The 51,741-nt window shown below is 41.2% G+C and carries 52 protein-coding genes and 1 tRNA gene; 31 read left to right on the top strand and 22 right to left on the bottom strand.

What is annotated here, in order from left to right:
• Positions 1 to 199: 199 nt before the first annotated feature.
• The 5 genes from ABI367_RS11725 (at position 200) to ABI367_RS11705 (ending at position 3,839) form a co-directional block, all read left to right on the top strand.
• A complete protein-coding gene (locus ABI367_RS11725) occupies positions 200 to 1,486 on the top strand; it encodes a DUF2851 family protein (RefSeq protein WP_462228200.1) in 1,287 nt (428 codons plus the stop codon).
• A gap of 1 nt (position 1,487) precedes the next feature.
• Positions 1,488 to 1,709, top strand: a complete 222-nt coding sequence (locus ABI367_RS11720) for a PspC domain-containing protein (protein ID WP_462228199.1) — start codon at positions 1,488 to 1,490, stop codon at positions 1,707 to 1,709.
• 548 nt (positions 1,710 to 2,257) lie between these two features.
• A complete protein-coding gene (locus ABI367_RS11715; protein WP_462228198.1) occupies positions 2,258 to 3,160 on the top strand; it encodes a DnaJ C-terminal domain-containing protein in 903 nt (300 codons plus the stop codon).
• A gap of 18 nt (positions 3,161 to 3,178) precedes the next feature.
• Positions 3,179 to 3,475, top strand: coding sequence for a chaperone modulator CbpM (locus ABI367_RS11710; RefSeq protein ID WP_462228197.1), 297 nt, complete (start codon positions 3,179 to 3,181; stop codon positions 3,473 to 3,475).
• 115 nt (positions 3,476 to 3,590) lie between these two features.
• On the top strand, positions 3,591 to 3,839 hold the full coding sequence (locus ABI367_RS11705) for a hypothetical protein (protein ID WP_462228196.1): 249 nt from the start codon (positions 3,591 to 3,593) through the stop codon (positions 3,837 to 3,839).
• A 59-nt stretch (positions 3,840 to 3,898) separates the two neighbouring features.
• Here the strand turns inward: ABI367_RS11705 and ABI367_RS11700 are convergent, their stop codons facing one another.
• The 5 genes from ABI367_RS11700 to ABI367_RS11680 all read right to left on the bottom strand — a co-directional run bounded on the left by ABI367_RS11700 (position 3,899) and on the right by ABI367_RS11680 (position 11,235).
• Positions 3,899 to 6,640: a hypothetical protein gene (locus ABI367_RS11700; RefSeq protein WP_462228195.1), complete on the bottom strand. Its 2,742-nt coding sequence runs from the start codon at positions 6,638 to 6,640 to the stop codon at positions 3,899 to 3,901.
• A 100-nt stretch (positions 6,641 to 6,740) separates the two neighbouring features.
• The gene (locus tag ABI367_RS11695) at positions 6,741 to 7,499 is read right to left on the bottom strand and encodes an MBL fold metallo-hydrolase (RefSeq protein ID WP_462228194.1); all 759 of its coding nucleotides are present in this window, start codon (positions 7,497 to 7,499) and stop codon (positions 6,741 to 6,743) included.
• On the bottom strand, positions 7,496 to 7,768 hold the full coding sequence (locus ABI367_RS11690; protein ID WP_462228193.1) for a hypothetical protein: 273 nt from the start codon (positions 7,766 to 7,768) through the stop codon (positions 7,496 to 7,498). The genes ABI367_RS11695 and ABI367_RS11690 overlap by 4 nt, the downstream gene beginning before the upstream one ends.
• Before the next feature lie 93 nt (positions 7,769 to 7,861).
• The gene (locus ABI367_RS11685; protein WP_462228192.1) at positions 7,862 to 8,533 is read right to left on the bottom strand and encodes a LolA family protein; all 672 of its coding nucleotides are present in this window, start codon (positions 8,531 to 8,533) and stop codon (positions 7,862 to 7,864) included.
• A 164-nt stretch (positions 8,534 to 8,697) separates the two neighbouring features.
• Positions 8,698 to 11,235, bottom strand: a complete 2,538-nt coding sequence (locus ABI367_RS11680) for a DNA translocase FtsK (RefSeq protein ID WP_462228191.1) — start codon at positions 11,233 to 11,235, stop codon at positions 8,698 to 8,700.
• 90 nt (positions 11,236 to 11,325) lie between these two features.
• On the opposite strand from ABI367_RS11680, the gene ABI367_RS11675 reads away from it, so the two are divergent.
• On the top strand, positions 11,326 to 11,973 hold the full coding sequence (locus ABI367_RS11675; protein ID WP_462228190.1) for an ankyrin repeat domain-containing protein: 648 nt from the start codon (positions 11,326 to 11,328) through the stop codon (positions 11,971 to 11,973).
• A gap of 110 nt (positions 11,974 to 12,083) precedes the next feature.
• On the opposite strand, the gene ABI367_RS11670 is transcribed toward ABI367_RS11675, so the two are convergent.
• Positions 12,084 to 12,620, bottom strand: a complete 537-nt coding sequence (locus tag ABI367_RS11670) for a hypothetical protein (protein ID WP_462228189.1) — start codon at positions 12,618 to 12,620, stop codon at positions 12,084 to 12,086.
• A 311-nt stretch (positions 12,621 to 12,931) separates the two neighbouring features.
• Here ABI367_RS11670 and ABI367_RS11665 point away from each other — a divergent pair, with 311 nt between their 5' ends.
• The 6 genes from ABI367_RS11665 (at position 12,932) to ABI367_RS11640 (ending at position 20,470) form a co-directional block, all read left to right on the top strand.
• Positions 12,932 to 13,846 carry a hypothetical protein gene (locus ABI367_RS11665; RefSeq protein WP_462228188.1) on the top strand — a complete coding sequence of 305 codons (915 nt, stop codon included), beginning with the start codon at positions 12,932 to 12,934 and terminating at the stop codon, positions 13,844 to 13,846.
• Between the two features lie 105 nt (positions 13,847 to 13,951).
• A complete protein-coding gene (locus ABI367_RS11660; protein WP_462228187.1) occupies positions 13,952 to 15,490 on the top strand; it encodes an MFS transporter in 1,539 nt (512 codons plus the stop codon).
• A gap of 276 nt (positions 15,491 to 15,766) precedes the next feature.
• A complete protein-coding gene (locus tag ABI367_RS11655) occupies positions 15,767 to 18,310 on the top strand; it encodes a TonB-dependent receptor domain-containing protein (RefSeq protein ID WP_462228186.1) in 2,544 nt (847 codons plus the stop codon).
• 20 nt (positions 18,311 to 18,330) lie between these two features.
• Entirely contained in the window at positions 18,331 to 18,873 is a 543-nt protein-coding gene (locus tag ABI367_RS11650) for an RNA polymerase sigma factor (protein WP_462228185.1), read from the top strand.
• 5 nt (positions 18,874 to 18,878) lie between these two features.
• On the top strand, positions 18,879 to 19,691 hold the full coding sequence (locus ABI367_RS11645) for a HEAT repeat domain-containing protein (protein ID WP_462228184.1): 813 nt from the start codon (positions 18,879 to 18,881) through the stop codon (positions 19,689 to 19,691).
• A gap of 11 nt (positions 19,692 to 19,702) precedes the next feature.
• On the top strand, positions 19,703 to 20,470 hold the full coding sequence (locus tag ABI367_RS11640) for a DUF4097 family beta strand repeat-containing protein (RefSeq protein WP_462228183.1): 768 nt from the start codon (positions 19,703 to 19,705) through the stop codon (positions 20,468 to 20,470).
• A 102-nt stretch (positions 20,471 to 20,572) separates the two neighbouring features.
• Here ABI367_RS11640 and ABI367_RS11635 read toward each other — a convergent pair whose 3' ends face one another.
• Together ABI367_RS11635 and ABI367_RS11630 are read right to left on the bottom strand one after the other, a co-directional pair.
• Positions 20,573 to 21,421, bottom strand: coding sequence for a transglutaminase-like domain-containing protein (locus ABI367_RS11635; protein ID WP_462228182.1), 849 nt, complete (start codon positions 21,419 to 21,421; stop codon positions 20,573 to 20,575).
• 3 nt (positions 21,422 to 21,424) lie between these two features.
• A complete protein-coding gene (locus ABI367_RS11630; protein ID WP_462228181.1) occupies positions 21,425 to 22,150 on the bottom strand; it encodes a peptidase in 726 nt (241 codons plus the stop codon).
• A 353-nt stretch (positions 22,151 to 22,503) separates the two neighbouring features.
• Here ABI367_RS11630 and ABI367_RS11625 point away from each other — a divergent pair, with 353 nt between their 5' ends.
• Positions 22,504 to 23,718, top strand: a complete 1,215-nt coding sequence (locus ABI367_RS11625; protein WP_462228180.1) for a sensor histidine kinase — start codon at positions 22,504 to 22,506, stop codon at positions 23,716 to 23,718.
• Between the two features lie 149 nt (positions 23,719 to 23,867).
• Positions 23,868 to 25,223 (top strand): Gfo/Idh/MocA family protein, encoded by a 1,356-nt coding sequence (locus tag ABI367_RS11620; protein ID WP_462228179.1) that lies wholly within the window; start codon positions 23,868 to 23,870, stop codon positions 25,221 to 25,223.
• Between the two features lie 96 nt (positions 25,224 to 25,319).
• Here the strand turns inward: ABI367_RS11620 and ABI367_RS11615 are convergent, their stop codons facing one another.
• On the bottom strand, positions 25,320 to 25,709 hold the full coding sequence (locus tag ABI367_RS11615; protein ID WP_462228178.1) for a response regulator: 390 nt from the start codon (positions 25,707 to 25,709) through the stop codon (positions 25,320 to 25,322).
• A 105-nt stretch (positions 25,710 to 25,814) separates the two neighbouring features.
• Between ABI367_RS11615 and ABI367_RS11610 the strand changes: the two genes are divergently transcribed.
• Positions 25,815 to 26,207: a group III truncated hemoglobin gene (locus tag ABI367_RS11610; protein WP_462228177.1), complete on the top strand. Its 393-nt coding sequence runs from the start codon at positions 25,815 to 25,817 to the stop codon at positions 26,205 to 26,207.
• A gap of 67 nt (positions 26,208 to 26,274) precedes the next feature.
• Here the strand turns inward: ABI367_RS11610 and ABI367_RS11605 are convergent, their stop codons facing one another.
• Positions 26,275 to 27,501, bottom strand: coding sequence for a DUF6515 family protein (locus ABI367_RS11605; protein ID WP_462228176.1), 1,227 nt, complete (start codon positions 27,499 to 27,501; stop codon positions 26,275 to 26,277).
• 233 nt (positions 27,502 to 27,734) lie between these two features.
• Here ABI367_RS11605 and ABI367_RS11600 point away from each other — a divergent pair, with 233 nt between their 5' ends.
• Positions 27,735 to 29,531 (top strand): T9SS type B sorting domain-containing protein, encoded by a 1,797-nt coding sequence (locus ABI367_RS11600; RefSeq protein ID WP_462228175.1) that lies wholly within the window; start codon positions 27,735 to 27,737, stop codon positions 29,529 to 29,531.
• Positions 29,532 to 29,537: 6 nt separating this feature from the next.
• Here ABI367_RS11600 and ABI367_RS11595 read toward each other — a convergent pair whose 3' ends face one another.
• Positions 29,538 to 29,903, bottom strand: a complete 366-nt coding sequence (locus tag ABI367_RS11595) for a DMT family transporter (RefSeq protein WP_462228174.1) — start codon at positions 29,901 to 29,903, stop codon at positions 29,538 to 29,540.
• A 193-nt stretch (positions 29,904 to 30,096) separates the two neighbouring features.
• Between ABI367_RS11595 and ABI367_RS11590 the strand changes: the two genes are divergently transcribed.
• Positions 30,097 to 30,576, top strand: a complete 480-nt coding sequence (locus ABI367_RS11590) for an RNA polymerase sigma factor (RefSeq protein WP_462228173.1) — start codon at positions 30,097 to 30,099, stop codon at positions 30,574 to 30,576.
• A complete protein-coding gene (locus ABI367_RS11585; RefSeq protein ID WP_462228172.1) occupies positions 30,560 to 31,156 on the top strand; it encodes a hypothetical protein in 597 nt (198 codons plus the stop codon). The genes ABI367_RS11590 and ABI367_RS11585 overlap by 17 nt, the downstream gene beginning before the upstream one ends.
• Positions 31,157 to 31,696: 540 nt before the next feature.
• Here ABI367_RS11585 and ABI367_RS11580 read toward each other — a convergent pair.
• The 3 genes from ABI367_RS11580 to ABI367_RS11570 form a co-directional block, all read right to left on the bottom strand.
• Positions 31,697 to 32,542: a DUF2911 domain-containing protein gene (locus ABI367_RS11580; RefSeq protein WP_462228171.1), complete on the bottom strand. Its 846-nt coding sequence runs from the start codon at positions 32,540 to 32,542 to the stop codon at positions 31,697 to 31,699.
• A gap of 170 nt (positions 32,543 to 32,712) precedes the next feature.
• On the bottom strand, positions 32,713 to 32,928 hold the full coding sequence (locus tag ABI367_RS11575; protein ID WP_462228170.1) for a hypothetical protein: 216 nt from the start codon (positions 32,926 to 32,928) through the stop codon (positions 32,713 to 32,715).
• Between the two features lie 54 nt (positions 32,929 to 32,982).
• A tRNA-Arg gene (locus ABI367_RS11570) sits at positions 32,983 to 33,054 on the bottom strand.
• Positions 33,055 to 33,180: 126 nt separating this feature from the next.
• On the opposite strand from ABI367_RS11570, the gene ABI367_RS11565 reads away from it, so the two are divergent.
• Positions 33,181 to 34,356, top strand: coding sequence for a metallophosphoesterase (locus ABI367_RS11565; protein WP_462228169.1), 1,176 nt, complete (start codon positions 33,181 to 33,183; stop codon positions 34,354 to 34,356).
• Between the two features lie 142 nt (positions 34,357 to 34,498).
• Here the strand turns inward: ABI367_RS11565 and ychF are convergent, their stop codons facing one another.
• Entirely contained in the window at positions 34,499 to 35,599 is a 1,101-nt protein-coding gene (gene ychF / locus ABI367_RS11560; protein ID WP_462228168.1) for a redox-regulated ATPase YchF, read from the bottom strand.
• A 185-nt stretch (positions 35,600 to 35,784) separates the two neighbouring features.
• Between ychF and mgtE the strand changes: the two genes are divergently transcribed.
• Positions 35,785 to 37,155: a magnesium transporter gene (mgtE, locus tag ABI367_RS11555; RefSeq protein WP_462228167.1), complete on the top strand. Its 1,371-nt coding sequence runs from the start codon at positions 35,785 to 35,787 to the stop codon at positions 37,153 to 37,155.
• Positions 37,156 to 37,190: 35 nt separating this feature from the next.
• Here the strand turns inward: mgtE and ABI367_RS11550 are convergent, their stop codons facing one another.
• The 5 genes from ABI367_RS11550 to ABI367_RS11530 form a co-directional block, all read right to left on the bottom strand.
• Positions 37,191 to 37,604, bottom strand: coding sequence for a hypothetical protein (locus tag ABI367_RS11550; protein ID WP_462228166.1), 414 nt, complete (start codon positions 37,602 to 37,604; stop codon positions 37,191 to 37,193).
• Positions 37,594 to 38,169, bottom strand: coding sequence for a hypothetical protein (locus tag ABI367_RS11545; protein WP_462228165.1), 576 nt, complete (start codon positions 38,167 to 38,169; stop codon positions 37,594 to 37,596). The genes ABI367_RS11550 and ABI367_RS11545 overlap by 11 nt, the downstream gene beginning before the upstream one ends.
• A 111-nt stretch (positions 38,170 to 38,280) precedes the next feature.
• Positions 38,281 to 38,613, bottom strand: coding sequence for a DUF3276 family protein (locus tag ABI367_RS11540; RefSeq protein ID WP_462228164.1), 333 nt, complete (start codon positions 38,611 to 38,613; stop codon positions 38,281 to 38,283).
• A 131-nt stretch (positions 38,614 to 38,744) separates the two neighbouring features.
• The gene (locus tag ABI367_RS11535) at positions 38,745 to 40,532 is read right to left on the bottom strand and encodes an ABC transporter ATP-binding protein (protein ID WP_462228163.1); all 1,788 of its coding nucleotides are present in this window, start codon (positions 40,530 to 40,532) and stop codon (positions 38,745 to 38,747) included.
• Positions 40,533 to 40,562: 30 nt separating this feature from the next.
• Positions 40,563 to 41,066 carry a GNAT family N-acetyltransferase gene (locus tag ABI367_RS11530; RefSeq protein ID WP_462228162.1) on the bottom strand — a complete coding sequence of 168 codons (504 nt, stop codon included), beginning with the start codon at positions 41,064 to 41,066 and terminating at the stop codon, positions 40,563 to 40,565.
• Positions 41,067 to 41,189: 123 nt separating this feature from the next.
• Between ABI367_RS11530 and ABI367_RS11525 the strand changes: the two genes are divergently transcribed.
• The 9 genes from ABI367_RS11525 to ABI367_RS11485 all read left to right on the top strand — a co-directional run bounded on the left by ABI367_RS11525 (position 41,190) and on the right by ABI367_RS11485 (position 47,360).
• Complete coding sequence (locus ABI367_RS11525) at positions 41,190 to 42,275, top strand: Glu/Leu/Phe/Val family dehydrogenase (RefSeq protein WP_462228161.1); 1,086 nt, start codon at positions 41,190 to 41,192, stop codon at positions 42,273 to 42,275.
• A gap of 42 nt (positions 42,276 to 42,317) precedes the next feature.
• Positions 42,318 to 43,265 (top strand): transcription antitermination factor NusB, encoded by a 948-nt coding sequence (nusB, locus tag ABI367_RS11520; RefSeq protein WP_462228160.1) that lies wholly within the window; start codon positions 42,318 to 42,320, stop codon positions 43,263 to 43,265.
• Positions 43,266 to 43,268: 3 nt separating this feature from the next.
• A complete protein-coding gene (locus ABI367_RS11515; RefSeq protein ID WP_462228159.1) occupies positions 43,269 to 43,700 on the top strand; it encodes a DUF1573 domain-containing protein in 432 nt (143 codons plus the stop codon).
• 11 nt (positions 43,701 to 43,711) lie between these two features.
• On the top strand, positions 43,712 to 44,029 hold the full coding sequence (gene yajC, locus ABI367_RS11510; protein WP_462228158.1) for a preprotein translocase subunit YajC: 318 nt from the start codon (positions 43,712 to 43,714) through the stop codon (positions 44,027 to 44,029).
• Positions 44,030 to 44,131: 102 nt separating this feature from the next.
• Complete coding sequence (locus tag ABI367_RS11505; RefSeq protein WP_462228157.1) at positions 44,132 to 45,079, top strand: CdaR family protein; 948 nt, start codon at positions 44,132 to 44,134, stop codon at positions 45,077 to 45,079.
• Positions 45,079 to 45,675, top strand: a complete 597-nt coding sequence (coaE, locus tag ABI367_RS11500) for a dephospho-CoA kinase (protein ID WP_462228156.1) — start codon at positions 45,079 to 45,081, stop codon at positions 45,673 to 45,675. Before ABI367_RS11505 ends, coaE begins: the two co-directional genes overlap by 1 nt.
• Before the next feature lie 78 nt (positions 45,676 to 45,753).
• Entirely contained in the window at positions 45,754 to 46,704 is a 951-nt protein-coding gene (locus ABI367_RS11495; protein ID WP_462228155.1) for an MBL fold metallo-hydrolase, read from the top strand.
• Between the two features lies 1 nt (position 46,705).
• A complete protein-coding gene (locus ABI367_RS11490) occupies positions 46,706 to 46,873 on the top strand; it encodes a DUF5522 domain-containing protein (protein WP_462228154.1) in 168 nt (55 codons plus the stop codon).
• A 37-nt stretch (positions 46,874 to 46,910) separates the two neighbouring features.
• Entirely contained in the window at positions 46,911 to 47,360 is a 450-nt protein-coding gene (locus ABI367_RS11485; protein WP_462228153.1) for a MarR family winged helix-turn-helix transcriptional regulator, read from the top strand.
• Between the two features lie 8 nt (positions 47,361 to 47,368).
• Here ABI367_RS11485 and ABI367_RS11480 read toward each other — a convergent pair whose 3' ends face one another.
• Both ABI367_RS11480 and ABI367_RS11475 read right to left on the bottom strand, forming a co-directional pair.
• On the bottom strand, positions 47,369 to 48,085 hold the full coding sequence (locus ABI367_RS11480) for a ZIP family metal transporter (protein ID WP_462228152.1): 717 nt from the start codon (positions 48,083 to 48,085) through the stop codon (positions 47,369 to 47,371).
• Positions 48,085 to 48,648: a phosphatase PAP2 family protein gene (locus ABI367_RS11475; protein WP_462228151.1), complete on the bottom strand. Its 564-nt coding sequence runs from the start codon at positions 48,646 to 48,648 to the stop codon at positions 48,085 to 48,087. Before ABI367_RS11475 ends, ABI367_RS11480 begins: the two co-directional genes overlap by 1 nt.
• 236 nt (positions 48,649 to 48,884) lie before the next feature.
• Between ABI367_RS11475 and glmM the strand changes: the two genes are divergently transcribed.
• Together glmM and ABI367_RS11465 are read left to right on the top strand one after the other, a co-directional pair.
• Entirely contained in the window at positions 48,885 to 50,273 is a 1,389-nt protein-coding gene (gene glmM / locus ABI367_RS11470; RefSeq protein ID WP_462228150.1) for a phosphoglucosamine mutase, read from the top strand.
• Positions 50,274 to 50,352: 79 nt separating this feature from the next.
• Positions 50,353 to 51,483, top strand: coding sequence for a cysteine desulfurase family protein (locus ABI367_RS11465; RefSeq protein WP_462228149.1), 1,131 nt, complete (start codon positions 50,353 to 50,355; stop codon positions 51,481 to 51,483).
• Positions 51,484 to 51,741: the final 258 nt, after the last annotated feature.

Raw genomic sequence — 51,741 nt, 5'->3', positions numbered from 1 at the left:
ATACAAGCTATGTTATCAACACCTTGTTAGTTGCGCAACAGCCTCTCTAAGGAAAAAGAACTAGGCCTCCGCGGCCATGAGCGGACGATGTTGTATTTTGAGACTATAATACCTCTGCGAAGCAACCGCAATCAGGCACTACGCTCACATAATGCTCAGTTAGGTTTGTTTTTATTTCAAAGTCTCCCTATCTTGCTATATGCTTTTCCCTGAAGATTTCCTGCATTACGTGTGGAAGTTCCGGCTGTTTGACCGCGCCGGGCTACAAACTACCACAGGCGATGCTATTGAAATTTATTCGGTTGGTTTGCATAACACCGATTCGGGCCCCGATTTTCATAACGCCAGGCTTAAAATTGGCGATACCACCTGGGCCGGGAATGTAGAGCTGCACCTTTCCTCATCCGACTGGCAAAAGCATAACCACAATACTGATAGCGCTTATAATAATGTAATACTCCATGTTGTTTACCGTGATGACGTGCCGCTGGTTTTGGCAGATGGCCGCCGGGTACCTACGCTGGAATTAAAGGACCGCATACCGGCTGAACTCTATCAAAGATACCACACCTTGGTTTTTGGTAACCAAACCATCATCCCCTGCGAAAACAGCATCCGCAACGTTGATGATTTTACCCTGCGCACCTGGTTTACCCGTATATTAATTGAGCGACTGGAAAAACGGGCCGAAGTTGTGAGCCAAAGTCTGCAAACCAACCGCGGCGACTGGGAAGAAACTTTTTACCAGCATCTGGCGGCCAATTTTGGCTTTAAAGTAAATGCCGTGCCTTTTGAACTGATGGCTAAAAGCCTGCCGCAAAATATTCTCGCCAAACATAAAAACAACCCACTGCAAATTGAAGCTTTGATATTTGGACAGGCCGGGTTTTTAAATGATGATTTTGAGGATAGCTATCCACAGCAATTAAAAACCGAGTATCAGTTTCTGCAAAAAAAGTACAGTCTTAAACCTATTGAAACCCATTTATGGAAGTTTATGCGGCTGCGGCCCCAAAACTTTCCAACCATAAGGCTGGCACAGTTCGCCGCGCTTATTGTAAACTCCAATCACCTGCTGTCAAAAGTATTAGATACGCGAGACGTGGCCGGCCTGCGCAACCTGTTTGCCGATATTAAAGTTAACCCTTATTGGGATGATCATTTCCGTTTTGATAAACCATCAAAACCTTCGTCAAAAAACCTGGGCGCGGCCTCCATTGATGTATTACTTTTAAATACATTGGTATTATTTTTGTTTAGTTATGGCAAGCAGCACCAGCTGCAGCATTTTATGGATAGGAGCCTTAAGCTATTAGAAAATTTGCCGGGCGAGCAGAACAATATAGTTGCTGATTTTGACTCATTGGGCATAAAAGCCAATTCTGCTTTTGAAAGTCAGGCATTATTGGAATTAAAAAACTATTATTGCAATTATAAGAAATGCCTGCAATGCAGCGTTGGTAATAAAATACTAAAATTGGTTTGATATGTTACAACGGGTGATCACTTTTTTTGAACGATATTCTTTTGGGGTTTGTACTTATCTTGGCGAACGCTTTAATGTTTCTATATCCAAAATACGGTTGTTTTTTATCTACTCCTCATTTTTAGCCGTAGGTTTTCCGCTTATCATGTACATTTTTGCCGGTATAGTGTTGGATATACGCAACTACGTTAAGCGCAGCCATACCCGGGTTACGGATCTGTAGACGCCATCCAACCCTCCCCGCGAGGGCTACCGTGTACCCATCTTTTTAATTTAAAAAAATGTGATTATATGTCCCGTTAGGGCAATATCGTTAAGTTAAGGTATGGAGTCCCATTTTAATATCGAACACAGAATGTCCAATGTCGAATAATGAAGTTAAAACTTCGATGTTCGATATTCAAAATTCATTATTCGATATTATTTAAGCTTCTGTTTTCCTTAACTTAATGACATGTCCCGTTAGGGACTACCTATTTGTAGAAAATAGCTTGAGTTTTAGCTTGTGCCACGTAGTGGCTACCCTTTTTTGAACGCTATTGCCCACCTGGACAGTTTAGGGTAGAGCCGATGGCTCAATTTTTTCTCTGTTTTTTTGACTACAAATAGGTAGTCCCTAACGGGACATAGATAGTCAAAAGATGTGGGTACACGGTAGCCGGGAGGGAGGGCTTTAATTGAAAATAAAAAAGTCTCCCCAACCGGGGGAGATTTAGAGGGGGCTTAAAACTATTATTGTATCTTTAAGTTTAGTAATAACAACTAAACATTATGCCCTTTATTGATTATTATAAAATTTTAGAGGTTGACAAAAAGGCGTCGGAGAAGGATATTAAAAACGCCTACCGCAAACTGGCGCGAAAATACCATCCCGACCTTAATCCGAATGATGCCGAAGCCAACAAAAAGTTTCAGCAACTAAATGAAGCCAACGAGGTTTTAAGCGACCCCGAAAAGCGCAAAAAGTACGACCAATACGGCGAAAACTGGCAGCATAGCGAAGCGTACGAACAACAGGCCAGGCAACAGCAGCAACAGGGCCGCCAGCAATACAACTATGGCGGGCAGGGCGGCGGCTTTGAAGATTTTGGCGGCGGCGGAGATTTTTCTGATTTCTTCCAATCCATGTTTGGCGGACAAGCGGCAGGAGGGGGGCGGCAATCGCGCTACCGGGGGCAGGATTTTAACGCGCAATTGCAGCTTAACTTAATTGATACGCTCGAAACACATAAGCAAACGCTTACCGTTAATGGTAAAAACATCCGCATAACTATCCCTGCGGGGATTGAGAACGGGCAAACCATTAAAATTACCGGGCATGGCGGCCCCGGTGTAAACGGTGGCCCAGCGGGCGATCTGTTTATAAAATTTTTAGTGGACGAGGATCCGCGGTTTAAACGTAAAGGCAGCGATTTGTATAAAACCATTAAGCTCGACCTGTATACAGCCGTGCTGGGCGGCGAAATAACTGCCGAAACCCTAACCGGAAAGGTAAAGGTGAAAGTTAAGCCCGAAACGCAAAATGGTACCAAAGTAAAGCTTAAAGGCAAGGGCCTCCCGGTATATAAAAAGGCCGATGAATTTGGAGACCTGTATCTTACTTATGATATACTAATACCTACCAACTTAACCGATCATCAGAAAAAGCTATTTGAAGAAATAGCTAAGTCCTAACCAATAAAACCAAAAGTTATGGCAACAAAGCATTTAATTACGATAACCGATTTTTGTGTTTATCATCATGTGGAAGATACGTTTATCCATTCATTACATGAGGCGGGGCTGGTAACAATTACTGAGGTTGATAAACAAACCTTTATACCCGAAAGCGAACTGCAAAAGCTGGAAAAAATGATACGGCTGCATAACGAGCTCGAAATTAATGTTGCCGGTATTGAGGCCATAACCCATTTGCTGCAACGGGTTGAGCTATTAAATGACCGCTTGCAGCAAATGAACAACAGGCTTGTTTTTTATGAACATGATTAATAGGTAGTTATAGGGAATTAAGGGGTTGGTTATGGTTTTTTTTAAACTATTTGTTGGGTTGATTGTCATAGATGTACAATAACGATAAGCGTTATTTATTATATAAACTAACACTATGAAAGCAATTAAATTAACAATAGTAGCATTAATAATGGCCTGCACATTTCAGGCTGCAAATGCTCAGGTAAGGGTAGGGGTAAACGTTGGTACACCGCCGCCGCGCCGTACCGTAATCGTAGAACATCGTCGCCCGGTAGTAGTTTACAGGCGCCATGTATACAGAAGGCCCTATGTACGCCATAGAGTTGTTCGCGAAAGAGTTATACGCAGACGAGTAATTGTACGTCACCACAGACGTTACTAATATCAAAAATGGCCCCGAAATCCGGGGCCATTTTTTTTGTCAAAAAATTAGTTTGAACGTTATTTTGATGAAAGATTTATTTTTTGCTGTTTATACCCCAAGCCACCATCTAAAGTTGCCCCTTCCATAATAACGCTATATGTTGATGGTTTATCCGCGCTATAAAAATTAACGGTTGCCTTGCCGTCTTTATCGGTGATAACATTAGGCTCCCAATAAATAGTTGAGCGCAAATCAGTACCCATAGCCACTTTTTTGCTATCAATCGTGTATTTGGGACTGTAAAATTGTTTGGGCAGGGTAAAAGGCAGGGGCCGATACAAATAAATACCAGGTGTTTTTTTATAAAAGGCGCCATTGCCAGAGTATGTGGTAATTTCTAAAAATATAGGTACAGACCTTTCAGGAGCCGCGACTAATATATGAGCGTAGTCCGGCTCGTAGGCCGTTGCGTATTTGGTACTGTTCATTATTTCGATACCCTTAATGTCATCGGCAGCTAAGTAGTCCATGTAGTCGGCTACCGGTAATCTAAACTTTTCAATAAATATCCCATCTATAACCAAATGGACAGAATGGCGTTTTAAATGATAAGCAAACCTGCCGCCGGGGTAAATTTCTTTTTCAAAAAGGTCTTTATATTTTGCCACCAATAAATCGTACAGGCTTTGGTGCTTTGCCTGGTGCATAAAATCTTCATCCAGTATTTCATCCGCCTCGCCCGGACCATTGAGGTTTTTCGAGTCCTTTATTATTCGCTTGTCTTTTATAATCACTTCCTTTAACATCCTTCCCTCGCCATTATAATTTGCTATGGCTTGTAATTGCGCCGCTTTTGTTTGCGTGTTTTTAAGTAATAAACTATCGCTGTTTACACACCAGGGTGCTTGTAATAAGGTGGGTTTAAATTCAGGTGCCTTAAATTCATCTACCTCTATGCCTACATTAAATTCCTTTCCGCGCTTGTTGCGGCTTTGCAAATTTATAACTGCCGAATCAAGCGGGAACAGACCTTTAAACGTAAACCGCCCCAATTTATCTGTTAAGGTATCAGCTACAGTAAATTGTTTATTTAAAAGCAGCGTCACTTTTGATTTTTCTATTTTTTTACCAAAAACATTGGTCACTTTACCGGTTATGGTGAACTCCGTTTCGGGCTGGTAATTTATTGGGTTACTATTGGGGTAAAATATCTCTGGCCAACTATACCCCACCCATCCCTGGGTCAGCAGCAGGTTATCCAGGTCTTGTTCTTTTTTTTCCGGGTTGATGAAATAATAGTTTGGGTCTTCTATGTTCCCTTTTAGGTCCGAGGTGAGTAGCATATTGGATAGGATATTGGTTGACAAGCTGTCGGTTTTTACCTGACTGTCATCAGTTACCGCTAAGGAGAAGTTGCCCTGCACCGGTTTGCCGTCTTTATCTTTTACCATGATGGCTAAGGCTACGCTGTCGCGTATAGTATAACTTGGTTTATTGGTAGCTATACTGATATTTAACTCATCGTTATGATTTACAAACACCTGTCGCTCGTTAATGGGCTCGTGGTTACTGTTTATCAAGGTAAACCTGGCTATCCCTGTCGGGAACTGATTTGTTGCTGCTGATTTGATTTGTTGATTATTATTCAGGGTAATGGTTTGCGCATAGCATACTACGCCTCGCGATTGGCCTATCAGGTAGTAGGTGGTTGGAATTGTTGGATTGGTTGCGCTTACTGTTATTTGTATCGAGTCTGCTGTTTGGGTTAGTTTTAATGTTGTGCCTGTTGGGTTTATTGTTGGTAAAGTATAGGTTTTGGTGTTGTTGGTTATTTTGGCGGTATAGGCCTCATTCGCCTTTGGCGTAAAAGTAAAACTGCCCATACCGGCATGGGTGGTTTTAAATTGGGCTACTTCCTGTTGTTTGCTGTCGGTTATGGTTCCGGTTATGTTCGTCCCCTTGCCATCCTCGGCTATGGCTTTTACGCCTATTTTGGCGGGTATACCTGCTACCAGACTGCCGCCCTCGGGCATAAACTGTATGTCTGTATTCTCAGGTCTGTTTATAGTTATGGGTATGATTAGTTCGGTAAGGTCAGCGGTGGCTTTGCTTACTTCTTGAGCTTTGATAAACAGATCGTTAATATTCGCTCCCTGCGGTACATCAAAGTTTACTTTCACAGTGCCGTCTATTCCGGTGGTCAGTTTATCTTTCGACAGGTTCTTCCTTCTATTCATTACCTTTAGCTGCATATCCTGCAATGCCCGCACGTGCCCATCTAACGACGTAAATTGCAATACACCTTCTACTTTTTCATTTTTTTGCGCAAAACCTGCTTTTACCAATAAAACGTCGCCTTTAATAGCGGCTACGGTTATTTCCTTTTTAAATACGTAGTCTTCCCCAAAGTTGCGCTGCCAGTTGGTATAGGCCCGCAGGGTATAGCTGCCATCCGGAATGGTTTTGCTATCCAAAGCTATATCGCCCCAGGCAAGGCCTTTCTCTACAGGTACCATGATACGTTTGGCGCTCTTGCCATCCCCGCCGTCCAGTTCCACGTACAATAGCCCGCTACGCTCAGACGGCGTGAGGTAATCGGCATTCAATAAATAGGCTTTAAACCGCAGGGTATCGCCGGTGGTGTAGTAGGGCTTATCGGTTTGCAGGTATAGTTTTTCTATGGGCCTAATCTCGTGTACAGCTTTTAAAAGGGATAAACTTCCCCTTAAGTTTTTGTCGGCTATAGCCTGTGCTCCGGCCATCAAAAAGCTAAATAATAAAAACGGTAACAGCATATAGCCCAAAATTCTGCTATTCATCGTGATGGTTAATTATTATAGGTTTATGCCGGTCAAAAAACTACCGCTAAAACAAATATAAATAAATAACTAAGGTTGTAGGTAATATGGTAAAAAAAAATTATATCTCCAATTTTAACCCATCATAAGCCAGCTCAACGCCGGCGGGTAGCTCTTTTGATATATCTTCATGCTTGCCCAAACGGTGGCTGATATGGGTAAGATAGGTTTGTTCGGCACCTATTTCGCGTGCAAAGGTTATCGCTTCTTCGAGGGTGAAATGTGATATATGGGTTTGCTTTTGCAGTGCGTTTATTACCAGTATTTTGCTGCCTTTAATTTTTTCTATCTCCGCTTCGGTTATTGTTTTGGCATCAGTTATATAGGTAAAATCATTAATACGGAAACCTTTTACCGGCAAACGGTAATGCATTACTTCAATAGGATTGAAGGTGATTTCGCCAATGTTAAAGGGTTCGCCGGTAATAGTATTAATGCTTATTTGCGGTATGCCGGGGTATTTAAATTCGGCAAATATATAATGGAACTCGTTTTTTAAAGCCTTTTGTACACGCTCTTCGGCATATACATCAATAGCCGAGTTTTGCTTATAATTAAACGCCCGCACATCGTCCAAACCGGCTACATGATCCTTATGTTCATGGGTAAATACTATGGCATCCAGGTGCTGTACCTTTTCGCGCAGCATTTGGTACCTAAAATCGGGCCCCGAATCAATAACCACCGTTTTATCGCCCTGAACCATAATGGACGAACGCAGCCTTTTATCGCGCGCGTCATCAGAGGTGCATACCTCGCAGCCGCAGGCAATTACAGGTACGCCCTGCGAGGTCCCGGTTCCTAAAAAAGTTACTGTCAAAGCTGTAGTTTGGTTTGTTTTATCTGCTGTAAAAATGCCACCTGTTTTTCGTCGAGTAGGTTATAGTCTATCTCCAAATCGCGGGCCAGGTCAACAATGGCCAGTATTTTGCTCTCTAAATTGGAGAAACGGTTTATCACAATGATCTTACTGCTTTGAAGCAAACAGGCCCCGGTTTTAAAGTTACCCTTTTCATACCGCACTTTGTACCCCGCCGTTTTTAACAGCAGTTCCAGTTTTTCGAGCGTATGGGTGGTGAGGGTGAGCATCGGATTGTAAATTTAACTTTTTAAGCTGAAAGCTGAAAGACCAAAGCAGAAAGCGAGGTAAAGTGCTTTACGCCTTCTGCTTTTCGCTTTAAGCTATCGTAAATCCACCAACTCAACACCCGGATGTGCTTTGGCATCGTAAGTAAATGTCGCTGCGGTTACCGGCGGGTTGGGGGTAAAGGTTTTTAAAGTGTAGGTTACCCTGTTGCCGTTTTTATCAAATACCAGGGCGCTGTAAATTTGTTTTTGGACCTTATCAATACCCAGCCGCACTTTAAAAATGGGGGTTTGGGTGTTTTCGGCGGTAAGGTCAATCATCTGGCAAACCTTTCCGGCTATTTTTTGGTCGCCGGTGTACAGGTATTTATAGCCATGCTCGTAAATGGTAAAAATTTGGGCGGGGTTAAAGTCGTCGTTACTATGCCCGGTGGTGCTTACCTGTGTTTCTTTATCATCGCGGTTATATACCCACTGGGTTTTGCCATCGCTGATGATCTCCTGCTCTACCTGTGTTGTTGAACCCTGACTGTATAAAATTATTTTATAGCGGTTGCTTTTAGGCTCGGTTATCAGCGTGCCGTTTTGGGTTAGCTTCATGGCCGCCTGCGCATTATCCAGCGTAAACGTAAAATCGCTTTTTATGGCGTTGAAGGAGCGATATTTCTGACTCACCGGACCTAAAATAGCTTTTGCCTGCGCATCTTTTTGAGCGAAGGCGTTAATGGATAAACTGATAAATAAAAGGGTGTAGATAATGTTTTTCATAGTGGTAAACAGGTGGTTTGATAGTGTGTTTTTCCTGACTGTCATCTCGAACGTAGTGAGAGATCTATACATTGGTTAGCGCACTTGCATGTGTATAGATTTCTCCCTTTGGTCGAAATGACAGGCGGTGTTTAATAGAGTGTTTATTAATTTAAAGGTTTAAATCAATCCTTATTCTCCAAAGTTTCTAAGTACTGTAACAACGAATATTCGTCAGGATATAGTACCTCCCGTGCTTTGCTACCTTCAAACGGCCCCACTATACCTGCGGATTCCAGTTGGTCAATAATACGGCCGGCACGGTTGTAGCCCAGTTTTAGCTTGCGCTGTATCAGCGAGGTTGATCCCTGCTGGTGCATCACAATTAAACGCGCGGCTTCTTCAAACATCGGGTCACGGTCGTCCGGGTCAAAATCTTTGCTGCCGCTGCTTTCGCCTTCGCCTACATATTCGGGCAGTAAATGGGCGGTAGGGTAGCCGCGCTGGTTGCCAATAAAGTCGGATATCCTTTCTACCTCCGGCGTATCCACAAAGGCGCATTGCAGCCGTATCAGGTCGCTACCGGTAGAGAACAACATATCACCACGACCAATCAACTGGTCGGCGCCGCCGGTATCCAATATGGTGCGCGAGTCTATTTTAGACAGTACCCTAAACGCCAGCCTGGACGGGAAGTTGGCCTTAATAGTACCCGTAATAATATTTACCGATGGCCGCTGTGTGGCAATAACCAAATGTATACCCACGGCCCGTGCCAACTGCGCAATACGCGCTATGGGCTGTTCCACTTCCTTACCGGCGGTCATCATTAGGTCGGCAAACTCATCAATCACCAACACAATAAAGGGCAGGTAGCGGTGTATTTCGGGGTTGCTTATTTTGCGGTTGATGAATTTTTGGTTGTACTCCTTAAGGTTACGCACCTGCGCGTCTTTAAGCAGGTCATACCGCTGGTCCATCTCAATACAAAGCGAATTAAGCGTATTTACCACCTTTTTGGTATCGGTAATAATAGCGTCGGCCTCATCAGGCAGCTTGGCTAAAAAATGCCTTTCTATCTTGCGGAAAAGCGTAAGCTCTACCTTCTTAGGGTCAACCAGTACAAACTTTAACTCGGACGGGTGCTTTTTATAAAGTAACGATACCAAAATAGCGTTTATACCCACCGATTTACCCTGACCCGTTGCCCCCGCAACCAACAGGTGGGGCATTTTGGCCAGATCAGCAATAAAGACTTCGTTGGATATGGTTTTGCCCAGGGCGATGGGTAGGTCCATCGTGGTATTCTGGAATTTCTCGGTAGCCAGTACCGACCGCATAGAAACCATTTCGGGGTTTTGGTTAGGCACCTCAATACCAATGGTGCCCTTACCCGGCATAGGCGCTATGATACGTATGCCCAGGGCAGCCAAACTTAAAGCAATATCATCTTCCAGGTTTTTTATTTTAGAGATGCGGACACCCGGCGCAGGTATAATTTCATACAAAGTTACCGTTGGGCCAATGGTAGCCTTAATTTTATCTATCTCAATATTGTAATGGTTAAGGGTTTCAACAATTTTATTCTTGTTAGCTTCCAGTTCTTCCGAGTTTACCGATATTTTGTTCGATCCGTAATTCTCCAGCAATTCAAGCGGCGGATATTTGTAGGATGCCAGCTCCAGCGTATGGTCGTAAGTACCAAACTCATCAACCAGCGCCTTTGCTTTTTCGTCGTCTGATTTTTCTACGTTCGAAATCGGGTTTGGCCTTTCAGTTTCAATAGTCAACGGTATCTCGGTGCCCTCATCGGCATCATGAAAAACAGGCCCCGGAGTTAAAACTACCGGTTCATGAAATAGCGGCTCGGGCACCAGTTCTTCGCCTTTTAAAGGTTCGGCTTTTACCGTATTAACGCCTTTGGGCCACTCAACAGGTAACGATATCTCTTCATCTACCAGGTCGACAGGCTCGGGCACAATATCGCCAACAGGTAGGGGTTCGGTCATGAGTTTGGCCTTGCGGGCCGGCAGCTTAAAATCAATATTATAAGCTATAATCAGTACCGTTAGGGCGGCAAATACCAGCAATCCGCCGGTGCCTGGCTGCCCAATTTGCGCGTTCATCAACAATACGCTCCAATAACCAAACTGACCCTCTAAAAAATGGGGGTAATCGCTAATAAAGCCGTGTATAAAGCCAATAGTTATCGAGGTAAAAACAATACCGAACAAACCATAGCCCAAAGTTTTGTTTAAGGCGTATAACCGCACTTTAAACAGCATACGGTAGGCTATCACAAAAAATATAAAAATAAAAATGAACGAGGCCACGCCAAACCACTCAAATATAAATTGATTGGCCAGTAAGGCGCCAAACTTGCCCAGCCAGTTATCAACCACAGGGTCCTTAATGCCATTGTCAATCAATTCCTGCTGTGTTTTAAACAGGTTGTGCCAGCCGCCGTTTGCGGCAGATACATAACTCTGATCTTGCTGCCAGGTAAATAGGTACGAGGTGAAGGCTATAAAGAAAAATACAGAAGCTATAAAGAAAAATAAACCTATAATTTTTATCAGCCTGCCATCGTGCAAATCAAAAGCGGGCATTTTTTCGGCCTTTTGCTTAAGCGGGCGCTCCCGTTCTGCCTTGGCCGATGTTTGTCGGGGTAAATTTTCTTCCTTAAAATTATTGGTTTTAAACTGGTTTCCTTTTATCGGCATTAGTAAAGTGCATAGTAAAGCACAAATATAAAGTTAATAGATTAAACAACTTATTTGGCAGAATTTTTAATTTTTTAGTAATATTGGAATATGAGCATGGAAAAACTGGAAGAATACATTACCAATGGTGATGTAAACGGGCTAACAAACCTGTTGCTGCAAAACCCGGCCCTGGCCACCATGCCTACCTCGCACCAGGTATCGCCGCTAATGCTATCGTGCTATTATAAAATGCCTCAAATTACAGAGGTATTGCTAACCTGTGTTGATGATGTAAGCCTGTTTGAAGCGGCGGCTACCGGTCAGTTTAATACCGTGGCGCACCTGCTAACCACTCATCCCGAAAAAATTGATGATTATGCCGGCGATGGCTTTACCGCCCTGGGCCTGGCCTGTTATTTTGGTCAGTACGAGGTGGCGCGTCTGCTGGTATTAAAGGGTGCCGATGTTAACCTGCCCTCAAAAAACGGGTTTAATGTATATCCCATACACTCGGCCGCGGCGGGTAACTATACCAATATTTTGCGCTTGCTTATTGAAAGCGGCGCACAGGTTAATGTAAAGCAGCAAGCAGGCAGTACGCCTTTACATGCCGCGGCACAATACGGTAACCTTGAAATGCTGATCATACTGTTAGAAAGCGGCGCCGAAGTAAATGTGCGCATGGAAGGCGGCAAACTACCTGCCGACCTGGCCCGCGATAAAGGCTATGATGAAATTGCCGAGATACTTACTTAGAAAAAGGCTTACAAACTCATCTACCTTACAAAAGGTTTAGGGATGGGGCTAAAAAAAACACCCGCCTGTCCCTGGCGGATGTTTTAAAAACCAATAGTCATTTATCGTACTTACCAATTGCCTGCGTAGTTATCGTTAACCACTTGCAGGTTGGCAATTTTAGCAGTTGCATTTGTTAAACTCAATAATTTGTTTTCGCCATACCGTTTTTTCAGATCCTGTACGTACAGCCATTGTTTGTATTGTATCGGTACATCGGTAGTTTTGTTTTGTTTAAAAAATTCAGGGTCGGTAGCTACCATGGCGGCTACATCTTTCTTAAACTCGTCAGATGTTGGAGCCGCTGACCGTAGGGTAGGATATTCATTGCCCCATTTTGCATAAAAGTCATTAAACAGTTTTTCTTTTGCAGGGTAGGTATGGTATACCCACGGCCTGGCACCATTATATAAACGGTCTACATACATTTTAAGCGTTTTATACTCGGGGTTTTGCGTTAATGATTGTTTAATACAATCAGTATTGCTTTCAATCATGTTGGCTACCACCTGTATATCGCGGGTAGTTAAAATTTCGTTGATAGGGCATTGGGCTTTTACAGTTGTCAGGCCCAGGGCCAACAAAGCTGCTAGAAATACATTTTTCATATCAAGATTCCTCTCTGGTTAAATTGGTATTATAAATATACAATTTTTATATCAACAATGTTACATTGTTTTTAATTTTTTTTTCAGGGTAATTTTTTAATGAATTTATTGCAATATATTTTACTTTAATGGCTGTAAAATGGCATTTTTTTAATTTAATGAAAAGTTTATTAATTAAATTGAATTGCGGTTTGTTACAAAAAAGGTCATTTTTTGTAACAATTCAATGATTATTCACGAATTTTTCTGCCCAAAAATCATTCATGAGGTTTGTTAAATTTTAAATACCTTTATATAAATAAGCCCCTATTATGATTAAACCTCTACAACAATTTACTATTGTTTTTTTGCTTCTTTTTTCATGCAAAGCATTTAGCCAAACAGTAGCCATACCGGATATTGAAAACAAAACAGAAACCGAAAAATCAAATACTGCAGATAACGGCACATTTAAAATAGGGAGCAAGTTTGTAAACAACTTTGTTTTTTATGGCCGGGCCGATACTGCAACAACGCCATTGATTATGCCCGAAATAAAGTATACACTTAGTAATGGCATTTTTTTTTCGGGCAGCCTTTATTACGATCCTAAGAAAAAGAAGGGTAAAATAGATGGGGGAGAACTTTCGGGTGGCTATAACTTTGACATTACGGATAACCTTTCCGGGGGCGCAAGCTTCACAAAAATGTTTTATGGCTCAACATCAACGCAAATTGCATCTTCCATATCAAGCATCATTAATGGCAATATAACTTATGATATTGGTGATATAATCAGTCCGTCATTAAGTGTTGATTATAATATTAACGACAGGCAAATTAACAACGATGCAATTGTGAGCTTAGATATATCGCATGATTTTTTATTGAAAAGAATTTTTGGCGATAAAGATCAATTAACGATTTCTCCAACTATAACGGTCAATGCAGGCACGGAAAATTTTTATGATTCATATTTAATTAACACTAAAAAAATAAGAGGGGGTAACTTAAGCGCCAACCAGGCAAATCCAATTATTTCGGCATATATCAGTAAATTAAGCCAATTTGAATTATTAGATTTTGAATTATCAGTTCCGTTTGAATATAAAGTTGGGCGCTTTATGTTTGAACTGACACCAACCTATGCTATCGTAAAAAATCAATTACCGCCGTCAATTTCAGCCAGACTTTATAATGCAGCTTCTATATTTTATTTTGAAGGGGGCGTGTTTCTGGAATTTTAATTGCCGTTTGTGATTATTTAGTTTTCCTATCTAAACCATTTACTTTTATAACTTTAAGCAAACAGGTTTACCTGTACACGGTTTAAAATTAAACCCCAGCAAGTTATGGCAACAGTTTCGTTAAACAGCGCCGCCGGCAAATGGATAATGGTATCAACCATCCTGGCTTCGGCTATGGCTTTTATTGATGCTACCGCCCTAAACGTGGTGCTACCCGCCTTACAACAAAGCCTTAAAGCTACCGGCGCCGACATTTTTTGGATACTCAACGCCTACCTGCTCATGCTGGCCTCGCTGATATTAATTGGTGGTGCCATGGGCGATAAACTGGGGCGAAAAAAGGTATTTATGGCCGGCATTTTAATATTTATTATAGGCTCGGCAGCGTGCGGATTGGCAGCAAGTGTTACGCTACTGGTTATATTTAGAGTTTTGCAGGGCGTTGGCGGCGCATTGATGATACCGGGTAGCCTGTCATTGATATCATCATCCATCAACGCGCAGCAGCGGGGTAAGGCTATTGGCACGTGGTCGGCCTTTACCACGGTAGTAACTATGGGTGGCCCCATACTGGGCGGTGCCCTTGCCGACGCGGGCCTGTGGCGCTATATATTTTTTATCAATATACCTATTGGCCTGGCCACGCTACTCATGCTGGGTTTTAAAGTAAAGGAGATAAAAGACGAAAGCAATCACAACAAACTTGATATTGCCGGGGCCGTTACCATAGCTGCGGGGCTTGCCTTACTAACTTTTGGCTTTTTGCGTATACCTGCCGTTGGCTTTGGCAGCTTACAAGCTTATGGCTCATTGGCGCTGGGTTTAATGTTCCTGGTTGTTTTTATAGTGATAGAAATAAAGAGCAGCCACCCCATGATGCCGTTAAGTTTATTTGCCAACACAACCTTTAGCGGGGCAAATTTGCTCACCTTCTTTTTATATGCCGGATTGGGGGCAGGTATGTTGTTCATGTCGCTTAATTTGGTGCAGGTGCAGGGATATAGCCAGTTGCAATCGGGCCTTACCTTTTTGCCTTTTACGGTGCTGATGGTAACTATAGCCCGCTTTGCAGGCAGTATGGCAGATAAGTATGGCCCGCGGCTGTTTTTAATTTTCGGCCCCGCCATTGCCGGGGCAGGGTTGCTCATTCTGTCGTTTATTAAACAAACCGCCGGTCCGCCTGATTATTGGGTAACGTTTTTCCCCGGGGTGCTGGTGTTGGGGTTGGGCATGTCATTAACCGTGGCCCCGCTTACCGCCGCGGTAATGGGGTCGGTTGATGAGCATTTTTCGGGAACGGCATCGGGTATTAATAATGCCATGACGCGTATATCCGGTGTATTTGCTAACGCCATATTTGGCGCGCTGGCCGTGCTGTTTTTTTCGGGAGCTTTACAGCAGCAACTAAAAACCGTTACACTTAATGCCAAAGATAAACAAACCGTTATGCAGCAAACCGCCGACCTGGGTAACGCCAAAGTACCCGCGGCAATCAGCCCCGCCAATAAACCTGTTATTGCAAAAGCTTATAAAGCCGGATTCATTGCAGCCTATGCCAATATTATGCGTATCAGCGCGGCGCTTGGCTTTTTAGGGGCTTTTATGGCTTTGGTATTTATACGGGGTAAGCACTTACGTACTTAAACAGTGACCCTCAGGGATAAATCCTGTATATTATCGTCGTAACCTCATGCATTGTTATATGTATTCACATTGCGACATTTTTTAATAGTTGCCGGTTTTTCCATAAACTGATTGATGGCCGCCCGAAAGTAATTACGGGCGGCTTTTTTTTGAGTATTCCCGAAATATTTTTAAAGAAATGTAACCTCATCACTGGTTGGGTGTAATCACTCACAAAACCATTCATCAAGGCTAAGTCGGCAACCCTGGTGAATTGCAGCTATTATCAATTAAATCATGAAAAAAATAATTTTACTATTAATAATATATCTGGCCATAAATTTAGTGGTTAAAGCGCAAACCCAGCCTAATACCGACAATGGCAAAATTACAGGTGTTATTTTAAATGAAAAAAGCGAACCTATTGGCTTTACCACGATGTTGTTATTAAGGTCGCAAGATTCAACTGTTGTTAAAAGTTTGCTGAGCAATGATAACGGTGCCTTTGTGTTTGATAAACTGGCAGGTGGAACCTATATATTATCAGCAACATATACGGGCTATCACAAATATTATTCATCAAAAATTACGCTTTCGGCTGATAGTCAAACTATCACTTTACCTCCAATATCATTAGCAATTATAAACCGGGACTTGCAGTCGGTAACAATAACGGCGCAAAAGCCTTTGATAGAAATGCAGGGCGATAAATTGGTGATGAATGTACAAAGCAGTATTGCTGCTACCGGGAACACTGTGTTTGAACTTTTGCAAAAAGCGCCGGGGGTGTCAATTGATCAAAGTGATAATATTATGCTCAATGGCAAATCGGGCATTATGATCTATATGGATGGTAAGCAAACGTATATGTCGCAGAGTGATTTGACTAACCTTTTAAAAAATATGCGGAGCGACCAAATCGATAAACTGGAGATAATTTCAAACCCATCTGCAAGATATGATGCCGCCGGTAAAGCCATTATCAATATTGTAAGTATTAAAAACAAAAATTTCGGCACCAATGGCAGTATAAGCGCGGGTACCGGGGCTATGTTTGGGCCTACCGTAGCTATAACTGAAACTAACGGCGCTTTGGGTTATAAAAAACTGGGACTATCACCCCGATATAATACCAGCCTCAGTTTAAATAACCGGGAGGGAAAAGTTAATGTGTTTGGAAACGCTAACTTCAGTAATACCAGAGGTACAACTAATGCGGCAAGCGTTAATATGTTGGGTAATTCAGTATACAACTTATATAATTATCGCGTCACTGCAACGCATAATTTAAATTATAAGGCGGGGGTAGATTTTTTTTCGGACAAAAATACAACTATGGGAATTTTAATAAGCGGCAACGATGGCCATTTTGAAAACCCTTCACCATCCGTTATTAATGATTATATTAAATCCCCTGATGGCATACTACAAAGTAGCCTAAAAACCAATTCAACTGTTGAGTATGCGTGGGCAAATACCACTTTCAACGCTAATTTTAAACACATTTTTGATACAACTGGCCGGGAGTTAACCATTGATATTGATCATTCTATTTATAATAATCGTGGCTATGAGCATGGTTTAAATACACTTTTTTTTGACGCGAACGGCCAGGAGAATGCAGCACCACTTCACATTACAAATGATATCCCGAATATTTACCATATTACGGCAGGCAAACTAGATTACTCAATACCCATAAAAAATAAAGCCAAACTTGAATTAGGCGCAAAAAGCAGTTGGGTAACCTCGGATAATGACTTTAAATATTTTAAAAATGATGCTGTAGATCCCGGCAGGACAAATCATTTTATTTACACGGAAAATATTGACGCTTTATACGGTACATTTAATAAGGAATTTAGCCCGAAATGGACCTTACAAGCTGGTTTACGTGTGGAATACACTAAAGCCGACGGAAATTCAATAACACTTAACCAAAATAAAAGCCATGAATATGTTAACTTGTTTCCGAGTGTTTTTTTAAAACAAGTGATAGATAAAAACAACGAAATATCATACTCTTTTAGTCGTCGCGTTGACCGCCCGGCTTATAGTAAATTAAATCCTTATTTTAGTTTTGCTGATCCTTATAGCTATGAGTTAGGTAACGAAAATCTGCAACCTTCGTTCACTAATTCATTTGGTATAAATTATACCTTAAAACATTCCATCATTTTTTCGTTGGGTTACAGCGCAACTAACGATGTTATGGCACAAGTTTACAAGAATGCAATTGACGATCCGGCTACTTATGCTAAAATTGTGGCTTCAACTGCAGGAACAAACGTTGATCCGTCTAAGGTCACCTACGTAACTACCGAAAACCTGGCTACACAAAACGTTCTTAATTTGGGTGTTACTTTTCCTGTAATCTTAACTAACTGGTGGACGGCCAACAACAGTTTTTCAGTACAACATGTTAAATATTACGGAAATGTATCTAATTCATTATTGGATTACAATGTGGTACCTTATAACTTTTATTCGAGCCAGGTTTTTAAGTTGCCGAAAAAAATAAGCCTTGAAGCTTCAATAAACTATAACTCGAAGAATATTTATGGTCAGATTAAAGTTAAACCACAATATGCTGTAAATTTCGGAGTGAGGAAATCGCTTTGGGATGGTAAGGCGAATTTGAGCTTATCGGCAAATGATATTTTTGCCACTAATAATTTTTATGGCACGGTTAACACTACCGGTGTTAATAATATTTCAAGTAATAAATCAACCAGCAGGTCTGTTGCTATTAGCTTCAGTTATAAATTTGGAAACACAAACGTAAAATCTGCCAGGTCACGTTCTACTGCCGCTTCTGATGAGCGCAATAGAGCAAATTAACCGGCTAAACAACTTAATAATTGGATCAGTTAACAGATAACAGTTTAATGCTGATGGTAAAAAACGGCGATCTCGGTAAAATGAGCTTGCTTTTTGAGCGGTACCATAAACCCTTATTTGGTTATTTATTTCACCAAACCGGGCAACGTGTTGAAAGTGAGGATCTGGTACAAACGGTGTTTTACCTGATGCTTAAAAACAGGAATACTTTTTCGGCTGATGGGGCTTTTAGAGCCTGGATGTACCAGATAGCCAGAAATACACTGATAAACTCGGCAAAAAAAGGTAACCGTATGGTTTACAAGGCAGATTTTACAGGTAACGAAAGCCAATTGATTGAACATGATCTGGAAAAAAACTTTGAACACAACGAAGCAAGGGCACAATTAGAAAATACCATTTCCCGTTTGCCGGCTGACCAACGGGAAATACTGATTTTAAGCAAATACCAGGAATTGCCTTATAGAGAAATTGCCGAAATATTGAAAACTACTGAAGGTAATGTAAAGGTTAAAGTATTTAGAGCAGTAGAGGAGTTGAAAAAATTATACAAGAAAAATTAAATGCCATGGAAAATATAGATCTGGAAATAAAAATACTGGATTATCTGCAAGGGCGCCTTTCAGAAACTGAAAGAAAAGAGGTAGAGGGTTTACAGCGCACTTCGCAAGCCTTTACTGCCAAATTTAACGAGGTAAAGCAGGTTTGGGAAGGATTGGATATACGGCAAGTGCCTGAGACCGGCCCGGAAATGAGAACTAATTTTAAGGCTATGCTTAATACCTTTGAACTGGAGCAAGCGCATAGCCAAACTAATCAGTTTGCAAGTACCTGGAAAAAATTAACCGGTTTGTTGGTGTACAGGACGCGATATAACTGGGCCTACTCCATACTGTTGCTTATTATAGGGGCTATGATCATGTACCTTTTTTTGAAGCCACAAAGAAGCGTAATAGAAGACTTGAGCCAGCAATTAAATGATAAAAAACAAACCATTATGCTCACCATGCTTGAAAACCCCACCGCTACTGAACGTATGAAGGCCGTTAACTACACACATGAGTTGCATACCGTTAATGACAAGGTGATAAACGCATTACTTGCCACCTTGAATACTGATGACAACGAAAACGTACGATTAGTAACCTTAGATGCGTTGGTTAAATTAGCAGATAACCCCAAAGTACGGGAAGGCCTGGTGGCCTCGATTGTTAACCAGGATTCAGAACTGATGCAAATTGCTTTGGCGGATGCCATGCTGCAATTGCAGGAAAAAAAATCGGTCAGGTCCCTAAAAAAAATACTGAAAGAACAACCGGATATGAATGATATGAGTAAACGCAAATTGGAACAAACCGTACAAAAGTTAGAAACAATATAAAGCAGATGATGATGAGCAGAAGTATTAAAATTATAGTAATTGCCTTACTGGCTTTAATAGCCTTTAAACCTGCAAAATGCCAGGACAAAAAAGAAATGACGGTTAAATTAACTGAACCGGCAAAGGCGGGAAAATTGGATGTTGAAATTTTTAACGGTACAATAAATGTCGTGGGCTATTCAGGAACCGATGTAATTGTAAGCTATAAAGGTATTTATTATCCTATAAATTCAAATCAAAATCCCGGTAATATTGACGCGAAAGACGCATCAAAAAAAGATTCAAATTTAGATGTTTCGCAAGCGGATAACGTTGTGAAAATTGTGGTTGAAAAACCCAGGATAGTTGATCTTGTTATAAAAGTTCCGCGGAATTTTTCGGTGGTTCTAAAAAATTTAACTGCCGGGGATATAAAGGTAGCTAACGTGAACGGCGATCATGAAATTTCAATGGCAGCCGGAAATATCACTATGTCAAACATCAGCGGGTCTGTATCGGCACATACAAACAAAGGCAATATAAAAGTAGATATGAACTCGGTGAAAAAAGGCACTCCTTTGGCCTTCAGCAATGTGGGGGGTATCATAGAAGTGGGTCTGCCCTTAACATTAAAGGCAAATGTAAAGTTACAAACTGAATTTGGCAAAGCGAATTCAGAATTTGACGTTGAACCAAAATCGAGCGCCGGCAATCTAATAACCGGGAAAATAAATGGCGGTGGTGCAGAAATTTTAATGAAATCTATTGGGGGAGATATTTATCTGCGAAAAACAAAGTAGCCTATAGGTCGGAGATTATTTATGCCAATATGAAATGTAAACCTGCTACTGTATTAGTTGCACATTAACTGTTACGCGTAACAAAACAAGCAGGTTGGTGGGCTATAAATAAGACAATCCGGTAAAACCGTCGACAGTATAAAATATGGGTTCAAAAGTTTCGCCTTCGGCAAGTGTGCAGCTAACGATCATGCTGGTAAATATAACATCGCCAAAAATGTTGGCTAAGGCGGTGTCGGCGGCATCGCGGCCGGTGGCTATTTTAACCAGGCCATTAAGGGGCACCAGTTTGGTAGCATCAAATAATATCCATTGTCCGTCCAAATAAGCCTCAAAGCAGGCATGAAAATCGGCAGGCTTTAACAGGTATGAGTAGCCGGTAAAGTACCTTGCAGGTATGGTTAGCGCGCGACATAAGGCAATGCCCAGGTGCGCAAAATCACGGCACACGCCTGATTGTTCGGTAACTGTATCATAAGCCGATGTTTGCGCGTTGGTTGAGCCGCTAAGGTATTGCACGTTTTTGTGTATCCACTCGGTAAGTGCGGTTACCTGGGCAAAAGGGTTGTCAATATGCCCAAACATATTATTAGCCAGCCTGTATAACTTATCCGACTGACAGTAACGGCTGGGGTACAAATAGGGGAGTATGGCCGGGTCAAAATGGGCCACGGGCACATCTCCCTCCTGCTCATGGTTGGTGAGGGTGTAGCTGTTATCAACCGTTGCCTTATAGGTAACCTTAACGTTTCCGGGCTCAGTAATTTCAAAGCGCATCAGGCGGTTCTCGGTGCCGGCGGGTATAAGTTCTTCGGTCTTTAAGTAAGGATCAATGGTAAATGTTTCTTTTAAAACAGCCTGGTGGGGCGTGCGCATGGCATGCACGTTCAAGATCAATGTACTTGCCGACCGCACTGTATATCCCATCTCGGTAAATACATCAAATTTCATAGATTATTTATTTGGTAGTTTGTTAAATATAACGTCCATCCAGTCTTCGCTGATATGGTCGAGCGCATTTTTCAATTCATCGGCCCATTGGTGCGATATATTTTCGAGGTCGCGTTTTTCGTACCGCTGTTCGGTAATCTGAAAGGTGTCCTTTTTATAGATAGCCACATCAATCGGGAAATCCACGTTATTAGAGCTTACCCTTGTAGAATCGAACGATAAAAAGCCCGCCTTTAAAGCCAGCTTCAGGCTCGAATCCTCGTTAAGCGTACGGTTCAATATAGGCTTGCCATGCCCCGAGTTGCCAATGATGATAAACGGCGCACCCTGGCCCAGTTCAACCCAGTTGCCTTCGGGATACAGTAAAAACAGCTTATGCTCAGAATCGTCCTTTAACTGTCCGCCAATAATAGTATGCAGGTCAAAGTTAAAGCCGGCTTTTTCCAGCGAAGCCTTATCTTCGTTGGCTACCCGTTTTACCTGCTCGCCAAATGCATTAACAGCTTTATATAACTTATTATACTCGGTAGTTTCCAATAGCTCATTAAAATAAACAATGGCCTTATCGCGCGTCGACCGCAGGCCGCTGGTCATAATGAAAAGTGAAAAACCGTCTTTTTGTTCTATAGATATTTTCTTTTTTACAGTAGTATCTGTTCCAGAAGTTATACGGGTATCGGCAATGGCTAACAGGCCCTCTTTAACTTTAATTCCTAAGCAGTAAGTCATAATTAATGATGGTGGAAAATGGTAATATTTAAAGCCGCCAAAATAATTAAATAAAGGGATAATTAATTATTTTAAACAATAACTGCAAGTTTAAATTAATCTACACCTGTTAACTTTAAAAAGGGTTTTATAATCAATAAGTTACATGTTAACTTAATTTTTTCGTTGTTATGATGTAATGATAATAGTAATATGCCTATCTATTGATTATATTTACACGTCTCAAATTAGTAATTTTAATGAGGGTCCATTTTTTTAATAGTATTGATCTGCCTTATCGGTCATCTTTCCGGAGTTTTTATGTTCTCCAAAACTTACAAACTGTAAAAGTTTTAAGCTTGGTATGGTTTGCATTGACTTTATTTCTAAGGTTGTATATAGCTATAAACAAAGTTCCCATAGATAATATCAGACATATTGATGATTATGATACAGCCAACTGGATATCATTAGCTGTAACCCCTGTTGTCTACCTGGTTAGCATTTATTTTATAAAAAATTTCGAAAAGTTTAAAACCCGGATTTTCACACTGCAGGGTTTTATAATCACCTTTGGGTTGTTTGCCATGTTATCTACCATGCGGTCCACTTTTTTTGTTGTAGATAACCCGCGTAATACATTGGTAATGTATTTTATGGGCATAGTTCTTACAGGTGTTTTTTTTACGTTTGAGTATTTAGAAACACTGTTTTTAGCTATTGTGACAGGTGTATGTTTTGCCTTCCTGCTGCCTTTTTACCAAAGCAGTATTAATGAGATTTTTATGAATAACATGGCGTCGTTAGTATTATTGACGGTGTTTGTTTCTATATCAAGGTATGCTTTTTCCTACCGGGCAGATAATTTTTTAAAGTTAAAAGCCATTGAAGAAAAAAACCTGGAAATTGAGAATGCCAGTGTTATAAAAAACGAAATTTTAGGTATAGTTGCGCATGACCTGCGTAACCCGCTGGCTGCTATTAAAACACTGGCCATGGTTATGGAAGATGATAGCGAGCTTAATGAAGATAATCGCGAAAACGTGCAAATGATCAAATCGGCTTGCGATAAGGCAGCATCTATTATAAACGACTTACTTGAGACCGCGCATAATGAAATTAACGAGTTTGATGTTGAAACTACTGAAGTTAACCAGTTTTTACGAAAAGTGGTTGACGATTGGAAGATGCATACCAATAAGCGGGTTAATATATTATATTTTGGTACCGAAGAGCCGGTATACAGTAGTATAAATACCGAAAAAATGCAGCGCGTATTAGATAACCTGATCAGTAATGCGGTCAAATTTTCGGGCGATAGTAACGTTGAGGTTTCTTTGCAGGCGTTAAACTCGCAGGTAATTATTAATGTACGAGATTTTGGCATGGGCATCCCTAATGACCTGTTGCCATTTATATTTGACCGTTTTTCAAAAGCGAGCCGTAAGGGTATACGTGGCGAGGAATCTGTGGGTCTTGGTTTGAGCATTGTGCGCCAAATAATTAAAAAGCATGGCGGCGAAATTGAGGTAGACAGCGTTGAGCGGCATGGAACCACATTTACTATTAAGCTGCAGGCTGCCGCCTAATAGCATACATAATTCTCTTTTTTCCCTTCAAAATACGAATGTTTTTTTATTAGATTTACTAACCAATTAATCTAATAAATAAAACTGCAATCAGTTTTTAACTTTATTGTAATCGATTACAGATATAAGCTAACCTATCAAACATTATTATGGAAGAAACTCGTCGCGATTTTATTAAAAAAGCAACTATAGCTGGGGGAGGTCTCCTGGTTTCAAACGTGGCCTGGAGCGCTCAAAGCTATAAAAGAATTATAGGCGCCAATGATCGTGTACGCGTTGGTGTGGTTGGTTTTTCTGACCGGCACAGGGGGGCGCATATGCCCTCTTTTATGAATCATTATAAAGAATTGAACTTTGATTTTGTAGCCGTATCTGATATATGGAGCAAAAGGCGTGAGGAAGGCGCGGCAGCCTGGAAAGCAAAAATGGGTCATGATATTGTAGCCTGCCGTAATAATGAAGAGATGTATGATAAAAAGCTGGTGGATGCCGTATTTGTAGCCACTGCCGATTTTCAACATGCGCGCCATGCCATTGAGGCTGTAAAAGCCGGTTGCGATGTTTATTGTGAAAAGCCATTTGCCGAAACTATGGAAGATAACCGCGCGGCATTAAAAGCCATCAAAGCGTCGGACCGTATTGTGCAGATAGGATCGCAAAGACGAAGCGGTACCAATTACCATGCAGCTAATGATTTTATACGGTCAGGTCAATTTGGGCCTATTACCATGGTTGAGCTTACCTGGAACGTAAACCAGCCCGGACGATGGCGTAGGCCGGATCTGGTACCTTTGTTAAAAGAGCAGGATACGGACTGGAAAAGATTTTTAGGTAACCGGCCATTTGAAAAATTTGACCCGAGAATATATTTAGAGTTCCGTTTGTTTTGGCCATACTCATCAGGTTTGCCGGGGCAATGGATGAGCCACCAAATTGACACCGTACATTGGTTTACCGGGCTAAAACATCCGCGAAGCGTAACCGCGAATGGCGGCATTTACCAATGGAAAGATGGTCGCCGTAGCTGGGATACCATAACCGCAGCGTTTGATTACGGACCGGCGGATGACCCGACCACGGGTTTCCAGGTATCGTTTCAGGCGCGTATGCATAATGGTACCGATCATCCTACCGAAATTTATTATTCAAACGGGGGCGAGCTTAACCTGGATACCAATAAAATATCACCAGCCGGGGGCTTAACAGCAAGAAATGCGGCTGCTATGGGTATGAAACCGGTTTTATTGCCCGAAATGACCCTGCCAAGTACAGAAAAAGTAGTATCGAGCGCCGATACCGGGGGCGATGCTTTAACATCTGCCCATGTGCGCAACTGGATGGAATGTGTGCGCAGCCGTAAAACACCAAATGCCCCGGTTGAAGCCGGCTATTCGCACTCTATAGCTAATATCATGACCACTGCTGCATCACATATCGGCCTTAAAGCTACCTTCGACGAAAAAATACAGGAAGTTATGGTAGGGGGTAAACCGTTTAAATATTAAATAAAACAAAGATATTCTGTCATTTCGATCGAAGAGAGAAATCTATACACTGACTAATCTATGTATAGATTTCTCACTTCCGTTCGAAATAAATTGTTAATGCTGATGAGCCATATGCTCCGCATTAGTTAAACAATCGTTCACATTATTTACAATATCCTCTAAAGAAAATGGCTTAGCAATAAAAACATCTGCGCCATAAGTAGTACCAAATGATTCTAAAACACGCTGATGGCCTGATACCATGATAACCGGGATATGTGCCGTTTGGGGGTTGGTTTTTACCTGGTGACAAAATTCGCCGCCATTAATATCCGTCAGTATATAATCTACAATTAAAAGGTCGGGTTTAATATGGCTTATAGTTTTATAAATATCGTCAGTATCGGTCATACATTCTACCTCGTGTCCTTCATCCTCAAGGGCAACTTTCATCATTTCCAGTATATCTTCATTGTCGTCAAGGATCAGGATTTTTTTAGCCATAGTGTTTAAAATTTGGTAGTTTACTAACAAACGCAGGCATATATTTGTTTAGTATTGTAAGCTTAAATATCACTAAAAAGTTACTGTTTTAATTTACAACTAATTATGCCCGGCCAATCCGAATTATTGAATATAGATGACATTAAATTGTTGGTTGACACCTTTTATGAGCGCATAAGGGATGATAAATTACTGGGCCCGATATTTAATGAACGCATACAGGATAGGTGGCCCGTTCATTTGGAAAAGATGTATAAATTTTGGCAAACGGTGTTACTGCAGGAGCATACTTATTTTGGCAGCCCGTTTCCACCCCATGCGCAGTTACCGGTTGATCATGAACATTTTGCCACCTGGCTCAAGCTTTTTAATAATACAGTTGATGAGCTGTTTACCGGCGAAAAAGCGGACGAAGCCAAATGGCGCGCCGCAAAAATGGCCGAGCTATTTGAGGCCAAAATTGATTATGCCAGGAATAACCCGTTTAATATTCAATAACAAATAGGGTTATATAAAAAAAGGGCGGACAATATGCCCACCCTTTATAAATTCAATTCGCTAAATATTAGTTATCGTCGGGGGCATCATTGGGGGTGCCCACTATTTCGTAAACTTTTCTACCATTGCTATCGCGTGTTTCTTTATAATAATAGTCATCAGGGCTTACAATAAATTTTTCGCCGTTTATTTTTATTTTACGAGTATCAGCAGGTAAATCAGTAACTATATCGCCAATTTGCGGGCCCTGGCTCTGGGCAACATTAGGCTGACCGTAATCAACCGGGCCGCCATTATCGCCGTTATAATCATTCAGGTTGGGCTCATCGGTTTCTAATTGGCCATCTTTGCCGGCAACCTGGTAAACCACTCTGCCATCATCTTGTGTTATAGGCTGATAATATACACCGTTAAGCTCATAATACTGTGTGCCATTTATTACTATGGATTGTGCACCTGACGGCAGGCTGTTAACTGCTGCGCCAATGGGTGGTTCAACTATAGTGTATTGGTTGTCATAATTCTGATAAAAATACCCGTCGCTATAATAAAATTGCAAGCCGCCCCAATCAAATGGATAGTAACCATAAGGCAAATAACCTAAGCTGAAGCCTAAACGCGGGTAATATGAGCTACCATAAAAGCCACGATTGTAAAAGTAGCCACCACGTCCTGACCATGGGCTATAGCTATAGCCGCGTCCGTAGTTACCTATACCACCACGGTAATAATTACGTGCGTAAGGAGTTATGCGGCTGGTTACACCATAACGGCCATTAAAAGCGCCACGATAGCCATTTACACCAATCCTGCCATTGCTATATGCACCACGGTTGGCATTTACACCTACGCGATTGTTGCCAAAAGCCCTTGTGTTCCCCTGCAAACCTTGCGTACGCCCTCCAAATGACTGACGACCTACACCGGGATTTACATTGCCGTATGTTTGACGATTGCCGCCGTTGAATGACTGACGTGAGCCACCCTGCATACCACCGCCGAACGATTGACGTGATCCGCCTTGCATACCACCACCGAACGATTGACGTGATCCGCCCTGCATACCGCCGCCAAATGATTGACGCGAAGCACCGGCATTACCACCGCCGCTAAAAGAACGACCACCGCCGCCACCGCCAGAAAAACCACCGCCACCACCGCCGGATGAACGGCCACCGCCGCCACCACCTCCGCCAACTGAACCACGGTGTTGCGCGTTAGCGGGTATGGCTAAAAACAAACAAAGCAGTCCGCTTAAGCTTGTTAGTGTTAAATTTTTTATTATCCTTCTCATATCGTTTGAAATATTTTGTCAGCTTTTTTATTGCTGTTATTGTAATAGACTAAAAAAACTGAAACGGTTTAATCAGTGTGCCAATTATCAAACAAAAAGCACTCCAAGATTACAAAAAATTGACGGTTATGAATTTTTATTAGGGTGAGTTAATTGTATTTTGTTTTAATTGGGATATTCCCAATACCGTTTTACCCAATTGTAATAAATGTTAACTTTATGGCTTTAGGTGCATGACCGATAAACTGATGTATAAAATATGGCCATTTTTTTTATCCATTGTTTGGTTATGTGGCTATCAAACGTTTGCGCAGGCACCTGTAGTTAGTTATGTCACTCCCAAAGTATATCAAGTAAATACGCCTATTATTCCGTTAGTACCTAATAATGGCGGGGGTGTGGTACCCACAACCATTTATGGCACAGTAAGTACCTTTGCCGGTTCATCAGCAGGCGCTGCGGTAAATGTTAATCTGGATTCGCCCATGGGATTGACCAACAATGGTGTTGGCGAATTGGATGTAATTGATTATAGCAATACAACTATACAGTCGATATCGCTTTCGGGAGCCAGCTTTATTGCCGGGAGCGGTAATCAGGGAACCACTGACGGGGTAGGCGCGGCCGCAAGTTTTTTTACGCCCCGAAATTTAGCTGCCGATGCGGCAGGCAATATTTATGTAACCGACGTTGGTAATAATTTAATAAGAAAGGTGGCCCCGGATGGCACAGTTACTACGCTAACAGATGGCACGCTTGGATATGTTGACGGCCCATTGGCCATAGCCCGTTTTGACCGCGCATTTGGCATAGCCGTAAATAAAGCCGGGAATATTTTTGTTGCTGACGTAGCAAATAATGCTGTGAGGAAAATTGATTTGACTTCAGGTCTGGTGTCTACTTTCGCAACATTAACTTTTGGTCCGTTTGACCTGGCAATTGACGATAACGACAATTTATATATCAACAATACCCTGCAGGTTTTTAAAATTACACCCGCAGGTATAGTTACCCTTATAGCAGGTGATGGTACTGCCGGGACAACCGACGGCCCGGCCTTATCGGCCAGATTTAATATTATTACGGGTATGGCTGTTGATCATTCCGGGAATATTTATGTGGCCGATGCCGGGAATTATTTGATAAGGAAAATTAGTTCTGCCGGTGTAGTAAGTACCATAGCGGGCACCGGCGCGCAGGGATTTATTGATGGATTAGGCACGGCGGCCAGCTTTTCAACCTTAAACCAGTTGGCTATGGGTCCCGATGGTAATTTATACATTGCCGACGGCCTTAACCGAGCTATCAGAAAAATAACGCTTACCGGATATACTATTGATAAGGCTTTGCCACCGGGTATGTTTTTTGATGGTACAACCGGCGTTATAACCGGTACACCCGGCACTACATGGCCACCTACTGATTATACTATTACGGCATATAATTCGTCAGGGAGCGGCAGTACTGTACTTAATCTGTCGGTAGTTAATTCAACGTTGCTACCTTCGGTTATCACATTCCCGCCCATTAGTAATAAAACCATTGCCGATGTGGATTTTTCGGCAGGGGCTATCAGTACTAATAACGTTACTCCAATAACTTATACCAGCAGCAATCCGACAGTGGCAACAGTTTCGGCAGCAGGGATAATTCATATTGTTGGTATCGGCAGTACCACCATTACCGCATCGCAAAGTGGCAATACAACCTATGCTGCAGCAACTCCGCAATCGCAGGTGTTAACGGTTACGGAGGTTGCACCGGTAGTAAATATTTACAATACTTTTTCGCCCAATGGCGATGGGGTTAATGATCTATGGAATATTCCCGATCTGGCCGCATATCCGCAATGTTTGGTTAATATTTATAACCGTTATGGTGTCAATATTTATCAATCACGAGGCTACCCTAACGCCTGGGACGGAAATTATAAAGGAAGTGAAGTGCCGGCGGGTGTATATTACTATTTAATAAAACTGGGCAATATTTCTGGCACTGTATTAAGTGGTTACGTTACTGTTATAAGGTAGGATCTATTAAACAGCGAAAAACTTTAAACCCATTATACCCACCATAATCATGGTTATAAAAAGCAATTCGGGCAGAGAAGCAGACTCATGAAAAAACACCATATCGCAAAGCTTAAGGGCAATAATGCTGGCACCTGTCCAGGCGGCAAAGGCCATACCCGTAGGTATTTGTTTAATAGCCATGGAGAAGAACCAGGCGTTGGCCAGTCCGAAAACCAGGTAGCCGGTTATAGGAGTTAGTATAAGTAATCCTTTTACGGTGTAAAAATTATCCCAGGCCAACAGTTTAAAATCGCTTAGTTTAAAAAACTTAACGCAGTAGGTCCACGCGGCTTCAAATAACGCGGCTATGATGATGTATATCCAGGCCAAATGGTGTAGTATAAATTCGGCTAAAAATAGGTGTTTGATGTTAGGGGGATGTTTGCAGCAGGTTAATTTTATTGACTTGGTTTGATAAGACTATGGATGTACAAATTGATATTTCACAAACAATATGTAACATTATAAAAGCGGTCGTATCTAACCCCGCAAAATATGATGATAAACTTGTACAGTAAGTAACATGACGGACTTCGACGAGATATATAAACGTTATTCGCCGCAGATATTTAGGGTGTGTATGGGTTATACTAATGATCCTGATCATGCCAAGGACCTGGTGCAGGAAACGTTTTTTTCGGTTTGGCGCAACCTGTCTTCGTTTCGCAATGAGTCGCATATTAGCACCTGGATATTCCGGATAGCAACTAACCATTGCCTGCGCGCTATGGAAGTTGCCAAACGAATGCCGCTTGACGAATTACCCGAGCAACTGGCTGAGCCGGAAACCGTATCGCAGGAAGGTAAATTGGCTTTGTTATATAAATGTATTGCAACATTGCCCGAAACTGACCGAATCATCATATCGTTAGAGCTGGAAGATGTGCCGCAGAACGAAATAGCCGCAATTGTAGGATTAAGCGAGGTTAACACCCGCGTCAAGATCCATCGTATCAAAGAAAAACTATCAAAAAAAATTAAGCTATATGGACAATTTGAATGAATTAAAAGCCATTTGGCAAACTGCGGATAGGTGCAAACTGCCTGAACCGGGCGATATCAAACGTTCTATAAAAACATTTCAGTCGCAGCGGGTACGAAAAAAATGGTTAGCTATCATAGTATCTGTGTTTTTCTTGATGTTAATGGTAGGCATACTTATGTTTTTAAACTCCAAAATGATAACAACTTGGGTTGGTGGAGGATTGATGGCGCTTGCCTGGATAATTTTGGGATTAAATAATTTGAGGTCGCTTAAACGATTTAACCAATTGGACGATTGCAGTAACCGAGAGTTTTTAGCGTTTATTGACCAAACGGGGCTTAACCAACAATACCATTATAAAAAAACCCAGTTGCGTATATTGGTTCTTTGTGTTGTTGGTTTGTCGTTATACCTATATGAACCTGCAACTCATAGTTTGGCTGCAACAATAGCCTTGTATATAATCACTATTGCCTTTTTATTAGTTAATTGGTTAGTATTAAGACCAATGATGTTTAAAAGGAATACCGAAAAATTAAACAGGATGCGGAATCATTTTGAAAAACTAATTAAACAACTGGAAACAAATGAAAAATAAAAATCTTCCGAAAGCGGCATTGCCGTATCTAATTATAGGCTTGCTAACGGTGACTACAACACCTGTTATAAGCCGCTATTATCACCTGCCTGATTTTGTAACGGGGGTTACTATGGGTTTGGGTCTGGCACTGGAGTTTGTGGCTCTGGTAAAAATCCGTAGGAATAATGGCGGGTTATGTTGGCCCTGGGCTTCCAGAGGATGATAATTGTATAATGCTACAATTCTGCGATAAAAGCGAAATAACTATTTTAAGCACTCGTGTCAAAACTACCGTGTGCCTATATCTTTTGACTATCTATGTCCCGTAGGGACTGCCTGTTTGTAGCAAAAAAAAACAGAGAAAAAATTGAGCCATCGGCTCTACCCTAAACTGCCAGGTGGGCAATAGTGTTCAAAAAAGGGTAGCCACTACGTGGCACAAGCTAAAAATCAAGCTGTTTTCTACAAACAGGTAGTCCCTAACGGGACATATAATCGCATTTTTTTTAATTAAAAAGATATGGGTACACGGTAGGTTGCTGAAGGGTGCAAGATCAGTTAATTGACGCCGGCATCATGCAACACCTCTTTATTCATGCGGATGTACTCGGCACTTTTTTCTGCCTGGGCCAATTTCAACCCCTCATTGGCCGATGCTATCGCCGCTTTTTTATCACCGGTTTTAAGTTGAAGCCTGGCCAGCCAGTATTTTAGGTTAAAAGCGTTAGGGCTGGCTTTATCTGCCTCCTTTATCCATGCTAAAGCTTGTGGTAAGTTGCGGTTATGGTTATAGCACCATATAGCACCCATGTAATATGGTTTTGTTGCGCCCTTCATCTCTTCCTGTATATTGGCAAAAACGCGGTTGTTTACACTGGTTTTTAAATGCAGGTATATACAGGTATTTTCCCATAATACCTGTAACAGGCAATCCTCTTCGTGTACGTCAGCAAACTGAATGGTCAGTGTCTCTACCTTGGCGGCCAACTTAACTGGCTTAACTTTAAACCTGAACAGATCCTGTTTTTCGTCATAGCTGTATGCGCCCCACTGGCTTGCATTTTTATTAAAGATAACGGTCCACTCGGTTGGGCCCGGTATACTAAAAAGGCTGTAAGCGCCCGGCAGCAGGGTATGGCCTTCTACCTGTACAGTATCGGTTACTTTAATTACGGTTGCATTGTTGGCACCGGTGCGCCATACTAAACCGTAAGGTTCAATATTGCCAAATATTTTGCGGCCCCTGGTGTTTGGGCGGTAATAGTTTACAGATATGGTGCCCAACCCAAAATCCTGTTCCAAACGCTGGCCACTACTGGCGGCCGGTATTTTTGATTTTAACTCTTGTGCTTTAATATTATTGATGGCTGCAAAAGCTAGCAGGCAAAGTATAATTTTTTTCATGGCTATATTAAATTATGGAATGAATATATGAAAAAATTCATTGCTGATTCAAGTGTCTACATCTGAAATAAAAAAGCCAATAACTATCTCGGGCTCGTCAGCAATCTGGAATAAAGTCGTGGAAATTTTGTCTTTGGCACGCAGATGTTCTATGAAGATGCCGGTATCAACTACCATTCTTCGGCCTTAAAGTTATTTAGTGCCTTGGTTGCCTCTTCAATTTCTTTCAAGTCCTGTTCCGGCCAAACAGCAACGTTTAGGAGTTTCTTTTTATAGTCACCTTTAATAGGTATATCGTAGCCAGGTATAGTCACACCAAGGCTATGCAATACTTGTTTTATAATATTGCTCTTACCATCCGGTACGTTAATCACTAACTTCTCCATATAACAAATTATAAACAAATAAAAAGCCGATAACTATCCAGCTATCGGCTTTTGTGCTCCCGACGAGATTCGAACTCATATCAATGGTACCGGAAACCATCATTCTATCCATTGAACTACGGGAGCAATGTTGGGGCAAATATATAAAATTGATTTTACCGCTCTTATATTTGCCCGAGTAATATTTGAGGCGCGGATTTTATTTTAAACTATCTAAAATGTTTGCTGTTCTCAATCGTCTATCTATATATAATGAAGAAAAGAGTTCTCTACGTAATAGTACTTTGGCTGTTTGCCGATATTTATTTTTACAACGCAGTTACAACCTTAACCGCAAACCCGGCCTGGCACTTGGCCTATTGGTCGGTTGATTTGTTGATACTTGCCGGTGTGGTTTTTGCCATATTTGGCCGCAAAAGGGGCGAGGCCCCTCGGGCCTTATCCTGGCTGATGTCGTTATTGCTGTTATCGGCAGTACCCAAATTATTGGGTACGCCGGTTTTGCTGATAGAGGACGTGGTCAGGCTGTTTGTGGGGTTCCCGCCGCGCAGCGTTTGGGTAAGCGAATTTGCACTTACTGTTGCTGCTATTCCTTTTATGGCACTGTTGTTTGGACTTACTAAAGGCAGGCATCATTATACCGTCCATAAAGAAACCTTATATTTTCCTGACCTGCCCGAGGCTTTCGACGGTTTTACTATAACACAGATATCAGATATTCACTCGGGCAGTTTTACAGATGCCAAAGGGGTTAATAAAGGTATTGATCTGGTAAATAAGCAACATAGCGATGTTATCCTCTTTACCGGCGACCTGGTGAACAATAAGGCTACAGAGATGGACCCGTGGATAGCCGATTTCGTGCGTTTACAAGCACCTATGGGCAAGTATTCCGTTTTGGGCAATCATGACTATGGCGATTATACCAAATGGCCCAGCGAAGCTGCCAAAGCGGCTAATTTAAATGCTTTAAAGGATGTTCATAAAAAGATTGGGTTCCGATTATTGCTGGACGAGGCCATAAAAATTGAAAAAGACGGACAAAGCATTACGCTGATAGGCGTTGAAAACTGGGGCAAAGGTAGTTTTCATAAACATGGCGACCTGGATAAAGCGCTTATTGATATAGAGGATAGCCAGGTTAAAATACTAATGTCGCACGACCCATCACATTGGGAAGCTAAAACTTTGATCCATTTAAAACATATCCATCTTACGCTGGCGGGTCATACGCATGGCGCCCAGTTTGGTATTGAGTTATTCGGTTTTAAATGGAGCCCTATTAAATATGTTTACAAACAATGGGCGGGCCTGTACAAACAAAAAGACAGGTACCTGTATGTAAACCGGGGCTTTGGTTTCCTGGGCCTTAAAGGCAGGATAGGCATCTGGCCGGAAATAACGGTGATTACGTTGAAGAAAGCCTAGCCCCCTCCGCCCCCTAAAGGGGGAACTTTTAGATTAAAATGAATGTTGAATAAAGAATGCCGAATATTGAACGCTGAAGTATTACTTCATTATTCAATATTCGATGTTCGTTATTCAACTCCCCCTTCAGGGGGCAGGGGGGCTAAACGTTAAACCTAAAGTGCATTATATCGCCATCTTCCACAATATAGGTTTTGCCTTCTACGCTTAGCTTACCCGCTTCTTTACAGGCTGCTTCTGAGCCGTATTTTACAAAATCATCATATTTTATTACCTCGGCACGTATAAAACCTTTTTCAAAATCGGTATGGATAACACCTGCGGCCTGCGGCGCGGTAAAACCCTGGGTAATGGTCCAGGCGCGTACTTCCTGCACGCCGGCGGTAAAGTAGGTGGCCAGGTTAAGTAATTTATAAGCCGCTTTGATCAGCTTGTTAACGCCCGATTCGGTTAGCCCCATATCATCCAAAAACATTTGGCGTTCTTCGTAGCTTTCCAACTCGGCAATCTCAGCTTCAATCTGCGCAGATATAACCAGTACACCGGCATTCTCATCCTTTACAGCAGCTTTTACTTTCTCAACGTACGCATTGCCCGTATTAACCGAGCCTTCATCTACATTACAAACATATAATACCGGTTTGGCGGTAAGTAACTGCAGGTCGGCAAAGTATTCTTTGTCTTCCTCGGCAACTGGCGCGGTACGGGCCGATTTACCGCTCAGTAAATGTGCCTTAACAACCGTAAGCACTTCAAAGGTTTTTTTAGCATCCTTGTCGCCGCCGGTTTTGGCCATCTTTTCTACCTTCTGTATCTTTTTTTCTATTGAGTCAAGATCCTTTAGCTGTAGTTCGGTATCAATAATTTCCTTATCGCGTATCGGGTCAACAGATCCATCAACGTGTATAACATTATCATTATCAAAGCAGCGCAGCACGTGCAGTATGGCGTTGGTAGTGCGGATATTACCCAAAAATTGGTTGCCCAGGCCCTCGCCTTTGCTGGCGCCTTTAACCAGGCCGGCAATGTCAACTATCTCGATGGTATTAGGTACAATTGCCTTGGGCTGCACCAGTTCGGTTAGTTTGGCCAGCCGTTCATCCGGCACAGTTATTACACCCACATTGGGCTCGATGGTACAGAACGGAAAGTTTGCCGCCTGTGCCTTAGCGTTTGATAAGCAATTAAAAAGAGTTGATTTACCCACATTTGGTAAACCTACTATACCACATTGTAAAGCCATATTTATTTTAGTTCATGGTTCATGGTTGATGGTTCATAGCAGGCTTTTTGCCATTAACTATGATCTATTAACCATGAACAAAATTTGCGCAAAGATAACAGAAAATACTGCCTTATAATTTGAAAAAATAAACGACTTTTGCGAGAGGTAACAGAATTGATAAAATATGTAAAAGCGGTAGTTTTATGGAAGAAATGGTTGAGCAAATAGAATTGTTACTGGAGCAGGATAATAATACCCAGCTGCAGGAATACCTGAACAACCTCAATATATCAGACGTTGAAGAGCTGATAGGCGAACTTCCGGAACATGGCCCCCGCTTTATTGAAACACTATCTATCAACCGTGCGGTAAACGTTTTCCGCATATTGGATTTCCCTACGCAGGAGCGTATCATCAAAAAACTTTCGGGCGATAAAATTGCGGAGATCATTAACGAATTACCGCCCGATGACCGTACGTCGCTATTTAGCGAGCTGCATGGCGACGCGGTGAAGGCATTGATACTGCATCTGTCGCCAGCCGACCGTAAGGAAGCCCTATCCCTTTTAGGTTATAAAGAAGACAGCGTGGGCCGCTTAATGACCCCCGATTATATTGCTGTTAAAAAAAGTTGGGATGTTAATCGGGTGCTTTCCCATATACGCCAGTTTGGTAAAAACTCCGAAACTATTGACGTAATATATGTGCTGGGCGATAAGGGCGTATTGCTGGACGATATACGTATACGCGAGATATTACTGGTTGACCCGGATACCAAAATAAGTCAGTTGATGGATGGCAGGCTGATAGCGCTAAAGGCAACAGATCCACAGGAAGAAGCCATTAACATATTCAGGATGAATAACCGTACCGCGCTGCCGGTTACAGATGACGAGGATATATTGCTGGGTATTGTTACGGTTGATGATATTTTGTGGATAGCCAATGAAGAATACACCGAGGATATTCAAAAAATTGGTGGTACAGAAGCGTTAGACGAGCCATATCTGGATATTAACCTGTTTAAGCTGGTAAAAAAGCGTATCGGGTGGCTGGTTATTTTATTTTTGGGCGAGATGCTTACCGCTACCGCGATGGGCTATTTCGAGCATGCAATCGAAAAAGCCGTAGTTCTGGCATTATTTATACCGTTAATTATATCAAGCGGGGGTAACAGCGGCTCGCAGGCGTCAACCTTAATTATACAGGCAATGGCCTTGGGCGAAGTCACCGTTGTAGATTGGTGGCGTGTTATGCGTCGCGAAATAGTTTCGGGTCTTATGCTTGGCGTAACACTGGGCTTAATTGGTTTTATACGTGTTGCTGCATTGGGCTCATTTACTACATTATATGGCCCGCATTGGATATTGGTAGCGTTTACCGTTGGTTTTTCATTAATAGGGGTGGTGCTTTGGGGCTCATTAGCCGGATCAATGTTGCCTTTATTATTAAAAAAATTGGGTGCCGATCCTGCAACATCATCCGCGCCGTTTGTAGCTACGTTAGTTGACGTTACCGGGCTTATCATTTATTTCAGCATAGCGGTCATGATTATGAAAAATCTGCTGGGGTAGTAATATTCACCCACAGATACATTGATAAACAATTATTAAAAGGGCAAGTCATCCTCCTCGGGAGGTGGAGCAAAAGTTATAAGCTCATCTTTTTTTCCTATCACATCCTGACTTTCAATAGAATGCAAAAGTGTGTCCATCGTTTCCTCAACCTTATAATATCGATCGTTAGCTGCTTTATGGAAGGCTTTTAATAAAGAAAAATCTTCTTTACTTGTTTCTGTAGAAGTTTCGTATTTTTCTATTGGATCTCCCTGGTCATTAAATATCACAACCTCCCAAAATGGGTTTTGGAAATTATCCTCCCATTGGTGAACTGCAATGGCAATTCCATCTGATAATGATAATTTAAATTGATTATCATAACTTCCCTTATTCCATATAGCTTTCTTTTCTAAAGTTTTAGCAGTAAGCAAGGCTATTAGTTTTTTTAATTTTTCAGGTATCATTTCTTCGATTTTTTAATTGGTTTTCTACATTGAGAAATAACAATGATAATGCCTCTAAATGTTCAATCACAAGTATTTTGTCTATTCTTGTTCTATCTGTAAGATTATGAGTTAAAAGATTACGGTAATCTAATTGAAAATTTTCCAAGACGCTTTTAAATTCTTTTTTAGGAACTAATGAACTGTAATAATCTTGGTTGCCAATATTTGCTAATATACTTTTTAAATCTTTCATCCTTAACCGGCACAAATCAAATTTATCTTCACGTAAATATCCCTGTATCTCTTGGATTATTTCTCCTTTTTTAGATAAATCAGAAATCATTAATATACTGTTATGTTGCCTTAGATTTTCAGTAATTTGACGTTGTGTTTCTAAGGCTATTTTTTTTATTGAAATGATTTGAACATATGCAATAACAATACCCAACGCAGATAGTACAAATCCGATTAATCCGACTATATTAATTAAAGTACAATCTTTCGAAGGAAGAAAAAAGGCTAACAGAATAAGAATGATAATAGATATTGCGATTGCAAACCAAATTGTAGCTCTGTAATTCACGTTTAAATATACAATAAATTGAAATAACTGTTTGTTATAATTTTAGGGTATAAAAAAAACCCGCGTAAGCGGGTTTTTGGTTTATAATAGGTTTTGGGTTTGAGTATGGTTTTATATCTCGAATGAAAAATCTTCGTCGGCTGTTTTGGCTGTGGTTTCGGGGGCATCGCTGTATTCGTAGCGCTTTTCAACCACTTCCTGGTGTTCTTTAATGTAATCAATGGTTCCCATCAATCCTTCCGCAAATTTTTCAAAATCTTCTTTGTATAAAAATATTTTGTGTTTAATAAAAACCCCGTCTTCCAAACGTTTTTTGCTTTCGGTAATGGTAACGTAATAATCATTTGATCGTGTGGCCTTTACATCAAAAAAGTACGTTCTTTTACCCGCCCTTACTTTCTTTGAAAAAACTTCCTCTCGCTCTCTATTGTCAAAATCTCCCATGTTTAAATAATGTTGTAGTTTAGTTTGATTGGCATAAATATAAATAAATTTTCAAACCGCAAGTATTAAAACAAATATTATTAACCTTTTTTTAACTTTTTACAATATGTTTTTGGTTATTGAGTTCGTAATCAGGCATTTTCTTCCTCCTCAAGTAACTGTTTTTCATATAAATCAAAATAATTTCCTTTTTGTTGCATTAAATAATCGTGCGTGCCCTGTTCTATGATCTCTCCGTTATCCAATACCAGTATTTTATCGGCATTTTTTATGGTTGATATGCGGTGTGCTATAATAATACTTGTTTTATCCTGCATTACCTGGCCCAGGTTATTTAAAATTTCTTCTTCGGTACGGGTATCAACTGCCGAGAGGCAATCATCAAATATCAATATCTGCGGGTGTTTTGCAATGGCACGGGCTATTGATACCCGCTGCTTTTGCCCGCCCGACAAGGTAACGCCGCGCTCGCCTATAAGCGTTTCAAAGCCATATTCAAGTTCCTTAATGTTGTTATATACGGCAGCATCTTTTGCAGCTTGTTCAACCAAGGGCATATTTAATACATCGGCGCTGAAAGCTATATTATTGGCTATAGTATCCGAAAATAGAAACACCTCCTGTGGTACTATACCCACTTGCGAACGATAACTATCCAAATTATGCTTTTTAAGCGATAGACTATCAATTAAAATATCACCGCCGGTAGTATCATACATCCGCATTAACAAATTGGCTATGGTTGATTTGCCCGACCCTGTACGCCCAATGATAGCCAGCATTTGGCCCTGCTTAACCTCAAATGATATATTTTTTAAAGCCTGTATACCGGTATCGGGGTAAATAAATGATACATTATTAAACTCAATTTCGCCTTGTATGGGTTGAGCCGGTACATTCGGCGGTACGATTTCGGGCTGGGTATGCAGAAACTCATTGATGCGCTTTTGCGAAGCCGCTGCCCGCTGAATAAGCGACGTTACCCAGCCCAGCGCCATAACCGGGAAGGTAAGCTGGTTTAAATACACTAAAAACTCGGCTATGTTACCCGTAGTTATGGTGCCTTTCATTACTTCAATACCACCAATATAAATAGTAATAATATTACTTAGGCCCACCAGTAACAGCATTAGCGGGTAAAACAAGGCCTGCACCCGCACCAGCGACATGGAATGTATTTTATAATCCTCGCTTTCGGCTGCAAACCTTTTACGTACATGCGGCTCGCGCACGTACGATTTCATGATGCGGATACCTGAAAAATTTTCCTGCACAAAGCTTGAAAGGCCCGATAAACGCTCCTGTATTTTTTCGCTGCGGAAATTGATAATATTATTTACATAATAAATCATAACCGCTAAAATGGGTAATGGGAGTATAGAAAATACGGCCAGCCTTACATTTACCATTAGCATAGCGCCGCCAACCAAAATAAACAGCACTATGGTATTAATGGTATACATAATGCCGGGCCCCAGGTACATGCGCACACGGCTCACATCTTCTGTTGCCCGGTTCAGCAGGTCGCCGGTGTTATGGCGGCGGTAAAATGCTAACGAAAGTATCTGGTAATGGTTATATATCTCGTTTTTAAGATCGTACTCAATATGGCGCGACATCAGGATGATGGTTTGTCGCATAAAAAACAAAAACAGACCCCTTATCAGCGATAGTACCAGCACCAGCGCGCCAAATAATAACAGGCTCGAGCCAAATATCTCATAGATCATTCCCTGCCTGTTAAAGCCCGAAAAAAGTTGGTAAATACCAATATTTTCGGTAACCAGATCAAACGCCACACGGATAACTTGTGCCGGCAATACGCTAAAAATGTTGGAAATAATTACAAACAGTACGCCCGGTATAAGTTGCCAGCGATATTTATAGAAAAATTTATTTAAGTAGGCGAGGTCTTTCATTGATGCTAAACAAAAATACGGTAAAAAGCATTAACGCGATAATGTAAAAAAAGCTAGCACCGCGCCATCATCCTCCGTTAAATTTTCTCCGCGCTTAAAGCCTACCTTCTCCAATACCCGTTGCGATGCCGGGTTTGATAATACCGTACAGGCAACCATCTCCCGTATACCACTATTGGCAAAACCATAATCAATTAATGCCTCCGCCATTTCTGTAGCTAAACCTTGTCCCCAGTATTTAGGTTCAATGCTGTAGCCAATTTCAAATATAGTAGGGTCATCATGATATGGGCGCAACAGGCAGCCGCCAATAAATTTGCCGTCGATATTATTAAACATGCCCCACATGCCATGGGCTTTTGTTGTTTGGTAATGGTTAAGTGCATTAGTAAAAATAACTATGCGTTCGCCCCTGGTTCGTTTGGGTATATAGGGGGCTACCTTTTCGTCAAAAAGATGGTCTAAGTAAGTATCCAACTCATCAGGCAAATATTCGCGGATGGTTATTCTTGGGGTGTAGCAAACGATTGACATGATCAAATATATATCAAAATACAAGTAATAAGCATACCGATGTTCTTCAATCACTACCTATTTTAAGGTAATACTTTGTTGCAATAAAAAAATAGCTACTTTTGTTGAACCTGAAGACATCCCATGCCGATCCCTACCACCACCGAATCGATATTTAGCCAACTGGAAACATTTGGACATAAAAAAGTGGCTTACTGTAGCGACCCGGATACTGGCTTAAAAGCCATTATAGCTATACATGATACTACTTTAGGCCCTGCTTTGGGCGGTACACGCATGTGGACCTACAAAACCGAGCAGGACGCGTTAAGAGATGTATTGCGCCTTTCAAGGAGCATGACCTATAAAGCCGCTATATCCGGACTAAACCTGGGTGGGGGTAGCGCCGTTATTATTGGCGATTCTCGGAAGGAAAAAACCGAGGCACTGATGCGCAAGTTCGGTCGTTTTGTAAAGAATTTGAACGGCGAGTTTATTGCTGGCGAGGATGTAGGCACCAACCTGCGCGATATGGAATATATACGCATGGAAACTGAGCATGTTGCCGGGTTACCCGAAACCATTGGTGGTAGCGGCGACCCTGCACCTATAGCGGCAATGGGCGTTTTTATGGGGATAAAAGCATCGGTAAAAGAACTTTTTGGTACCGATAGCTTAACCGGTAAATCGGTTATTGTACAGGGCATAGGCCACGTAGGCGAGCAGTTGGTGAAGTTGCTGCGCGATGAGAACGTAAAAGTTTTTATAAGCGATATTAACGAAGAGCAGGCGCGCCAGGTATCAAAAAAATATGGTGCCGAGGCAATTACCAGCAATAATATATTTGATATTGATGCTGATATTTATTCGCCATGCGCGTTAGGGGGGACCGTTAACACCCAAACCATAAAAAAACTTAAATGTGGTATTATAGCAGGCTCGGCCAATAACCAGTTGGAAGACGAGGTGGTGCACGGGCAATTATTACTGGACAAAGGCATTTTATTTGCGCCTGATTACGTTATAAATGCAGGTGGCGTAATTAATTGTTATTCAGAACTGATGGGCTTTAGCAAAAAGCGCTCGTTACAATTAACAGAAAATATTTACGAGGCAACCCGCAATGTTTTAAAACTTTCTAAGGCCGAAAGCATTTCTACCATAGTAGCGGCCAATAAAATTGCCGAGAAACGTATTGCATCAATAAACAAAGTAAAATCATCCTATTAATAAACAAATAACCGGGAGCAATCCCACAATCGTTCTTACAAAATGTTAAACAGAAGGCACCTACGGGTAAAAGTATTACAATCATTATATGCGTACCATCAATCGGACGTGCGTGATTTAAAACAACACGAAAAAAACTTACTGCAGAGTATAGATAAGGTATATGAAATGTATATCTGGATGCTGTCGTTAATCTCAGAAGTAGTGGGTTATGCCCAAAACGATGCTAACGACCGGGCCAATAAGCACTTGCCTACAGCAGATGATCTGAACGCCGACCTTAAAATTTTAACAAACAGGTTTGTACTCTCGTTAAATCAAAATCAGGAGTTTTTGGCAGCCTTAAAAAAATACAAGGTATCATGGACGTTTGAACCCGAGCTTACCAAAACACTTTTTACTATACTAAAATCATCGCCGGATTATACTGAATATCTGCAAAAAACAGGCGATACTATCCAGACCGATAAGGATATTATTAAATTTATTTTCAAAAAGGTAATACTTAAATCATCATTGGCCGATCAGGTTTTTGAGGATAAATTTATTTTTTGGCCCGTTGACCGCGATGTACTGCAGGCGCTGATAGCTAAAACCTTTAAAAACTTTTCGCATGATGATTATACACAAAATAAGCTGGCCGAGGTAACCGGTAACTGGGTTGAAGACAGGGAGTTTATTGTTAACCTGTTTGAAAATACCATACGCTATGATGAGCAATACCAGCAAATGATAAGCGAAAAAACACAAAACTGGGAACCCGAGCGTATTGCCATGATGGATACCCTGCTGATGAAAATGGCATTAGCCGAATTTTTAAAATTTAACTCAATACCGGTAAAAGTAACTATAAACGAATACCTTGAAATATCAAAGGAGTTTAGTACACCTAAAAGCAATTCGTTTATAAACGGTATATTAGACAAGATTTTAATTGAGCTTAAAGCCCAAAATAAAATTGTAAAAATAGGCAGGGGATTAATAGAATAATTTATGAAAAAACTGTTTTTAACTTTATTGGTGGCAAGTGTGTTAATGGCTTGCAATCAAACCAACCAAACACAAACAAAAACTGATAGTGCGGCAAAGGCAACTATGGGCAATGCAAACGCACCGGTAATGAAATTTGAGTTTGACAGCCACGACTTTGGTAAAGTAAAGACGGGCGATAAAGTAACCTACGAGTTTAAGTTTATTAATACGGGCAAATCGCCGTTAATTATAACCAACGCGCATGCGTCATGCGGCTGCACCGTGCCCGAGTGGCCCAAAGAACCCGTGCTGCCTGCTCAGGGAGGAAAGATAAAAGTAACGTTTGATAGCGCAGGCAAATCAGGGTTGATGGATAAGCAGGTAACCGTTACGGCAAATACCAATCCGCCGCAAAATGTGGTGCATTTGGTAGGTGAAGTACTTACAAAGTAAAAATTTAAAAAATGATAGCAACTATTTTATTACAAGCCAGCGGGTTTGGCACCCAACAGCTAATTATGTTAGGCTTAATAGCCCTTGTGTTTTATTTCTTTATGATACGCCCGCAGTTAAAGAAGCAAAAAGATCAGAAAAAATTTGTGGAAGAATTGAAAAAAGGCGATAAAGTTATTACCACGTCAGGTATGCACGGCCGCATTGCCGAGTTAAATGACGTATCAGTTTTAATTGAAACCGAAGGTGGTGGTAAAATAAGGTTTGATAAAACGGCTATATCATTAGATGCTTCAAAAGCCCTGAACACGCCGGTGGTATCTAAATAGGCTTAAGGCTTAAAACAAAAAGCAAAAAGCAACATAAAATTATAAAGCGGAGAGAAAAGTAAATTGCTTTTACCTTTCCGCTTTTAGCTTTTAGCTCAAAAAATGGCAATAATAAAACTATCAGCAACAGAAAGACGACGCGTGTCGGTTTTTTTTACCTGCCTGTTGCTGGCAGGTAGTGCCTGGGTATTGGTTACGCTTTCGCGAACTTATAATTTTAAGGTAAGACGTGTGCTGACTTATAATAACACCCCCCAGCGGCGCGCTTTCCATTCGCTTCAGCCCGATACGGTTAATGTTACGGTAAGAGGTACCGGATGGCAAATGCTGTTCTCAAAAATGAATGCCGAAAACCTGCCTGTTAAAATTGATCTGCGCACTTTGGACCGCGAAGATTATGTGGTGCTCAAAGCGCAAATAAAGGATATAAATAAAAGCCATGAACTACAGTACGAAGTAATTGGCTTTGACCCCGATACTTTATATTTTGATTTTTCTAACCGGGGCGTAAAACGTGTGCCTGTACGTTTAATGGCAGCAATAAAATATCAGCAGCAGTTTGCCCAGTCAAACCATATTATAATGAGGCCCGCTTATGTTACTATTACGGGCCCAAGTAACCTTATTGATCATATACCTTTTTGGAAAACAGATTCATTAAAGGCCGATGATGTGGGCGAAACCATTAATACAAGGGTTAATTTGGAAGCAGTTAAAGAGGGCAATATCAGCATATATCCTAAAAGCATACAGGTAATCGTGCCGGTTAATGAGTTTACCGAGAAAACCATTGAAGTACCCGTAAAGCTGATAAATAACCCGGAGTATTATAATGTAAAGGTTTTTCCGTTAAAGGTTAAAGTAACTTTTACTACGCCATTAAATAATTATACAGATATAGACGCGGAATATTTTGAAGCGCAGGCCGACCTTGACCTGTGGAAAAAGCATGACTATAAAATGCTCCCGGTTAAAATCACTAAAATACCCGATTTTTGTAAGGTGGTAAAGATTGAACCGCAGTATGTTGACTTTATTATTAAAAAATAATGCTTAAAATAGGTATAACCGGCAATATTGGTAGTGGTAAAACTACAGTTAGTAAGCTATTTGAGCTGATGGGCATCCCTGTTTTTTATGCCGATGAAGCAGCCAAAAACGTTATGGTTACTGATGAGCTACTTATAGCTGGAATAAAAGAGGCTTTTGGTAACATTGCTTATTTTAATGATGGTACACTAAACCGCAAACATATAGCAGGTATTGTATTTAATGGAGAGGCGCAACTGGCCAAATTGAACGCGCTGGTACATCCCGCGGTCTTTAGGGCATTTGATAGCTGGGTAAAGCAAATTACTGCTGATGTGCCTTATGTTTTAAAAGAAGCCGCTGTGCTTTTTGAAAGCTCATCCTATAAATTTTGCGACAAAACTATTATAGTAACAGCGCCTTTGGAGCTGCGCATAAAACGAGTAATGAAAAGAGATAACATAACTCGTCAAGAAGTACTTAACCGTGAAGCGAGGCAATTTCCCGAAGAGAAAAAAATACTACTGGCTGATTATATAATAAAAAATGATGAGTCAGCGCTGATAATCCCGCAGGTGTTAAAATTGCATGCGCAATTTTTGTCATTAGGTCATTAATCATTAGGTCATTGTTTTATAACAACTATTCGCCTACCCTTAAAAATGACTTAATGACCCAATGACTAAAATGATACAATGACCAATGACCAGATAATAGAAGATTTTATTGCTTTTAACGCCAATGGCTTATACTGCAAATACGGCGATTTTTACCTTGATCCGCAGTTGCCTGTAAAAAGCGCGGTAATAACCCATGCCCATGCAGATCATGCTATAAGTGGTAATACAAATGTTTATGCAACCCCGGCAACACTTGCTTTTATGCAATTACGCTATGCCAAAAGTACCGGCAAGGTTTTAAATAAGATAAATTATAACGAGGCTTTTAATTTAGGAGGTGTACAAATAACCTTTATTTCGGCGGGGCATATACTGGGGTCGACACAGGTATTAATGGAGTATAAAGGCGTAAAATACCTGTATACAGGGGATTATAAGTTGCAACCCGACGCTACCTGCGAACCCATTGAATGGGTTAATGCGGATGTATTGATAACCGAAAGTACTTTTGCCGATCCGGCCATTATACATCCCGACCCGGTTGAGGAAATAAAAAAGCTGAATAATATAAAGAGCAATATATTACTTGGTGCTTATGGTTTAGGTAAAAGCCAGCGCCTTATACAGCTAATTAACCAATATGCACCGCAAAAAAAAGTATTGGTGCACCACCGTATCATGGCAATTAATGCTATTTACGAGCGCTTTGGTATTAAATTAGGTCCCCATCAAATTTATGGCCGTAAATTAATGAAGGTGCAGGACGAGTTTGTTTACATTGTGCCACCTTTTACTTTTGATAGTTATTTTAGAGCGATAGGTGTTAAGCGCCTTTTTGCTTCGGGATGGAAAAATCTGCAGGTTAACAATGAGGATACACTGTTTATATCAGATCATGTGGATTGGAACGATATACTGGAAGCGGTTAAACAGGTGCAACCTACCCAGATTTGGACCCTGCATGGTAATGGCGCTCACTTAATTAAGCATTTCAACAATAATATCTTTGTTAAAATTTTGAATTGATATGGAGTTGCAGGAGCATTTAGATTATTATATTAATGCTGATGGCAACTTAGTTTTTGCCGAAGCCTATCACTTAAAGCGTGGTTATTGCTGTAAAAATAAGTGCCTGCATTGCCCATGGCAGTATGGTAATGATAAGCAGCAGGAAACAAACAATTCATCAAAATAAGAAACATATTTGCATCTTTGTTATTATTATAAGGTAAATGCGGATAGAAGAAGAAATACAAAGCACTAAGTTTGAGGATAATTATCATAAAGTGGTAATTAACATCGCTTATACCGAAGGCTGGTTAAATAACCTGATACGCCCTTATTTTGAAAAGTATAATTTAACTAACCAGCAATTTAATATCCTGCGCATTTTACGGGGGCAATACCCCAAACCCGCTACCGTAAATTTATTGAAGGAGCGCATGGTAGATAAAATGTCTGACGCGTCGCGCATTGTTGACCGATTGGTGCAAAAAGAATTGGTTTCGCGTTGTACAAATGTTAAAGACCGCCGCGCGGTTGATGTGCGCATCAGCGAAAAAGGTTTGGACATCCTGGCAAAAATGGATGGTGAGTTTAAAACAAAAGACTTTTTAAACACCGCGTTAACACCTGAAGAAGCCGCAACCCTGAGTGATCTTTTAGATAAATTGAGGGGGTAATAACGTCTCTACAATTCTATTAAAAAACCCGCCAACGCTATACTGATACCCAACAATACCGCTATCATTTTGCGGATGGTAAACTTATGGTCGGAACTTGACTCGAACAATATGGTAGTTGATATATGTAAAAATATACCAATAACCACACCCATTATACGGTTAAAATAATGTTGTAAGTTACCAATACCGCCATTGCTTAGCGTCATACTAAAAAAGTAACCGGCAGGTGCCATCAACGCAAACAGCAATATATAAAACACGGTTGACCGGTTGCTTTGTCTGTTGGCTAAAAATACGCTCCCTAAAGCAAAAGCGGCAGGTATATGATGCAGGCCAATACCAAATACCAACTGGTTCTGGTAACCTTCGGCCAGGGGCATACCTTCTAAAAAAGCATGCAGGCATAAACTTATCATAATTCCCAGCGGAAAGATATGGTGTTCGAGGTTGGGCTTGTGTATATGCCCATGCTCTATCCCCTGCGAAAACTGTTCTAATACGATCTGGAATAAAAACCCTATTAAAATAAATACACCTACCATATTATCATTGCCATGATAGGCATCGGGTATTAAATGCAAAACGGTAATACCAAAAAGGTAAGCCCCGCTAAAGGATAGTACCAGCTTTAGTGTTTTATGGTTATCGCCCTTAAATAAAAAAACTGATGTACCGCCCAAAAAAGCACATGAAAATAAAAACAGGATTTTCCAGGTCTCCATTAAAATTGAGGTTGTAATTTTTTAAATATAAATGCAAACAGGCTGCCAACCAATATACCGTAAATGGCCCCGCCGGTAACATCAAGCGGATAATGTACGCCAACATATACCTGTGCAAAACAAATAATACCGGCCCATAAAGTAGCCCAAAGGGCTATCCACCGCCAATTTTTGTAAAATACCAGTACTAAAAAAGCAGCCATAGCAAAATGGTCAGTAGCATGGGTTGACGGGAAACTATAACCTGTACCGCAGCCTACCGGGTTAATATCCGTTAACGCCGTTACCGGGTCGCGGCAAGGGCGTACACGCTGCACAGCGGGTTTTATCAGGCTGGCGCTGGTAAAATCGGCAAAGCCGGCAGACAGGGCCAACAATATTATAATAATGGCACCAGTTTTTTTATATCGCCAAAGACAAAATGCTATAATAAAGATATAAAGCGGTATCCAAAACCTGGGGTTACGCATATAGGGCATTATCCAGTCGAAAAAAGCATTAGCCATGTCATGGTTAATGATGTGAAAAAGATGCCGGTCAAATTGTAAAAGGGTTTCGGGCATTGGATAATAGCTTTAAAGCTCCTTGTCGTCTCGAACGGAGTGAGAGACCTATACACATACTCCGATGAATGTGTATGGATTTCTCCTCGTTCCTCGTCGAAATGACAGGGAATAAAAATCAAAACCAAACTTAACGCTTTTATTATTTTTTATAAGCAACTTTTTGTCATATAAAAAAGCAATACACGTTAATATGCGTTTAATAATTATTTTTGCAGGCAAAACAATTACATACATTGACACTTATAAAATCAATTTCGGGCATACGTGGCACCATAGGTGGTGCGGCAGGCGAGGGGCTAACCCCCGTTGATATAGTAAAATTTACTTCGGCTTTTGGTACCTGGGCCATTAACAAGGCTGGCATTAAAAAAATGGTGTTAGGCCGCGATGCGCGTATATCAGGCAGTATGGTAAATAACCTGGTTACGGGCACTTTACAAGGTTTAGGCATTGATGTTGTTGATCTGGGCCTATCAACCACCCCAACGGTTGAAATTGCTGTTCCGTTGGAGAATGCCGCAGGAGGTATCATACTTACCGCCAGTCATAATCCAAAGCAATGGAATGCCTTAAAATTACTAAATGCCAAAGGCGAATTTATAAGCGATACCGACGGTAAAGAAGTACTGGATATTGCCGAAAGCAGCAGCTTTAGTTATGCTGATGTAAATGACCTGGGTAAAGTAACGCACGATGACAGTTATATGCAAAAGCATATTGACCAGATACTGGCCCTGCCACTGGTTGATGTAAAAGCGATTGCCAAAGCCGATTTTAAAATTGTGATCGACTGTGTTAACTCAACCGGCGGCATATTTGTGCCGGCATTACTGGAGGCGCTTGGCGTAAAAACAGTTTATAAATTATTTTGTGAGCCTGATGGTGTATTTCCGCATAACCCGGAGCCATTGCCAGAGAATTTGATTGACCTTTCGAAAGAAGTGGTTGCTAAAAATGCCAGTTTGGGTATAGCTGTCGATCCGGATGTTGACCGCTTATGTTTTGTTAACGAGGATGGCAACATGTTTGGCGAGGAATATACCTTAGTGGCCGTTGCTGATTATATTTTAAAAAATACCAAAGGTAATACGGTTTCAAATTTATCGTCAACTCGGGCTTTGCGCGATGTTACCGAATTGGCCGGCGGCGAATATCATGCCGCGGCAGTGGGTGAGGTAAATGTAGTAAACCAAATGAAAGCCGTAAACGCCGTTATTGGCGGCGAAGGTAACGGGGGCGTTATTTATCCTGAATTACATTACGGGCGCGACGCTTTGGTAGGTATAGCTTTATTTTTAACCCATTTGGCTAAGTATGGTAAATCTATCTCAACACTGCGCAGTTCATACCCCGGTTATTTTATCTCAAAAAATAAAATAACACTAACGCCCGAAATGGATATTGATGCCCTGTTAAGCAAGGTTGAAAAAAAATATAAGGCCCAGCCACATAGTACCATTGATGGCCTAAAAATTGAATTTGATAAGCAATGGGTACACCTGCGCCGCTCAAATACCGAACCTATCATCCGCATATACTCTGAAGGTGATTCAGAAACTGTTGCTAATAATTTGGCCAACAAAATAATTGCGGATATAAAGGAAATATTGCAATTGAGTTAAGATTTAGTCAGGAAATCGGAAAGACCGCAAGTCCGCAAGATAACTAATCACTAATTCACAAATCACTAATTAACTAACCATGCGTGTTTACTTAGATAATGCTGCCACTACACCACTTGATGCCGAAGTGATGAAACAAATGTGCGCGGTAATGGAGGCAACTTATGGTAATCCATCGTCTATACACGCACATGGCAGGGAGGCGCGTACGGTAATTGAAAAAGCGCGTAAAACTATTGCGGGGTTGTTGCACACATCACCTGCCGAAATATTTTTTACCAGCAGCGGCACCGAGGCCGATAATACGGCTATTCGCGGCGGCATAGTGGATAATAATATTACCCATGCCATAAGTACGCGAATTGAACACCATGCGGTAATACATACCCTGGAGGCTATGGAGAAGGCTGGCATTATTAAATTAAGCTTTGTTGATGTAGATACCAAAGGCAATATTGACCACACCCATCTCGAAAAGCTATTACAGGAAAATGCGCGCAGCTTTGTATCTATAATGCATGCCAATAACGAGATAGGTACGCTTAACGATATTGAACGCATTGGCGACATCTGCGAGCAATATAACGCCATATTTCATTGTGATACGGTACAAACCATGGGGCATTATTCGCATGACCTGGGTAAGCTTAAAGTACATTTTTTAGTTGGTGCGGCCCATAAGTTTCATGGCCCCAAAGGGGTTGGGTTTTTGTACGTTAACCATAAAATTAAAATTAAACCATTTATTTACGGCGGCGCGCAAGAGCGTAATATGCGCGGTGGAACCGAAAACCTGTATGGTATTGTTGGTTTGGCTAAGGCCATGGAAATTGCCTATGCCGAAATGGATCAGCATACACAATACATACAAGGCCTTAAAAGCTATATGATGCAGCAATTAGTGCAATATATACCGGGCGTTAAGTTTAATGGTGAAACCGGTGCTGATAAGAGCCTGTACACTGTTTTAAATGTAGCCTTCCCGGATACGGATATAGCCGATATGTTATTATTTAACCTGGATATAGCCGGTATATCAGCATCGGGGGGCAGCGCGTGCAGTTCGGGTACGGATATTGGCTCGCATGTGCTTACAGCTATTGGCGCAAGCGCTACGAGGCCGTCTGTACGTTTTTCCTTTTCTAAGTACAATACCCGGGACGAAATTGATTATGTGGTAGCCAAAGTACGTGAGTTTTTCCCTAACTAGAAGTCAACGTCATTTCGAGCGTAGCGTGGCAATCTCTGCATTGACAGGCAAACGCATATCCTATCGTGTAGAGATTGCCACGCTCGTACCTCGCTCGCAATGACGCGATATAATAATGATAAAAAATTTATTCCCTCGATAAATTTAAAAATATTGGCATGGTTTATGGATGTTTTAGTATAACTACTAAATACATAAATTATGAACAGTAAAAATAAAAATTCCGGAAACGGTAATCGCCCGAATGAGACACCTGAA

The sequence above is a fragment of the Mucilaginibacter sp. genome, assembly GCF_039935595.1.
In the GTDB taxonomy this organism is placed as follows: Bacteria; Bacteroidota; Bacteroidia; order Sphingobacteriales; family Sphingobacteriaceae; genus Mucilaginibacter.
Note: the sequence above shows the minus strand (reverse complement) of the source record. Positions and strands in the feature narration are given on the sequence as shown.

Excerpts from the sequence above, each read along its gene's own strand:
- ABI367_RS11725 (WP_462228200.1), top strand. The coding sequence starts at position 200 with ATGCTTTTCCCTGAAGATTTCCTGCATTACGTGTGGAAGTTCCGGCTG.
- ABI367_RS11720 (WP_462228199.1), top strand. The coding sequence starts at position 1,488 with ATGTTACAACGGGTGATCACTTTTTTTGAACGATATTCTTTTGGGGTT.
- ABI367_RS11715 (WP_462228198.1), top strand. The coding sequence starts at position 2,258 with ATGCCCTTTATTGATTATTATAAAATTTTAGAGGTTGACAAAAAGGCG.
- ABI367_RS11710 (WP_462228197.1), top strand. The coding sequence starts at position 3,179 with ATGGCAACAAAGCATTTAATTACGATAACCGATTTTTGTGTTTATCAT.
- ABI367_RS11705 (WP_462228196.1), top strand. The coding sequence starts at position 3,591 with ATGAAAGCAATTAAATTAACAATAGTAGCATTAATAATGGCCTGCACA.
- ABI367_RS11700 (WP_462228195.1), bottom strand. The coding sequence starts at position 6,640 with ATGAATAGCAGAATTTTGGGCTATATGCTGTTACCGTTTTTATTATTT.
- ABI367_RS11690 (WP_462228193.1), bottom strand. The coding sequence starts at position 7,768 with ATGCTCACCCTCACCACCCATACGCTCGAAAAACTGGAACTGCTGTTA.
- ABI367_RS11685 (WP_462228192.1), bottom strand. The coding sequence starts at position 8,533 with ATGAAAAACATTATCTACACCCTTTTATTTATCAGTTTATCCATTAAC.
- ABI367_RS11680 (WP_462228191.1), bottom strand. The coding sequence starts at position 11,235 with ATGCCGATAAAAGGAAACCAGTTTAAAACCAATAATTTTAAGGAAGAA.
- ABI367_RS11675 (WP_462228190.1), top strand. The coding sequence starts at position 11,326 with ATGAGCATGGAAAAACTGGAAGAATACATTACCAATGGTGATGTAAAC.
- ABI367_RS11670 (WP_462228189.1), bottom strand. The coding sequence starts at position 12,620 with ATGAAAAATGTATTTCTAGCAGCTTTGTTGGCCCTGGGCCTGACAACT.
- ABI367_RS11665 (WP_462228188.1), top strand. The coding sequence starts at position 12,932 with ATGATTAAACCTCTACAACAATTTACTATTGTTTTTTTGCTTCTTTTT.
- ABI367_RS11660 (WP_462228187.1), top strand. The coding sequence starts at position 13,952 with ATGGCAACAGTTTCGTTAAACAGCGCCGCCGGCAAATGGATAATGGTA.
- ABI367_RS11655 (WP_462228186.1), top strand. The coding sequence starts at position 15,767 with ATGAAAAAAATAATTTTACTATTAATAATATATCTGGCCATAAATTTA.
- ABI367_RS11645 (WP_462228184.1), top strand. The coding sequence starts at position 18,879 with ATGGAAAATATAGATCTGGAAATAAAAATACTGGATTATCTGCAAGGG.
- ABI367_RS11640 (WP_462228183.1), top strand. The coding sequence starts at position 19,703 with ATGAGCAGAAGTATTAAAATTATAGTAATTGCCTTACTGGCTTTAATA.
- ABI367_RS11635 (WP_462228182.1), bottom strand. The coding sequence starts at position 21,421 with ATGAAATTTGATGTATTTACCGAGATGGGATATACAGTGCGGTCGGCA.
- ABI367_RS11630 (WP_462228181.1), bottom strand. The coding sequence starts at position 22,150 with ATGACTTACTGCTTAGGAATTAAAGTTAAAGAGGGCCTGTTAGCCATT.
- ABI367_RS11620 (WP_462228179.1), top strand. The coding sequence starts at position 23,868 with ATGGAAGAAACTCGTCGCGATTTTATTAAAAAAGCAACTATAGCTGGG.
- ABI367_RS11615 (WP_462228178.1), bottom strand. The coding sequence starts at position 25,709 with ATGGCTAAAAAAATCCTGATCCTTGACGACAATGAAGATATACTGGAA.
- ABI367_RS11610 (WP_462228177.1), top strand. The coding sequence starts at position 25,815 with ATGCCCGGCCAATCCGAATTATTGAATATAGATGACATTAAATTGTTG.
- ABI367_RS11605 (WP_462228176.1), bottom strand. The coding sequence starts at position 27,501 with ATGAGAAGGATAATAAAAAATTTAACACTAACAAGCTTAAGCGGACTG.
- ABI367_RS11600 (WP_462228175.1), top strand. The coding sequence starts at position 27,735 with ATGACCGATAAACTGATGTATAAAATATGGCCATTTTTTTTATCCATT.
- ABI367_RS11590 (WP_462228173.1), top strand. The coding sequence starts at position 30,097 with ATGACGGACTTCGACGAGATATATAAACGTTATTCGCCGCAGATATTT.
- ABI367_RS11585 (WP_462228172.1), top strand. The coding sequence starts at position 30,560 with ATGGACAATTTGAATGAATTAAAAGCCATTTGGCAAACTGCGGATAGG.
- ABI367_RS11580 (WP_462228171.1), bottom strand. The coding sequence starts at position 32,542 with ATGAAAAAAATTATACTTTGCCTGCTAGCTTTTGCAGCCATCAATAAT.
- ABI367_RS11575 (WP_462228170.1), bottom strand. The coding sequence starts at position 32,928 with ATGGAGAAGTTAGTGATTAACGTACCGGATGGTAAGAGCAATATTATA.
- ABI367_RS11565 (WP_462228169.1), top strand. The coding sequence starts at position 33,181 with ATGAAGAAAAGAGTTCTCTACGTAATAGTACTTTGGCTGTTTGCCGAT.
- ychF (WP_462228168.1), bottom strand. The coding sequence starts at position 35,599 with ATGGCTTTACAATGTGGTATAGTAGGTTTACCAAATGTGGGTAAATCA.
- mgtE (WP_462228167.1), top strand. The coding sequence starts at position 35,785 with ATGGAAGAAATGGTTGAGCAAATAGAATTGTTACTGGAGCAGGATAAT.
- ABI367_RS11550 (WP_462228166.1), bottom strand. The coding sequence starts at position 37,604 with ATGATACCTGAAAAATTAAAAAAACTAATAGCCTTGCTTACTGCTAAA.
- ABI367_RS11540 (WP_462228164.1), bottom strand. The coding sequence starts at position 38,613 with ATGGGAGATTTTGACAATAGAGAGCGAGAGGAAGTTTTTTCAAAGAAA.
- ABI367_RS11535 (WP_462228163.1), bottom strand. The coding sequence starts at position 40,532 with ATGAAAGACCTCGCCTACTTAAATAAATTTTTCTATAAATATCGCTGG.
- ABI367_RS11530 (WP_462228162.1), bottom strand. The coding sequence starts at position 41,066 with ATGTCAATCGTTTGCTACACCCCAAGAATAACCATCCGCGAATATTTG.
- ABI367_RS11525 (WP_462228161.1), top strand. The coding sequence starts at position 41,190 with ATGCCGATCCCTACCACCACCGAATCGATATTTAGCCAACTGGAAACA.
- nusB (WP_462228160.1), top strand. The coding sequence starts at position 42,318 with ATGTTAAACAGAAGGCACCTACGGGTAAAAGTATTACAATCATTATAT.
- ABI367_RS11515 (WP_462228159.1), top strand. The coding sequence starts at position 43,269 with ATGAAAAAACTGTTTTTAACTTTATTGGTGGCAAGTGTGTTAATGGCT.
- yajC (WP_462228158.1), top strand. The coding sequence starts at position 43,712 with ATGATAGCAACTATTTTATTACAAGCCAGCGGGTTTGGCACCCAACAG.
- ABI367_RS11505 (WP_462228157.1), top strand. The coding sequence starts at position 44,132 with ATGGCAATAATAAAACTATCAGCAACAGAAAGACGACGCGTGTCGGTT.
- coaE (WP_462228156.1), top strand. The coding sequence starts at position 45,079 with ATGCTTAAAATAGGTATAACCGGCAATATTGGTAGTGGTAAAACTACA.
- ABI367_RS11495 (WP_462228155.1), top strand. The coding sequence starts at position 45,754 with ATGACCAATGACCAGATAATAGAAGATTTTATTGCTTTTAACGCCAAT.
- ABI367_RS11490 (WP_462228154.1), top strand. The coding sequence starts at position 46,706 with ATGGAGTTGCAGGAGCATTTAGATTATTATATTAATGCTGATGGCAAC.
- ABI367_RS11485 (WP_462228153.1), top strand. The coding sequence starts at position 46,911 with ATGCGGATAGAAGAAGAAATACAAAGCACTAAGTTTGAGGATAATTAT.
- ABI367_RS11480 (WP_462228152.1), bottom strand. The coding sequence starts at position 48,085 with ATGGAGACCTGGAAAATCCTGTTTTTATTTTCATGTGCTTTTTTGGGC.
- ABI367_RS11475 (WP_462228151.1), bottom strand. The coding sequence starts at position 48,648 with ATGCCCGAAACCCTTTTACAATTTGACCGGCATCTTTTTCACATCATT.
- ABI367_RS11465 (WP_462228149.1), top strand. The coding sequence starts at position 50,353 with ATGCGTGTTTACTTAGATAATGCTGCCACTACACCACTTGATGCCGAA.